Source organism: Blautia sp. HCP28S3_G10, assembly GCF_052065235.1.
Lineage (GTDB): Bacteria > Bacillota > Clostridia > Lachnospirales > Lachnospiraceae > Blautia_A.
Genome location: NZ_JBQHUL010000002.1, coordinates 173,015 through 229,633 on the forward strand (window position 1 = coordinate 173,015; position 56,619 = coordinate 229,633).

The 56,619-nt window shown below is 41.7% G+C and carries 37 protein-coding genes (1 of these 37 running past the window's edge); 35 read left to right on the forward strand and 2 right to left on the reverse strand.

Annotated features, from left to right (window positions below; translation table 11 throughout):
- The 5 genes in view from ACTNB8_RS01980 to ACTNB8_RS02000 are tightly spaced (at most 34 nt apart) and all read left to right on the forward strand, a layout consistent with a single transcriptional unit that may run on beyond the window.
- Window positions 1-1,640 carry the 3' portion of a ribonuclease J gene (locus ACTNB8_RS01980; protein ID WP_441051938.1) on the forward strand. Its footprint begins 82 nt before the window's first position, so only the last 1,640 of its 1,722 coding nucleotides appear in the window; its start codon lies beyond the left edge, outside the window; the stop codon is at window positions 1,638-1,640.
- Between the two features lie 4 nt (window positions 1,641-1,644).
- Window positions 1,645-1,983, forward strand: a complete 339-nt coding sequence (locus tag ACTNB8_RS01985) for a YlbF family regulator (protein WP_441051866.1) — start codon at window positions 1,645-1,647, stop codon at window positions 1,981-1,983.
- Window positions 1,984-1,998: 15 nt separating this feature from the next.
- On the forward strand, window positions 1,999-2,400 hold the full coding sequence (locus ACTNB8_RS01990) for an endolytic transglycosylase MltG (protein ID WP_441051868.1): 402 nt from the start codon (window positions 1,999-2,001) through the stop codon (window positions 2,398-2,400).
- Complete coding sequence (locus tag ACTNB8_RS01995; protein WP_441051870.1) at window positions 2,397-3,056, forward strand: O-methyltransferase; 660 nt, start codon at window positions 2,397-2,399, stop codon at window positions 3,054-3,056. Before ACTNB8_RS01990 ends, ACTNB8_RS01995 begins: the two co-directional genes overlap by 4 nt.
- 34 nt (window positions 3,057-3,090) lie before the next feature.
- A complete protein-coding gene (locus ACTNB8_RS02000) occupies window positions 3,091-4,317 on the forward strand; it encodes a peptidase U32 family protein (protein WP_441051872.1) in 1,227 nt (408 codons plus the stop codon).
- Between the two features lie 83 nt (window positions 4,318-4,400).
- Here the strand turns inward: ACTNB8_RS02000 and sigK are convergent, their stop codons facing one another.
- Window positions 4,401-5,018 (reverse strand): RNA polymerase sporulation sigma factor SigK, encoded by a 618-nt coding sequence (sigK, locus tag ACTNB8_RS02005; RefSeq protein ID WP_441051874.1) that lies wholly within the window; start codon window positions 5,016-5,018, stop codon window positions 4,401-4,403.
- A 166-nt stretch (window positions 5,019-5,184) separates the two neighbouring features.
- Between sigK and ACTNB8_RS02010 the strand changes: the two genes are divergently transcribed.
- The 9 genes from ACTNB8_RS02010 to ACTNB8_RS02050 all read left to right on the forward strand — a co-directional run bounded on the left by ACTNB8_RS02010 (window position 5,185) and on the right by ACTNB8_RS02050 (window position 18,017).
- Complete coding sequence (locus ACTNB8_RS02010; RefSeq protein ID WP_441051876.1) at window positions 5,185-6,075, forward strand: ribokinase; 891 nt, start codon at window positions 5,185-5,187, stop codon at window positions 6,073-6,075.
- Window positions 6,076-6,324: 249 nt separating this feature from the next.
- Window positions 6,325-9,870: a DUF5717 family protein gene (locus ACTNB8_RS02015; RefSeq protein ID WP_441051878.1), complete on the forward strand. Its 3,546-nt coding sequence runs from the start codon at window positions 6,325-6,327 to the stop codon at window positions 9,868-9,870.
- A complete protein-coding gene (locus ACTNB8_RS02020; RefSeq protein ID WP_441051880.1) occupies window positions 9,867-11,114 on the forward strand; it encodes a DUF5716 family protein in 1,248 nt (415 codons plus the stop codon). Before ACTNB8_RS02015 ends, ACTNB8_RS02020 begins: the two co-directional genes overlap by 4 nt.
- Before the next feature lie 15 nt (window positions 11,115-11,129).
- Window positions 11,130-11,912, forward strand: coding sequence for a hypothetical protein (locus ACTNB8_RS02025; RefSeq protein WP_441051882.1), 783 nt, complete (start codon window positions 11,130-11,132; stop codon window positions 11,910-11,912).
- Between the two features lie 118 nt (window positions 11,913-12,030).
- On the forward strand, window positions 12,031-12,894 hold the full coding sequence (fba, locus tag ACTNB8_RS02030; RefSeq protein WP_441051884.1) for a class II fructose-1,6-bisphosphate aldolase: 864 nt from the start codon (window positions 12,031-12,033) through the stop codon (window positions 12,892-12,894).
- Window positions 12,895-13,020: 126 nt separating this feature from the next.
- Complete coding sequence (locus ACTNB8_RS02035; protein ID WP_441051886.1) at window positions 13,021-13,800, forward strand: arginase family protein; 780 nt, start codon at window positions 13,021-13,023, stop codon at window positions 13,798-13,800.
- Window positions 13,790-14,548, forward strand: a complete 759-nt coding sequence (locus ACTNB8_RS02040) for a prolipoprotein diacylglyceryl transferase (protein WP_441051888.1) — start codon at window positions 13,790-13,792, stop codon at window positions 14,546-14,548. The genes ACTNB8_RS02035 and ACTNB8_RS02040 overlap by 11 nt, the downstream gene beginning before the upstream one ends.
- Before the next feature lie 64 nt (window positions 14,549-14,612).
- Window positions 14,613-16,361: a S8 family peptidase gene (locus tag ACTNB8_RS02045; protein WP_441051890.1), complete on the forward strand. Its 1,749-nt coding sequence runs from the start codon at window positions 14,613-14,615 to the stop codon at window positions 16,359-16,361.
- A 249-nt stretch (window positions 16,362-16,610) separates the two neighbouring features.
- Window positions 16,611-18,017: a uracil-xanthine permease family protein gene (locus tag ACTNB8_RS02050; protein WP_441051892.1), complete on the forward strand. Its 1,407-nt coding sequence runs from the start codon at window positions 16,611-16,613 to the stop codon at window positions 18,015-18,017.
- Window positions 18,018-18,099: 82 nt separating this feature from the next.
- Here the strand turns inward: ACTNB8_RS02050 and ACTNB8_RS02055 are convergent, their stop codons facing one another.
- Window positions 18,100-19,332, reverse strand: a complete 1,233-nt coding sequence (locus ACTNB8_RS02055; RefSeq protein ID WP_441051894.1) for a 6-phosphofructokinase — start codon at window positions 19,330-19,332, stop codon at window positions 18,100-18,102.
- A gap of 243 nt (window positions 19,333-19,575) precedes the next feature.
- Between ACTNB8_RS02055 and srtB the strand changes: the two genes are divergently transcribed.
- From srtB to ACTNB8_RS02160, 21 genes are all read left to right on the forward strand, one after another.
- Entirely contained in the window at window positions 19,576-20,391 is an 816-nt protein-coding gene (srtB, locus tag ACTNB8_RS02060) for a class B sortase (RefSeq protein WP_441051896.1), read from the forward strand.
- A 40-nt stretch (window positions 20,392-20,431) separates the two neighbouring features.
- Window positions 20,432-21,157, forward strand: coding sequence for an NAD-dependent protein deacylase (locus ACTNB8_RS02065; protein WP_441051898.1), 726 nt, complete (start codon window positions 20,432-20,434; stop codon window positions 21,155-21,157).
- 19 nt (window positions 21,158-21,176) lie between these two features.
- Window positions 21,177-21,374 (forward strand): DUF951 domain-containing protein, encoded by a 198-nt coding sequence (locus ACTNB8_RS02070; protein WP_441051900.1) that lies wholly within the window; start codon window positions 21,177-21,179, stop codon window positions 21,372-21,374.
- Window positions 21,375-21,723: 349 nt separating this feature from the next.
- Entirely contained in the window at window positions 21,724-24,024 is a 2,301-nt protein-coding gene (locus ACTNB8_RS02075; protein WP_441051902.1) for a fibronectin type III domain-containing protein, read from the forward strand.
- Between the two features lie 313 nt (window positions 24,025-24,337).
- Window positions 24,338-27,079: a fibronectin type III domain-containing protein gene (locus tag ACTNB8_RS02080; RefSeq protein WP_441051904.1), complete on the forward strand. Its 2,742-nt coding sequence runs from the start codon at window positions 24,338-24,340 to the stop codon at window positions 27,077-27,079.
- Between the two features lie 97 nt (window positions 27,080-27,176).
- Window positions 27,177-30,518, forward strand: coding sequence for a hypothetical protein (locus ACTNB8_RS02085; RefSeq protein WP_441051906.1), 3,342 nt, complete (start codon window positions 27,177-27,179; stop codon window positions 30,516-30,518).
- The gene (locus tag ACTNB8_RS02090; protein WP_441051908.1) at window positions 30,505-33,762 is read left to right on the forward strand and encodes a DUF4430 domain-containing protein; all 3,258 of its coding nucleotides are present in this window, start codon (window positions 30,505-30,507) and stop codon (window positions 33,760-33,762) included. Before ACTNB8_RS02085 ends, ACTNB8_RS02090 begins: the two co-directional genes overlap by 14 nt.
- Before the next feature lie 14 nt (window positions 33,763-33,776).
- Complete coding sequence (locus tag ACTNB8_RS02095) at window positions 33,777-34,385, forward strand: MotA/TolQ/ExbB proton channel family protein (protein ID WP_441051910.1); 609 nt, start codon at window positions 33,777-33,779, stop codon at window positions 34,383-34,385.
- A gap of 10 nt (window positions 34,386-34,395) precedes the next feature.
- Window positions 34,396-34,767: a DUF2149 domain-containing protein gene (locus ACTNB8_RS02100; protein WP_441051912.1), complete on the forward strand. Its 372-nt coding sequence runs from the start codon at window positions 34,396-34,398 to the stop codon at window positions 34,765-34,767.
- 32 nt (window positions 34,768-34,799) lie between these two features.
- Window positions 34,800-37,466 carry an Ig-like domain-containing protein gene (locus ACTNB8_RS02105; RefSeq protein ID WP_441051913.1) on the forward strand — a complete coding sequence of 889 codons (2,667 nt, stop codon included), beginning with the start codon at window positions 34,800-34,802 and terminating at the stop codon, window positions 37,464-37,466.
- Window positions 37,459-38,691 (forward strand): DUF4430 domain-containing protein, encoded by a 1,233-nt coding sequence (locus tag ACTNB8_RS02110; protein WP_441051914.1) that lies wholly within the window; start codon window positions 37,459-37,461, stop codon window positions 38,689-38,691. The genes ACTNB8_RS02105 and ACTNB8_RS02110 overlap by 8 nt, the downstream gene beginning before the upstream one ends.
- Window positions 38,681-39,694 carry an energy-coupling factor transporter transmembrane component T gene (locus ACTNB8_RS02115; RefSeq protein WP_441051916.1) on the forward strand — a complete coding sequence of 338 codons (1,014 nt, stop codon included), beginning with the start codon at window positions 38,681-38,683 and terminating at the stop codon, window positions 39,692-39,694. Before ACTNB8_RS02110 ends, ACTNB8_RS02115 begins: the two co-directional genes overlap by 11 nt.
- On the forward strand, window positions 39,691-41,430 hold the full coding sequence (locus ACTNB8_RS02120; protein ID WP_441051918.1) for an ABC transporter ATP-binding protein: 1,740 nt from the start codon (window positions 39,691-39,693) through the stop codon (window positions 41,428-41,430). Before ACTNB8_RS02115 ends, ACTNB8_RS02120 begins: the two co-directional genes overlap by 4 nt.
- A complete protein-coding gene (locus ACTNB8_RS02125) occupies window positions 41,409-42,278 on the forward strand; it encodes an ECF transporter S component (protein WP_441051920.1) in 870 nt (289 codons plus the stop codon). Before ACTNB8_RS02120 ends, ACTNB8_RS02125 begins: the two co-directional genes overlap by 22 nt.
- Window positions 42,275-43,036 carry a sugar phosphate isomerase/epimerase family protein gene (locus ACTNB8_RS02130; RefSeq protein ID WP_441051922.1) on the forward strand — a complete coding sequence of 254 codons (762 nt, stop codon included), beginning with the start codon at window positions 42,275-42,277 and terminating at the stop codon, window positions 43,034-43,036. The genes ACTNB8_RS02125 and ACTNB8_RS02130 overlap by 4 nt, the downstream gene beginning before the upstream one ends.
- A 1-nt stretch (window position 43,037) precedes the next feature.
- Window positions 43,038-43,970 (forward strand): AAA family ATPase, encoded by a 933-nt coding sequence (locus tag ACTNB8_RS02135; RefSeq protein WP_441051924.1) that lies wholly within the window; start codon window positions 43,038-43,040, stop codon window positions 43,968-43,970.
- A complete protein-coding gene (locus ACTNB8_RS02140; protein WP_441051925.1) occupies window positions 43,970-45,058 on the forward strand; it encodes a DUF58 domain-containing protein in 1,089 nt (362 codons plus the stop codon). The genes ACTNB8_RS02135 and ACTNB8_RS02140 overlap by 1 nt, the downstream gene beginning before the upstream one ends.
- A 15-nt stretch (window positions 45,059-45,073) precedes the next feature.
- Window positions 45,074-47,422 carry a transglutaminase-like domain-containing protein gene (locus ACTNB8_RS02145; protein WP_441051927.1) on the forward strand — a complete coding sequence of 783 codons (2,349 nt, stop codon included), beginning with the start codon at window positions 45,074-45,076 and terminating at the stop codon, window positions 47,420-47,422.
- Window positions 47,423-47,450: 28 nt separating this feature from the next.
- Window positions 47,451-48,794, forward strand: coding sequence for a DUF4430 domain-containing protein (locus ACTNB8_RS02150; protein WP_441051929.1), 1,344 nt, complete (start codon window positions 47,451-47,453; stop codon window positions 48,792-48,794).
- 1 nt (window position 48,795) lies between these two features.
- Window positions 48,796-54,753: a cadherin-like beta sandwich domain-containing protein gene (locus ACTNB8_RS02155; protein ID WP_441051930.1), complete on the forward strand. Its 5,958-nt coding sequence runs from the start codon at window positions 48,796-48,798 to the stop codon at window positions 54,751-54,753.
- Entirely contained in the window at window positions 54,750-56,528 is a 1,779-nt protein-coding gene (locus ACTNB8_RS02160) for an Ig-like domain-containing protein (protein ID WP_441051931.1), read from the forward strand. Before ACTNB8_RS02155 ends, ACTNB8_RS02160 begins: the two co-directional genes overlap by 4 nt.
- The last annotated feature ends 91 nt before the right edge of the window (window positions 56,529-56,619 follow it).

Here is a 56,619-nt window from a genome sequence, read left to right on the forward strand (position 1 = left end):
TCAAAGTAATCCCGCTTGGTGGTCTGGAACAGATCGGAATGAATATTACAGCTTTTGAATATGAAGACAGTATAGTAGTAGTTGACTGTGGACTTTCTTTCCCCGAAGATGACATGCTTGGTATCGACCTTGTCATTCCGGATGTTACCTATCTGAAAGAAAATATTTCCAAAGTCAAAGGCTTTGTGATCACTCATGGACATGAGGATCATATCGGTGCACTGCCGTATGTACTGAAAGAAGTAAATGTACCGATTTATTCCACAAAACTTACACTTGGACTGATCACAAACAAACTTAAAGAACATAATCTGGTACGTTCAACGAAGTTAAAAGAAGTAAAACATGGACAGGTTATCAATCTTGGTGATTTTTCCATAGAGTTTATAAAGACAAACCACAGTATCCAGGATGCTTCAGCACTGGCTATTTATTCGCCGGCAGGAATCGTGGTCCATACAGGCGATTTCAAGGTGGATTATACTCCTGTATTTGGAGATGCCATTGATCTGCAGCGTTTTGCCGAGATTGGCAAGAAGGGTGTTCTGGCGCTGATGTGTGATAGTACTAATGCAGAGAGACCTGGATTTACCATGTCAGAGCGTACAGTCGGCAAAGTTTTTGATAATCTTTTTAATGAACACAAAACTGCACGTATCATTATTGCGACTTTTGCTTCCAATGTTGACCGTGTACAGCAGATCATCAATACTGCATACAGATTTGGCCGTAAAGTTGCTGTGGAAGGACGCAGTATGGTCAATATTATTTCAGTTGCATCAGAGCTTGGATATCTGAGAATTCCGGAAAATACCCTGATCGAGATTGACCAGGTCAAAAATTATCCTGATGAAAAAGTTGTTCTTATCACGACAGGAAGTCAGGGTGAATCTATGGCTGCTCTGTCTCGTATGGCTGCAAACATACACAAAAAAATCACGATCAAGCCAAATGATACAATTATTTTCAGTTCAAATCCGATACCTGGAAATGAAAAAGCAGTTTCCAAGGTTATCAATGAGCTGTCAATGAAAGGTGCAAAAGTTATTTTTCAGGATGTACACGTTTCAGGACATGCCTGCCAGGAAGAAATCAAGCTTATCTATTCTCTGGTAAAACCGAAATATGCAATTCCGGTTCATGGTGAATACCGTCATTTGACAGCACAGAAGCATGTTGTGGAAGATCTTGGAATTCCGAAAGAAAACATTTTTATCCTTGCTTCAGGAAATGTTCTGGAGATGGATGAACACAGTGCCGCCGTAACAGGGTCTGTACAGACAGGAGCAATTTTTGTTGACGGACTGGGTGTCGGTGATGTTGGAAATATTGTACTTCGTGACCGGCAGCATCTGTCTGAGGATGGGATCATGATCGTTGTCATGACACTGGAACGTCACAGTAATGTTGTACTTGCAGGTCCGGACATTGTATCCAGAGGTTTTGTATATGTAAGAGAATCAGAGGATCTGATGGAACATGCAAGAGAAGTAGTTGAAAAAGCACTTGATTCCTGTCTGGAACGAAATATCACAGACTGGGGCAAAATCAAAAACGTAGTAAAAGATGCACTTGGTGAATTCCTCTGGAAACGTACCAAGAGAAGTCCGATGATTCTGCCTATCATTATGGAGGCGTAAACTGATGGATTCAGTAAATAAAAATATACTGGCACTCAGGAATTCAATTCAGAAGTGCCAGATATATAAAGAGTACAGAAAACAGAGAGCAATTATAAACAGCAATCCGGAGCTGGCAGAACGGGTGAAGAGATTCCGGGCAGATAATTTCCGGCTTCAGAATGAGAGCCAGAAGGGAACTCTTCTTCAGAATGCGCAGCAGCTGGCAAAAGAATCGGCAGAGCTTCGTAGAAACCCGGAAGTAAATGCATATCTTGATGCGGAGCTTGCACTTTGCAGGCTTGTGCAGCAGATATGCAAAAGCATAACAGAAGGAATTGAAATAGATATTCCCGGATTTTAAGGAGGTTCGTACAATATGGGTGAAACAAGAGATCGTGTGGGAAAGGCCGGGGTGATTGTGGCCGGCGGCTTTTTTAAGATCGCGCTGTATGTCTGTGTGGCTGTTCTGGTTATCTGGATCGGAAAAGTTACGTATCAGTTTGGATATAATGTTTTCAATCAGCAGGCAATGAGTCCCGGTGAGGGACAGGAAGTAACTGTGGTCATCAAAGAAGACGCTACCACATATGACATTGCCAAAACACTGAAAAGCAAGGGACTTATTGATGACGCACTTGTGTTCTGGCTGCAGGAGAAACTTTCAAATTACAGTGGCAAGATGAAACCAGGTACTTATCTTCTGAGTACTGCGTATACACCTAATCGAATTATGGGGATTCTTGCTGGTGATACGGATCTGGAGGGAACTGCATCGTGATTGTAGACGAAAGGATGCGTACATTTATCAATTCGCTGGATAAAGGAAATACGCCATTTCTTGAAGAACTGGAACAGGAAGCTCTTATCTCTTCTGTTCCAATTATACGAAGAGAAATGCAAAGTTTCATAAAAGTACTGCTTGCAATGAACAAACCGCAGCAGATTCTGGAGGTGGGGACAGCCGTTGGCTTCTCCACACTTCTTATGTGTGAATATGGGCAGCCTGAGGCACATATTACTACTATAGAAAATTATGAAAAAAGAATTTCCATTGCAAAAGAAAATTTCAGAAAAGCAGGAAAAGAACAAAATATTACTCTGCTTGAGGGCGATGCAGGAGAAATTCTGAAAACTCTTGATGGAACATTTGACATGATTTTTATGGATGCCGCCAAGGGACAGTATATTCACTGGCTGCCTGACGTTGTAAGGCTTCTTGCACCGGAAGGAATTCTGGTGTCTGACAATGTGCTCCAGGAGGGAGAACTGATAGAATCTCATTATCTGGTAGAACGGAGAAACCGTACCATTTACAAAAGAATGAGGGAATATCTCTATGAACTGAAACATCATCCGCAGCTTCTGACAACAATTCTTCCACTGGGAGACGGAGTATCCGTCAGTATAAAGAAAAAAAACAGCAATTGTTTGTAATTATTCAGCAGGGATTATCCCATAAGGAGTAGAAATGAGAAAAATAGAATTACTTGTGCCAGCCAGCAGTCTTGAAGTACTGAAGATTGCAGTGGTGTTTGGGGCAGATGCAGTATATATTGGTGGAGAGGCTTTCGGGCTTCGGGCAAAAGCCAAGAATTTTTCACACGAAGATATGGCAGAGGGAATTACTTTTGCCCATGAACATGGAGTAAAAGTCTATGTTACAGTTAATATTCTGGCACATAATGATGACCTTCCAGGAGTAAGAGAATATCTTAAGGAACTGAAAGAACTGAAGCCGGATGCGCTGATCATCGCAGACCCGGGTATTTTTACCTATGCGAGGGAAATCTGTCCTGAAATAGAGTGTCATATCAGTACACAGGCTAATAATACCAATTATGAAACTTACAGATTCTGGTATCGTCTTGGAGCAAAAAGAGTAGTAACTGCAAGAGAACTTTCTCTGAAAGAAATCCGTGAAATCCGCGCAAATATTCCGGACGATATGGAAATAGAAACGTTTGTTCATGGTGCTATGTGTATCTCGTATTCCGGAAGATGTCTGCTGAGCAACTACCTTGTCGGAAGAGACGCAAATCAGGGAGCGTGTACACATCCATGCAGATGGAAATATTCCATCGTAGAAGAAAAACGTCCGGGCGAATATATGCCTGTTTTTGAAAATGAAAGAGGCACTTATATTTTTAATTCAAAAGATCTCTGCATGATCGAACATATGGACGATATTCTTACATGTGGAATCGACAGCCTGAAGATAGAGGGCCGTATGAAAACTGCACTGTATGTAGCTACTGTAGCGAGAACCTACAGAAAGGCCATTGATGACTACATGGAATCTCCCGAAAAATACAGGGCAAATATGGCGTGGTATCAGGAACAGATATCCAATTGTACTTATCGACAGTTTACAACAGGATTTTTCTATGGAAAACCGGATGAAAATACACAGATTTATGATAATAATACCTATGTTAAGGAATATACTTATCTGGGATATGCAGAGGAAGTTGATGAAAATGGATATGTGCATATTACTCAGAGAAATAAATTCAGTGTAGGTGAAACCATTGAAATCATGAAGCCGGATGGACGGAATATTATGACAACTGTCAGGGCTATTTATGATGAAGATGGTAATTCTGTGGGAAGCGCACCACACCCACAGCAGAAACTGGCAGTGGATCTTGACGCAGATATTGAGAAATACGATCTTCTCAGAAGAGCAGAGGCATAAAAATAAAACTGACATGCTCCCTTCCATACAGACAGGACAAGTACAGAATCCTGTTTGGCTGGAAGGGAGTTTTTTATAAAAAATCAGAAAAGTTTACGTAGTTTTTTTAAAGCATTTTTTTCAATACGAGATACGTAGGATCTGCTGATATGAAGCTGTTCGGCAATTTCTCGCTGGGTCTGTTCATCAGTTCCGAAGAGTCCGTAACGCAGGCAGATCACCTTGTATTCTTTTTCAGACAGGGCTTCTGACATAAAGGTAAGAAGATGTTGGATATCGGAACGGGTGGAATATTCTTCCACAATATCAACAGGCGGACTTTCGATGATATCGAGAAGACTGATCTCATTTCCTTCCCTGTCTGTTCCAATAGGCTCATAAAGAGAGACCTCCCGGGAAGATTTTTTGCGTGCGCGCAGCATCATAAGAAGTTCATTATCAATACATCTGGCTGCATAAGTGGAGAGTCTGGCAGATTTTGCTGCATCAAAGGTAGATACAGCTTTGATAAGCCCGATGGTTCCTGTTGAAATCAGGTCATCCAGATCTTCACCGGGGCTCTGATACTTACGAACTATATGGGCTACAAGACGCAGATTGTGTTCAATAAGGATATTTCTGGCTTCGGAATCCCCTTCCTGGTAACGCTGAAGATAATACTTTTCCTCAGCAGCTGATAAAGGTTTTAAAAATGTCTTCAAAAATTCACCTCAAAGGGGATTTCTTTATAGTTTATGCGGTGGACAGGTTTTACGTGCTTTTCCCACAAAACTATAAAAAGATTGAAAAATAAGGTAGATTATTATATCATTTGTACATAAGAAATGTATGTTTTGTGCGGAAAAACGTTGTAATGGGAGGGATAAAATGAAAGTATTAAACTTTGGATCGCTGAATCTGGATTATGTTTATCAGGTAGAGTCTATTCTGATTCCAGGGGAAACCCAGGCTTCAAAAGACAGACAGACTTTTTGTGGAGGAAAAGGCCTGAATCAGTCAATTGCCCTTGCAAAGGCCGGAATTCCGGTTTATCATGCAGGTATGATCGGAGAGGAGGGAGCCCCCCTTCTTAAGACCTGTGAAGAAAATGGTGTAAATACGGAATTTATCCGACAGATTACAGGACCAGGAGGTCACACAGTAATTCAGGTGGACAAAAACGGACAGAACTGCATACTTCTGTTTGGCGGCTCAAACAGAAGTATCACAAAAGAATTCGTAGATGAAGTACTGGATTCTTTTGATGCGGGAGATCTGATCCTTCTTCAGAATGAAATCAGTGAACTTTCGTATATCATTGACAGAGCATACGCAAAAGATATGATGATCGTTTTGAATCCGTCACCGTATGACAGCAACCTGGAATCTTGTGATCTGTCAAAAATCAGCCTGTTTCTTGTAAATGAGATTGAAGGATATCAGATTACAGGAGAAAAGGAACCGGAAAAAATTCTCAAAAAGATCAGGGAAATTTATCCGAAGGCAAAGATCGTCCTGACGCTTGGCGGGGACGGATCCGTATATCAGGACGAAACAGGGGTTTATTATCAGGATATTTTTAAGGTGAAAGCTGTGGATACTACGGCAGCAGGAGATACTTTTACAGGGTATTTTATCTCATCAATTCTGGAAAATATGCCTGTACAGGAAGGTATGAAGCTTGCTGCAAAAGCGGCTGCGATCGCTGTATCCAGGCCGGGAGCAACAGCATCCATACCGCTGAAAAAAGAAGTGCTTGAGTTTGAGACTGAATTATAAAGAAATGGCTGCAGATACAGAGAAATATGTATCTGCGGCTTTTTGACTTTACAGGAAATTACTCCGTAATATTCCAATAAATTTGGAATGGATTTTGACCAAGTTGCTGTGAACGGAGTGAACAGTAACTGGCGAACAGTAACAGCAGTTCTGGTAAAATCAGGTTTCTTGCGCAGGTGAGGATTGTAGTGTATAATATCTTTTAGTACAAATGAAATAATAATTCCAAGGACAATCAGGTGAACCATATTGAAAAAAAAGATAGAACAATTACTCAGTGGTAAATTTAAATTTACGCATCCATCGCTCCTTTTTTCGCAGGAGAAACTGAATATAACTATTGAAGCAGGTAAAACTGTCAGAGGCGAACTGTATCTTGGCACAGAAGAAAACGACAGAATACAGGGATATATTACCTCATCCAGCCGGCGAATGGTGCCTGGATGCAGCCAGTTTTCAGGGACAACTGTCTGCCTGCCTTATGGAGCAGACGGAACAGGAATGAAACCGGGCGAAAGCGTAAGCGGGTGGCTGTGTATTACTTCTGATATGGGAGAATACAAGATTCCTTTTGAGATAACAGCAAAAAAAGAACAGGTGCAGAGTTTTGGCAGTGAAATAAAGGATATGCCGGCATTCAGGGAACTGGCACAGAGAGATTTCAGAGAAGCATACAGGCTTTTTACTGACAGCTCTTTTTCCGTTGTTATGGCGGGAGCAGACAGGAAACAGAAAGCACTGTATGCAGGACTTTCACAGCAGCCGGTAACCTATCAGCATCTGGAGGAATTTCTGATCGGGCTCAGAGAAAAAGATCCTGTGACAATATCATTAAAAACAACAGAGACGGAGTATTTTGGCGTGGAAGAATCCATACAGGAATCTTTTGATATTCACAGAAGCGGCTGGGGGCATCTGAGGCTGGATATAGAAGCAAAAGGTGAATTCCTCGAGCCGGAACGGCGAGTGATAACAGAAGATGATTTTATCGGAAGTACCTGTCAGATCGATTATCTTGTCCATGCAGACAGACTGAAAGGCGGAAATCAGTATGGAGAGATTATTGTCAGAAGTCCTTATCAGGAACTTGTATATCATGTGCTTGCTTCCAGAGGACCACGCGTGAGGATCGATATCCGTGTAGAAGAAAAACGCCATAAACTTGCTCTTATGCGTGATTATATAGAATATCAGAAAAATAAAATAAATGCCGCGACATGGAGAGAAAGAGCCCGACAGATTCTTGGTGAACTTCATGATGCGGGCTGTGAATACCCGGAATATCAGATGTATGAGGCATATATCAATATCACAGAGGATAATAGGGCGGCAGCAGCAGAGATTCTTAAGAGATTCCAGGATAAAGAATTTTCAAGAGATGAACTGGAACTTGCGGGACTTTATCTTTATCTCTGCCATTTAAGTGGGTTATACAGAGATAAGGCAAAAGCGTTGTGGAAGATCCAGAACTTTTTTATGCAGAAACCTGACAGTTTCCTTTTATTGTGGATACTGCTTCAGCTTGACAGTACATACAGAAATTCACCCTCACAGGCATTATTTATGATGGAAGAAGTCTATGAAAAAGGCTGTACATGTCCGGTTTTGTATATGGAAGCATGGAAATGGATATGCAGAGATATGTCACTCCTTCACAGAATCAGTCCATTCTGGATGCAGGTATTTCATTATGCAGGAAAAAGCGGTCTTCTGACAGAGGAACTTGTAATGCGTCTTGCCTACCTTTCCGGTTACGAAAAGGAATTTTACGGAGTACTTTATCTGGCACTTGCAGAAGGATATGAACAGTTTCCGTCAGAAGATGTGCTGGAAGCGATCTGCAAATATATCATGAAGGGAAATCCAAGACAGCCACGGTACTTCAGATGGTTTTCAATGGCGGTGGAGCAGGGCCTGAGGCTTACAAGGCTTTATGAATATTATGTTGAGACTATGGACATTTCTTATCAGAGGGAACTTCCGAAACCGCTGCTCATGTATTTTGCATATAATGATAATACCCTTGGCGATATGCGCAAAGCTTTCGTTTATGCAAGCGTGATCTCTTATAAAGAAAAAGAGCCGCAGACTTACGAAAATTATAAAGAAAGTATGATGAAATTTGCTCTGCGTAAAGTTGAAAGTGAAGATATGGATGAAAACTATGCATCTATATATCAGGAATTTCTCTTTGATCCGCAGACAAAAGAAGAGGCAGAAAAGATTGCACCGAGAATGTTTACATACAGACTTTACTGTGATGATCCAAAAGTACGACAGGTGATCGTCCGTCATAGTCAGCTTTCAAAAGAAAACGTATATCCGTGCATTCAGGGAGTTGCATATCCCAGAATTTATACGAACGATGCTGTGATACTGTTTCAGGATGACAAACAGAGACGTTATTCTGCCACAGTACCATATAATCTGAAAAAACTTACAGATGAGAGCAGTGCAGTGTCACAAATGCTCAGTCTTGGAGCTGAGGAGACAGGAATTCTCCTTCATTATTGTACAGAAAATCATCTTGACAGAGATAATCTGGAATATTTTCAGAAACTTGCAGAAAATCCGGCATCTACGGAGGAATACAGGAGAGAGATACGTAAACAGATTCTGGATTATTATGCTGAACATGTACAGGGAGAAGACCTGGATCAATATCTTCTGAATCTTGATTACCGGAAATATGTCCTTGTAGACAGAACAACACTTCTTGAAGTCCTTATATCAAGAAGACTGTTCAGGCAGGCTATGGGAATCGTGGAAGAATATGGATATGAGGGACTGGAACTCAGCAGCCTTCTGAAACTTACCAGCAGAATGATACTCAAAAGCAACATGGCAGAAGATGATGAACTTCTTGCGCTTGCTTCTGAAGTTTACCGCAATGGAAAATACGATGAAGTGATCCTGAGATATCTGATGATGTACAGGTTTGGTCCGGTAGATGAACTGATTGCCATCTGGAAGAGCGCGATAGGATTTGATATGGAAACCTATGATCTTGAAGAACGTATCCTGAACCTTCTGATGTTTACGGCAGATTTCCGCAAAGAAGGTGAAAAAGTTCTGGAATCTTATGTGAAACAGTCAGGAAAAGAGCGGATCATCGGTGCATATCTGACGCAGGTTGCATATGGGATTTTTGTAAAAGAATACCCGATGTCTCCATTTATCAGAGAGCGACTGGAGTATGCGTATAATGATCACTGGCCGGTGAACATGATCTGCAGGCTGGCACTTCTGAAAGAACTCTCAAAAGAAAAAAAACCAGAGCCGCACTATATTGAAGTGGAAAAGTTTATCCTGGAAGAATGCAGCAAAAATCAGCTCACATTTGCATTCTTCCGTAAACTTCCTCCTGAACTGCTGAGTCCGTATCAGCTGGATGACAAAACTTTTGTAGAATGTCACGGAGATACAGATGCAAAAGTGACTCTTGTGTATGCTCTTGATACAGGTCTTGGTGCAGAAACGGAGTACAAAAGTGAACCATTGAAGGCTGTCTATGAAGGGATCTGTGTGAGGGCTTTTACACTGTTTTACGGTGAAACGCTCCGGTATTATTTCAGAATAGAACAGAATGGCAAAACACGCAAAACTACAGAGCGTGTTGTCACAATGAAAAAAATAGAAGGCACCAGGGGAAGCAAATACCAGCTTCTGAATCAGATGCTTTCTGCACGACGCCTTGAAAAGGGCAGGGAAGTTACAGATGATCTGAAGCGTTACCTTCGTAAAGAACAGTACATGAAGGAAATGTTTACCATAGAAAAGGAACCGGTATCATGAACGAAACACGTGATTTGATAATAGGAATTGATTTTGGAAAAAAATATTCTCAGATCTGTTACTATGACCGAAAGGCAGAAGAAGCCAGATCTCTTCCTGTAAAAGTCGGAAGCAGCCAGTATGAGACTCCTACCTGCCTCTGTAGGAGGGAGGAACAGGGAGATTACTGTGTTGGACTGGAGGCAGAATATTTTGCCAGGGAAAAAGGTGGAATCCTGCTGGAAAATCTTTACGAAATATCCAGAAGCAGAGAAAAAGTCCTTGTGTCAGGAGAACAGAAAGAACCATGGGAACTTCTTGCATATTTTTTCCACGGGATGCTGAAATTTCTGGGAGTTGTAGAGGTTGTCAGAAACATCAGATGTTTTACAGTGACAACAGAAACGCTTGATGATGTTCAGGTGGACAATCTGCAGAAAGCCTGCAGGAAACTGGGACTTGCAGATGACAGATTTGTACTTATGGATCATGAAGAAAGCTTTTATTATTATGTCATGACGCAGAAGCTGGAGACATGGAATCGAAGTGTGGGCTGGTACTGCTTCAATGGAAATGAAGTGACTTTCCGTAAAATGTCCATGAATTCTGCTGTGAAACCGGTGCTTGTGACACTGGCAGAACCGATAAAAACAAAGCTTCGGGAAGAACCGGGAGAAAGAGATGAAGATTTCTGCGGCTTCATAAAAGAAACACTGGGAAAGGATCTGTATTCAAGCATTCAGATGAATGGAGAGGGTTTTGACCAGGAATGGGCACAGAAATCTGTAAAGATCCTCTGCTATCAGAGAAGAAAGGTCTTTTATGGAAATAATCTTTTTGCAGCAGGAGCATGTGCGGCAGGTGCTGAAAGATTTATCAGACATAGCCTGAAAGAGTATCGTTACATAAGTAATGCAGTTGTACTGACAAACATTGGAATGGATATGAGAGTTATGGGAGCGCCGGCATACTGTCCAATGATCGAGGCAGGAGCAAACTGGTATGAGTGCCGGGCATACTGTGAACTTATTCTGGATCAGACTGAGGAACTGGTCTTTGTGGTCCAGAAGGTCGGTGAAGAAGAAAAAAAACGAATATCGATGGCACTTCCTGGACTTCCGAAGAGACCAGAGAGAACAACCAGACTTTCGGTGAAACTACAGTATATTTCCAGAGAGCAGTGCCAGATTACAGTCCGGGATCTCGGATTCGGAGAAATGTTCCCGTCAACAGGCAAGGTCTGGACAGAGACAACAGGCTGGTAAAGGAGAAGAATAAAAATGAGCGGATATATTTTATGCCAGACAAAAAGGGCTGAGAATCCATATTTTATTGAGAATATCAGCATAAATATCTATTCTCTGGAAGAACTCTGTTATTACCTGTATCACAATCTTTATCTTGTAGATGAAACAATCTTTAATGAGGAACTCTGTGACTGGATACAGGAAGAACTGGAACTTCCGAAACTAGCTGCAAAGCTTCGGGCTGCAACCGGTAAATTTGCAGGTGTGGAAGACTTTCTTTATCCGGTTTTCAAGGAGATAAACTATCTGACCTATGAGGAAATGAAGAACCTTAACGTGCTGATCCACAAATTTGATGAAGAAGCGCCGGTTCTCCGTGAGAAGCAGAAAGGTGATGCACTTGTTGAAAACGGAATGTATGTTCACGCGATCCGTGTATATCAGGCTCTGCTTCAGAAACCTGAGCTTGAAGAAGCGAGAGAAGGACTGACAGAAAGTATCTGTCATAATCTGGGATGTGCCTACAGTTATCTTTTTCAGATGGAGGAGGCTGTGGAATACTTCTATAAAGCGTACGAACAGAATAAGAGCAGAGATGCACTGAAGACCTGGCTGTTTGCACTTTTCAGTATCAGAACTCCGGCAGAATATAAAGCCGAGGCAGCAGAAGCCGGTGCAGACAGAGAACTTATGGAAGAAGTTAAGAAAGAACTGGAACATTTCACCAGAAAACCAGCACCGCAGGTTTATTCGCAGCATGTGGACACTATGCTGGACGGATTTACAAGAGAGTATCACAGAAATACCGGTTCGTGAAAAATATATCAGCATTTTACAGAAAGATGCTTTACGAAAGAACAAGAATCTGGTAAACTAAACATATAATTTGGGAACTGGTATTACCAGAACTCAACAAGATTAGGAGGAATTTATCATGTTAGTAAATGCTTCAGAAATGCTCAAAAAAGCAAAAGCAGGTCATTATGCAGTAGGTCAGTTCAACATCAACAACCTTGAGTGGACAAAAGCAATCCTGCTTACAGCACAGGAGAACAATTCTCCGGTTATTCTCGGTGTATCCGAAGGTGCTGGAAAATATATGACAGGTTATAAAACTGTTGTAGGAATGGTAAAAGGAATGCTCGAAGAACTGAACATTACAGTTCCGGTTGCTCTTCACCTGGATCACGGCAGCTATGAAGGATGTCTGAAATGTGTAGAAGCCGGATTTACATCTATCATGTTTGACGGTTCCCACTATCCAATCGATGAGAACGTTGCAAAAACAAAAGAACTTGTTAAAATCGTAGCAGAACACGGAATGTCTCTGGAAGCAGAAGTTGGTTCCATCGGTGGAGAAGAAGATGGTGTTATCGGAATGGGTGAATGCGCAGATCCGAAGGAATGCAAAATGATCGCAGATCTTGGTATTGACTTCCTTGCAGCTGGTATTGGTAATATTCATGGTAAATATCCGGCTAACTGGAAAGGTCTGAGCTTTGAGACTCTGGACGCTATTCAGCAGCTGACAGGAGATATGCCGCTTGTACTTCACGGAGGCACAGGTATTCCGGCTGATATGATCAAAAAAGCTATCGACCTTGGTGTTTCCAAGATCAATGTAAATACAGAGTGCCAGCTTGCATTTGCTGATGCTACACGTAAATACATTGAAGAAGGCAAAGATCAGCAGGGTAAAGGATATGATCCACGTAAACTCCTTGCTCCTGGATATGAAGCAATCAAAGCTACAGTTAAAGAAAAAATGGAACTTTTCGGTTCTGTAAACAAAGCCTGAGAATAAGTAAAACTAATTATCAGAAAAGAATAAAGGAGTCGGTGCTGTGCACCGGCTCCTTTTCAAGTATGTAAGAGGTAACTGTATATATTGCCTGGATCATCTGTTCATGGTAAAATAGTTTTTATGAATAAAGATGAACATATAATAGTTATGAATTTTTCCGGCATCTACAGACAGCAGTTTTTTCAGGAAAACGAAGAACAAAACAAAAAAATATCCTGGGTGGAGGTACAGGATCTTCCGGGAAGCAACTGTTACTGCGATGAAGATGCTCTTACACATATAAGAGAAAAAATTAAGGAATACGGACCGGAGGGAATACATTTTCTTGATTCCGGGAATTATCATTACATGAGCCGCATCTGGATGGAAAAGATTACCGTTCCGTTCAGACTGTTGGTATTTGATAATCATACAGATATGCAGCTTCCTGCATTTGGAGGACTTCTCTCATGCGGTGGATGGATTGCAGCTGCGCTGGAAGAACTTCCGATGCTGAAAGAAGTGATTCTGATAGGCCCGGATCAGTCGGCTTTCGATCAGGTAGAAAAAGGATTACAGGAAAGAGTACGCTTTCTTTCCAGAGAAATTCTGCTTGATATGGACGAAACAGAAACAGAGGCGTTTCTTATGTCAGTGTCAAAAGATCTCCCGATATATATATCTGTTGATAAAGATGTACTTTGCACCGAAGATGCAGCTACAATCTGGAGTCAGGGAGATATGGCATTCAGGGCACTTGCAAGATATCTGAATGTAATTATGAAAGAGCAAAATGTGTTAACACTGGATATATGTGGTGAATGTGATCCGGATTGCCTGGAACATAATGACAGAAATGAATATGTAAACAGAGAATTATTGAATATGTGGAAAGAATGGAGGAAGCATCATGAAAAATGAGCTGCTTACCATAGGATCATTTACTGTATATGGATACGGGTTCATGATCGCTGTGGGAATACTTGCAGCGTGGATCACAATTGATTTCAGAGCAGCCAGACAGAAACTTGACCGGGATTGTGTGTTTTATCTGATTATATGGTGTCTGGTGGGAGGAATCTGCGGTGCAAAACTTCTGTACTGGATCACAGAGTGGGAGAGTATATTGAAGAATCCTGGCTTTCTTCTGGACAGTATTGCAGATGGATTTGTCGTTTATGGCGGGATTATTGGTGGAATTCTGGCAGGCTGGCTGTACTGCAGACACAAAAAAATTTCTTTTCTGAAATATTTTGATCTGGCAGTTCCTTCAGTGGCACTTGCACAGGGATTTGGAAGAATTGGCTGTCTTCTGGCAGGCTGCTGCTATGGAAGTGAGACTTCAGGATTTTTTTCAATCACTTTTCGGACGTCAGATTTTGCACCAAATAACGTAGCGCTGATACCGACACAGATTTATTCCAGTATATTGGACTTTGTTCATTTTGGAGTGTTGCTTTTGATCGCAAGACATAAAAAATCTGACGGGCAGGTGGCAGCATGTTATCTGATCTTTTACAGCCTGGGACGTTTTGTGCTTGAATTTTTCAGGGGAGATCTGATAAGAGGCAGTGTAGGCGTACTTTCCACCTCGCAGTTTATCAGCCTTTTTACTGGATTTGCAGGGGCGGTTATGCTGTATGTTGTATCAAAGAAGAAATCAATCTGAATTCGATTGAATACAGAGAATTTTTTTGCATAGATTTTAATAAATCAATCTGAAGGAGTAAATTATGTTCGGACCTGAAGATTACGAAGGAAATCTGTGTGCAAAAGTATGCCGGCAGGAGGCAGACATAGTTCCTGCACAGAACGAACAGTATGAAAATTTTATTATCCGCTATAAGCAGAATATGAACGGACTAAGTGAATATCAGTCAGATCAGACCTTTCAGATCATAAATGAAACATTTGGGATTTTGTATGTCCCGGAATGGCAGGTTCAGGAACTGGAATTTAGTAGTTTTTCCTATTCCTCAATTCCGAAATGTTATACATATATGGATCTGGGAGGTCTTCGTGCATCAGGAGTAACGAGACTGCAGGACCATCCATATCTGAAACTCAGAGGAGAAGGGACAATGATCGCTGTTATAGATTCAGGAATAGATTACCGGTTGTCTGTATTTCAGAAAAACGGGAGAACAAGAATCAGCAGTATCTGGGATCAGACGGTGGAAGGAAGATATTCGGACAGGATTCCCTTTGGAAAAGAATACACACAGGCTGAAATTAACAGGGCACTGACTGAACCGGATCCGCTGGCTGTAATACCTTCTGTGGATAATAACGGACATGGTACCCGGCTGGCTGCCATAGCAGCTGGAAGCATGGTACCGGAGGAAAATTTTTCAGGTGCGGCACCGGAATCAGATCTTATTATTATTAAATTGAAGCCAGCCAAAAAATATCTCCGGGATTTTTACCTTATTTCAGAAAATGCAGAGATTTTTCAGGAAGATGATATTATGCTTGGAATTTCCTATGCACTACGTTGTGCAGGTGAAAAACATATGCCGCTGTCCATCTGCATTGGTCTTGGAACAAATATGGGAGCCCACAGGGGAACAGGTCCACTGAATGAATTTGTTGACAGTACTGCTGGTTTCGGACAGAATGCTATTTCAATTGCCGTCGGGAATGAGGGGGCTTCGAGACATCATTTTATGGGAAGAACAGAAACCGGGCAGGGGGAAAGAGTAATAGATCTGCATGTAGGAAGAGAAGAGTCTGAACAGGGATTTTCTATGGAATTCTGGGGCAATTCCCCTAATTTCTATAATCTGGCTGTTCAATCTCCGACAGGAGAACGGCTGGCTGTCAGTACAGCTCTGAAGTATGGGACACAGCGGCTTTCATTTGTATTTGTAGAGACAAAGGTCATGGTAAATTATGTGCCAATTGAAAGAAGAACAGGAATCACACTTGCTTTTTTTCGGTTTTTGCATCCGGCCGAAGGAATTTGGAAACTGATCATTGAGGACCGTAAAAATGGAAAAAGCGAGTATCATTTCTGGCTTCCGGTAAGCGGTATGATATCTGATGATACGTATTTTCTTGAACCAAGTCCTTATTATACTGTCACTTCACCGGGAGATGCACAAAACGGAATGACGGCAACTGCCTATGATTACAGAGACAACAGTCTCTATATAAAAGCCGGCAGAGGATATAATGCAGACAATGTTGTCAAACCTGATTTCGCTGCTCCGGGAGTGGAGATCAGGACAGTTTCACCAGGACAGGAGAGTGGTTACGGAAGTTATACAGGAACAAGTCTTGCGGCAGCCCAGACAGCTGGCATAGCAGCACTTATGTTTGAGTGGGCGGTGATTCGTGGAAACGAGCCTTATTTTACAGGCGAAAGCGTAAAAAATTATCTGAAACTTGGCGCAATCAGAGAGTCGGGGGTAGATTATCCAAATCAGGACTTTGGATTTGGGAGAGTGGATTTGTACCATACCTTTGAGCTGCTGACGTGAGATAACCTTTGCAGAGTCCTGTTTTGTTTTTAAATGGTAAAAGATCATTAAATAAATGAAATAATACACAAAAAGAGTTCTATAAGTTTGGAGATTATGACGGAAATAAGTTTTAGGCTAACGAATTGTTTTTTAGCCTTAAATTTGTTATAATTACTAAAAAAATACGATTGTACATTAAAAAACAGTCAAAAAGGATTTTAATATACAAAAGATAATGAGTATATTGAAAATCAGTCAGGAGGAAGTATGAAAAGAGGAAGCATTTTTGAGCTGAATGGTGTTCCTAAATTTCAGGAGGCACTCCCGCTCGCTTTGCAGCATGTTGTAGCCATGATCGTTGGCTGTGTTACTCCGGCAATTATTGTGGCAGGAGCAGTAGGGGGTAATGGACTGAGTGCGAAAGACCGTGTCATATTGATTCAGGCTTCGCTGGTGGTATCTGCTCTGTCTACATTACTCCAGCTGTTTCCAATTGGAAAAAAGGGTGGTTTTACTCTTGGTTCAGGGCTTCCTATGATCATGGGTGTCAGCTTTGCCTATGTACCGAGCATGCAGGCGATTGCGGAGGGATATGGCATCAGTACCATACTGGGAGCACAGATCGTAGGTGGTGTAGTTGCCTTTATTATGGGAATTCTTGTAAAGAAAATTCGTGTGTTTTTCCCACCATTGATTACAGGAACTGTTGTATTTACCATTGGTCTGTCATTGTATCCTACAGCTATTAATTATATGGCGGGCGGTACAAGTAATCCGAATTATGGCTCCTGGCAGAACTGGCTGATCGCATTTCTGACACTTGCAGTTGTAACTGCTCTTAATCACTTTGGAAAAGGAATCCTGAAGCTTGCTTCTATTCTGATCGGTATTATAGTGGGATATGTGGTATCTATTCCTTTTGGTATGGTAAGTCTTACCAGTGTGAGCGAGGCAAAAGTATTTCAGCTGCCTCAGTTTATGCATTTTGGAGTGAAGTTTGAAATATCTGCCTGTGTTGCAATCGGACTTCTGTTTGCAATCAATTCCGTACAGGCAATCGGTGATTATTCTGCAACAACAATAGGTGCAATGGACAGAACACCGAAAGACAGAGAACTGCAGAATGGTATCATGGCATACGGTGTGACGAATATTATCGGTGCATTGTTTGGAGGACTTCCAACAGCAACCTATAGCCAGAATGTTGGTATTGTAACCACAACAAAAGTCATTAACCGCTGTGTACTTGGACTTGCAGCAGTTATTCTTGGAGTTGCAGGTATTGTTCCGAAATTTTCAGCATTACTGACAACTATTCCGCAGTGCGTACTCGGAGGCGCTACGGTATCGGTTTTTGCATCAATTGCAATGACTGGTATGAAACTTGTTGCTTCAGCAGAGATGGACTACAGAAACTCATCTATTGTAGGACTGGCAGCAGCCATTGGCGTTGGTGTATCCCAGGCTTCAGCAGCACTGGCCAGTTTTCCGGACTGGGTAACAACTATTTTCGGAAAATCTCCAGTAGTCCTGGCAACACTGATCGCAGTAATTTTGAATATTATCCTGCCAAAGCATAAAGATGAAATAAAAGAAGAAGAAAAACTGAAAAAGGAAGTTAAAAAGCAGATCAGAAAAGATCATGAAGAATTTGAGCGTGAAACACAGAAATAGAACTCTGGTGTGAACAGTGATATTAAATCAGAAAGGTGCAGCATGAACAGTCAGTCATGTTGCACCTTTTTTGCAAAGGGAATTATTTGCGGTATACAAATGCCGGAAGTCCGTCTTCGCCGGTGGGAACAGAAATACTGCCCTGGATCAGAGGACGTGCATAGGCGATAAAGTCTTCGGTAACATCGGATCCGTCAGCTGTGATCCATTCTTGTGGAACTGTTTTTTCTTCGTTGCAGATAAGATTTACATCTTCCAGCCCGCAGGACATTTTGTAGGAACCGTCAGGAGTAGTTTCACGTACAAAGGACACCATTTTTCCTGTTTCCCCGGAAAGAGCAGCCTGAACGCCAAATTTACCGGCAGCAACTGCCTCCTGCTGGTCTGTAGCTGAAATAAGAGAAGCAGAACAACGCTGACTTACATTCAGTTCAACAGAACGCGCTTTGACGCCGAGACGGGAACGGACAAGGTTTTCGAGATATTTGCCGCAGCCTGCAAGCATTTTGTGCCCGAAGGTGTCAGTACCGACAGAGCTGTCGTATTCACAGATAAAAGTACCGGAGGCATCATGGATTCCCTCAGATACGCAGACTATGATATTGCAGTTTTTGTCCAGAGCTTTTTCTACATTGGTGAGGAAAATCTCCTGGTCAAAATCTGTTTCAGGAAGATAGATAAACAGAGGATTGTCGCCCTGGTATTTACGTGCGAGGGCACCTGCTGCTGTAAGCCATCCTGCATGACGGCCCATGATCTCAATGATAGTAACAGATTTCTTTTCGTATACGTTTGCATCAAGAGTGATCTCACGCACAGTGGAGGCTACATATCTGGCAGCGCTTCCGAAGCCCGGAGTATGGTCTGTATGGACAAGATCATTATCAATGGTTTTCGGTTCACCGATCACACGGATTGGGCTTCCTGTCTGAGCAGCATAACGGGAAAGTTTGCTTACTGTATCCATAGAGTCATTGCCTCCGATATAGAAAAACCATCCGATGTTCAGTTCTTCAAATCTGCGGAACAATTCAGGATAAACTGGATCTTCCAGTGATTCCGGCAGTTTGTAACGGCAGGAACCGAGATAGGCGCCAGGTGTATGCTTCAGACTTTCAAGTTTTTCACCGGGAAGCGCCTCTTGAAAATCCAGTACTGTGCCATTCAGAAAACCTTCAATACCATTTACCATACCATAGACATGGTCAATTTCTTCCGGATGTGCAAATCCTTCAGAAACTACTCCGTAAAGACTGCTGTTAATAACTGCTGTAGGTCCGCCGGACTGTCCGACGATCAGATTTTTTTTTGACATGATATACCTCCGATTTGGGATATTATTATTACTGAGAACAGTCATAGTTGGGAGCTTTTGCCCCAACATCTTATCAATTCTATCATAAAATAATGGAATTTAACAGACTTGTCTTTTGATAATTGTTTTCAGTGAATATGGACTACAGGATTGCCAGAAGATATGTTATACTGTAAAGAAAAGATTAATCCTGATATCAGATCTGTAAACGTCATATATCAGATGGCGAAGGAGGAGCAAGTTATGACAGATACAAATAATAAGCAGCCCAAAAAGAAAAAAGGAGATATTCTTCTGACACTGGCACTTATTGTGGCCATTGCCGTATTTTGTTTTGCTGCATATAATCTGTACCATATTTATACAGAATATAAGAAGGGAACAGATGAATATAATCAGATCGAACAGATGGCTGTAACAGACAGAGATCCGGATAAGCAGGGCGAAGTGGCGGGACCGGATGCACAGCCACAGGCACCGATTACTGTTGATTTTGCAAAATTGAAAAGCGTTAACGAAGATGTTGTCGGATGGATATATGTGGAGGCACTGGACGGACTCAGTTATCCGGTTGTAAAGGGAAAGGATAATTCTACTTACCTTCATCAGACGTATGAAAAAAATTATAATTTCGCAGGTACAATTTTTGTGGATTACGAGAACAGTAGAGATTTCAGCGACTGTAATACGCTGGTTTACGGACATAACATGAAAAACGGCTCCATGTTCGGGCATCTGAAGAAATTTGTGGAGAGCGATGAAACCTACAAAAAAAGCAAATATTTCTGGATACTCACTCCGGAAAAAAACTATCGTTATGAAATTATTTCAGCGTATACAACAGGTGTTAACAGTGACACTTATACCTTATTTAAAGGTCCTGGCGAGGAATTTGAACAGTATCTTCAGAAAATTAAAGGATACTCGGAAATTCAGACAGAGGAAAATGAACTTACGATCAAAGATAAGATAGTAACATTGTCAACCTGTACAGGAAATGAATCTACAAGGTTTGTTGTGCAGGGAAAAAGAGTAAACTCAGTTGATGTAACACAGTAATCAGAGGTGAACCGGAAGAATCCGGAAGGAGGAATGCTTTATGGATGAAAAAATCACTAAACTTCAACAGCTGATCGATGAACATGATAATATTGTATTTTTTGGAGGAGCAGGAGTGTCAACAGAGAGTGGAATCCCGGATTTCAGATCTCAGGATGGACTTTACCATCAGAAATATGATTATCCGCCGGAAACGATTCTCAGCCATACATTCTTTATGCAGCACCCGGATGAATTTTATAAGTTTTACAGGGACAAAATGCTCTGCGATACAGCGAAACCAAATGCTGCTCATCTCAAGCTTGCCGAGTTGGAAACAGCAGGTAAACTTAAGGCAGTGATCACGCAGAATATTGATAATCTTCATCAAATGGCAGGAAGCAGAAATGTTCTGGAACTTCACGGAAGTGTATACCGCAATTACTGTATGAAATGTGGCAGATCTTATGACTTTGCCCATATGAAACACAGCACCGGTGTACCGAGATGTGAATGTGGAGGAATCATTAAACCTGATGTCGTTCTTTATGAAGAGGGACTGAATAATACCACCATTGAAAAATCTGTAAGGGCTATTTCGGAAGCACAGGTTCTGATCATCGGGGGAACATCTCTTGCAGTTTATCCTGCTGCAGGATTGATCGATTATTTCAGAGGCGAGGCCCTTGTAGTGATCAATAAATCTTCCACACCAAGGGACAGAAATGCAGATCTGCTTATCAAGGAACCGATAGGGCAGGTTTTCTCACAGATAAAAGTGAATTAATATAAGGAGTATAGACGATATGGGATTTATCTATGAGGTCGGAGATGTTGTTACCTTGAAAAAGGGTCATCCATGCGGAAGCAAAGAATGGGAAATCCTGCGTGTCGGCGTAGATTTCAGACTGAAATGTATGGGCTGTGGGCATCAGATCATGGTACCACGCAAAATGGTTGAAAAAAACACCAGGAATCTTAAGAAAAAAGAGAAGGCTGATTGACAGGAAATCAGTAAAGCTATATAATATTTAGACAGTTGTTTGCGGGAGTGAACGAATGAAACCCGTATAATATTAATGGAAAATCCGGTGAGAATCCGGAACAGGCGAAATGTCTACTGTGAATATAAGTCAGTATCCGCTGTAAAACCTGATTGATTCAGATTTTATGGCGGATTTTTGCTCTCTGATATCAGTCAGGGAGCTTTTTTTATGTAATAGGAAATTACTCCGTAATGTTCCTATTACATAAAAACGCTCCGCGAGGATGCGACCAGATGCATGAGGAACATGTCTGCTGAAGCGGATTGCGAATATCCGTTTGAATGACGGCAGGAAGGAGAACAGTTAAATGAGAAAAAAGCAGCTTATGAAATTCAGTGCAGTAATTCTTTCAGCAGTGATGACTGCCGGGGCGCTGACAGTGTCGGCAGAAGCAGCTGATTTTGGAGATGAAATTATAATTGATACAGATACAGAAGAACAATCCGATGAAGTCCAGGAAGAATCAGTGGAAACAGAAATAACAGAAATTTCGGAAACAGAAGAGCAGAACGAAGAAACAAACCAGAGTTTGACAGAAGAGTTTTCGGATAGTGTCGGTGAAGCGGCGACAACAGAAACTGACAATGAAGAAAGTTATACAGATGAAACTGCAAATACGGATGTAAAAGGTATTACGTCTGTACAGGCACAGTTATATGGACAGAACAGTAATGGAACAGTAACTTCAAAATATGTAAATGCTGAATTTACCAGTGACATAGTGAGTCGGCGCACAATGGATAACAAACAGCAGACCTGGAGAGTTGTCAATCTGGTGTTTGGTAAAGATGACGCAACACTTCCAACTGGAAATATAACTGTGAACAGTCAGTTCAGAATTGGTACAGAAGATACAGAAACCCCGGTTCAGAATCAGATGACAGTGGGCAATTGCTATTATATTAATGATGATTCTGTGGCCAACAATAATTATAACAGCGCAGATGATTCATGGAATACCAAAGGTTTTGGTGGACATACACTGATGCATGGAGAATCCACGGAAACTTTTCGTAATGAATATTACTGTATATACAGAAACCATGGAAAGATAATACGCTATCTGTTCAGAATTACAAGACAAGGGTGGGCCGGACTGATTACACAGCCATATTACAGCGAGGATAATCCGATAACAGCTGATCTGGCAGACTGGGTCTATGATGAAGAAAATGCCAGATATATGGTTACAATTGCTGAAATGGAAAAACTGCTCAGTGACAGACCTGTTCAGAAAGTGAACGAAAACGGAACACTTGGTGGAAAAATCGAATGGGAATGTCTGATATCAGAAGATCCGATGCAGCCGATATACAGAGATGGTACAAATATTTATATCAGTAAAGCCGGACAGTATAATGCCTACCATGCGTCATATGCAGGTGTGGAATATAATATACCTATCAGATTTTCCTACAGATTTAGTTCAGATGAAGGCGCTACATTACAGCTTGAAAAACTTCTGACAGACGGCATCACAAATTTGGGTGATTATGAAACAATTGAAGAATTTACAGCGCTTTTCCCGAAAGTATATCAGGAAAAAGCCAAAGAATATTATGATCAGGTAACAGCCCTTAAGAAAACATTTGATAACACAAGGACAGGTACTTACCGCGGAGACTGGGATTACAGTATTACCGGAAAAATTTATGGTACTGATAAGTTGAAAAAATGGGTGGATGACTGTGAAAGTGCAAAAGTTGATAAGGCAAAAGAACTTTCAGCGGAAATCTGGGAAAACATTTTTGGACTTAAAGATGCAAGAGAGGCAATTAATAAATATACAGATTCAGATAAGCTGACAGGTGACAGAGTAATAAAGATGGCAGAATTTAGGAAAAGTTATCTTCAGGAACTGGAAAAATCCTATAAAAATCACACACTTGAAAAACTATCCGATGTTGAAAAACTTGTAGCTGATCTGAAAGATGACAGTGAAGATATCAGAAAACAGGAACCCGGTTATACACCTAAACCACCTGTGGATTCGAAACCGGCAGTGAAACCGGGAAGCACAACAACACCGAAACCTGCTGTAAAACCTGACACAGATACAGCAGCAAAACCGGCAGGACTTCTGAAACTTCCATATACATCATGTACGAAGAAGGAAGGCGGTAAAGCATTCAGTTTGAGGGTAACTACAACCCGCAAAGCAGCTCTGACCTTTAAGAGCAGTAACAATAAAGTTGTAACAGTAGACAAAAAAGGAAAGGTAAAAATCAAAGGACCAGGCCGTGCACTGATCACAGTTACAGGAAAAGCTTCCGGAGTAAAAATTGAAACAGCCAAAATTACCGTGACAGTGAAACCATCAGCAAAACTTTCTGCGAAAGCTACAGCACAGAGCGGAAAGAAACTTAAAGTTACATGGAAACGCAACAAAAAAGCCAGCGGATATCAGATTGTAGTGTCTACAGACAAATCCTTTAAAAAAGTTGTTAAAACTGTAAATATCAAAAAGAATAAGACAGTAAAAACAACAATAAAAGGATTGAAAAAAGGAAAGAGATATTATGTCAGAATCCGGAGCATAAAGAAAGCTGCCGGTGGAAACATATATGGAAGCTGGTGTAAAACAAACTCTGTGAAGATAAAAAAATAAGTGCTTTTTGGTCAAGTTGTTGTGAACGGAGCGAGCACTAACACGGTTTGACGGCAGTATTGAACCGGAATTGTCAATTGCTTGACAATAAATACATAAAAATATATAATATTTATACAGTTGTTTTTAACATTAATGGAAAATCCGGTGGAAATCCGGAACAGACAAAACGTCTACTGTATATAAGTCAGAGCCCGCTGTATTTACCTGTCGGATACAGGAAATACGGGCGTAGTGTCTCCAAATCTTCCTGATATCTCTCAGGAAGATTTTTTTATGTTTTTAATCAATAAAAAAGGAGGATACAGAAAACATGAAAAGAAAAGAACTCACAAAATTCCTTGCAATGATGATGTGTGTTGCCATGGTCACAGGAAGTGGAGTACCTGTTGCAGCGGCGGATTTTGATGCAGAGGAAATCGCTGTGGAAACACAGGTTGAGGACGAAGATTATGCAGAGGGTGATACCGAAGAAGTTGTGGCTGATGAAGAAGCCGATGAGGACACAGATGTGGCTGGCAATGCAGAAGATGCAACAGATCTGTTTTCTGATGAAGAGACAGAAGTTGAAAGCGCAGGAGATGAGAATGCGACAGGATTAAGGCTTACAGCATCTTTAAATGGTGGAACCGCAGTTAATGCAGAGGTGACAGACGAGAAAGTTAAGGAGATGTTTGGAGAAGCTACAAAAGTTAATGTTACATTTAACAGTAAAGATATTCTTATTACCGATAATAAAGCAGAGTTAGCTCCGACAGTTGCTGAGGGTGAAAGTGTAATAGTATGCAGGGCATGGCAGGCAGGACCAATTGGAGAAATTACTCCAGTTGACGGAAAATATACTGTAAATATAGGAACTCAGGTAGAAGGAAACAGTTGTCTGGTTATTGTTAAACATGCAGATGAAACATATTCATACTATAGAGTATATTTTGCTGCGGCAAAACAAGAAATGACACTTAGTGGAAAGATTGTAAATGGCGACGATTATACCAGCGAAACTAAAGATGCGACTGTAGAAGAAAAGACAGGTACATACAATAAATTTGCATGGACAAAAGAAGTTAAGCTTACATTTGATAGTACAGATGCGAAAGCAGAAGGAAACAATACTCTGAAGTTTAAACCTGTCATTGGTGAGGGCGAGTCTCTGGTAATTGGTACCAGTGTAAAATACAAAGATGGCAGTATTTCAAATCCGTTAACAGCCGATGCTGACGGAAATTACAGTATAAGCCTCGGAACCGGAAACGGACCTTCAAAAACAACAAAAACCTGTTATTGCACTCGTACCTATGCAGACGGAAAAACTGAGAACTATAAAATTAACATAGTTCGCAAGGGCTATGCATCACTGAAAATAAATTTTGGAGACAGTGAGAAAAATCCGTCTGATGGTGTGTGGAGCTATAATGAATGGGATGAAAAGACCGGAGATCAGTGGATGGGAACAACCCTTTCAAATTATACAGGCTGGGTTAATGTAACAGCAACAGATGCAGAGGGAAATAACGCTTCTTCTAAGGCAAAAGCAGTAATAAATCCTGATTATAAGGGAAATATTTTCGAACTGGACGAGAAAAATATTGTTCATGCACATCGTGCAGGCGCTTCCAGCGAATATATTACTATACAATGTGGTGATTTGAGTGTTCCGGTTTATTTGAAAGCATTATATAAGAAGGATCGTGGAGAAACTCTGCTAAAAGCAAGGCAAACCGATGGAACGACAACAATAAATACAACAAATTTTGCAAATCCAGATGCTTTTGCAGCGCTGTTCCCGGACAATAAAAAAGAAGATGCGAAAAAATATTATAATTTGGTTACAGACCTGCAGGAAGTTCTCTCAAATAACAAAAATAGCGGAGAAGGATCTTGGGACTATGAAGTATCCAAAACCGGACAGAATAAATTCTGGAGTGAAACCTGCGAAAGTGCAAAGGTCAATAAGATCCTTGACATGTCCTCCGACATCTGGGCAAACATCTACGGCATCAAAGATGCAAAAGATACCCTGACTGCAGCAGCAGATCTTGAAAATGTAACTGATGAAGCCAAGAAAGCAGAACTTGAAACAGCATTAAATAATGCTATTGCAAAGATTGATGCTGATTACAAAAATGGTGAGATCACCAGTATTGCCGATGTAAATGCTCTTGTAGAAGCAGGAAAGAAAGATATTTATACAATCAATCCGATCAGCATTGCAGACTTTGACTTCACGCTTTCAGAAAAAGTGTTTACATATGATGGAAAGGCAAAGACACCGGAAGTAACAGTTAAGAATGGTGAGACAGTTCTGAAAGCTGGAGAAGATTATGATGTAGAGTATAAAAATAATACAAAAGGTGGCATGGCAACAGTAACCGTAACAGGTAAGGGTATTTATACAGGAGTCAAAGAACTTACATTTACAATTGAATCTCCAGAGCAGAAACCGGCAACGCCTGGTACAACAGTAAAGGATCCGAATAAAACAAACACAACTATCAGTACGAATACAGCAAAAACAGAATACAAAGTTCTGAACATTGCAAAAACTGCTTTTACCAAGACAGAAGGAAACAAGGCATTTAAACTTGGTGTAAAGACAAAGGTTAAAGGTACTGTAGCATACAAGAGTAGCAACAAGAAAGTTGTCACTGTAGGTAAGAAAGGTAAAGTAAAAGTAAAAGGACCTGGACGTGCAGTGATCACAGTTACAGGCAAAGCAAAAGGATTTAAGAATGAAACTGCAAAGATTACGATCACAGTAAAACCGTCAGCAAAACTTTCTGCAAAAGCAACAGCACAGAGTGGAAAGAAACTGAAAGTTACGTGGAAACGTAATAAGAAAGCCAGTGGATACCAGATCGTAGTTGCAACAGACAAATCATTCAAGAACGTAGTAAAAACAGTAAATGTTAAGAAAAACAAAACAGTTAAGGCTACTGTAAAGGGTCTTAAGAGCGGCAAGAAATATTATGTAAGAGTTCGCAGCATGAAGAAATCTTCCGGTGTAAAGGTATATGGAAACTGGAGCAAAGCAAAACCGGTTAAGGCAAAAAAATAATTGCTGTGAAAAGTAACAGGACAGTGTAAGCTGTGAGACGGTCACAGGGGGAGATTAGTACTTCCCCTGTGACTTTATCTATAAATACTGAGGAAATATGAAAAGAAATAAATTAATTTTGAATATAACCGGCATGGTAATAGCGATATCCATGCTGTTCACAAATATATATGTTCAGGGTGCAGAAGTATCGGGGGCGGTTCAGAAATCGGATGCAGAGACATCTGCACAGGCAGCAGAATCATCTGAGACGGAACCGTCAGCAACGCCAACCCCGACCCCGGAAATCACAGAAGTACTTACGCCCACTCCTGCCCCTGAAGTATCAGCGGCACCGACCGGAGTACCGGAAGTAACCCCGACTCTGACCCCGGAGTTATCGGTAACCCCGATTCCGACTTCGATACCGGAAATATCAGTAACGCCTACTCCAACCCCGGAAGTATCAGTAACGCCAACACCGACTCCGGAAATTTCAGCGACACCAACGCCTACCCCGACACCATCTGTAACACCTGTTCCCGAGGGAGCACCAAAGCTTCTTACACTGGAAGCGGGAGACAGTTACAGCAGTCTGGAAAAAATGAGTCCTGTTTTCAGCCCGGATACTTATGTGTACCATTTTATGGATACAAGCTCCGTGGGACGTCAGAGAGTGATGAATGCAACTGTAGATCCAGGAGTTACTGTAACAGTAAACGGAGAAGAAGTTCCGGTAAGTGCGGACGGCAAATGTACACTGACGATCATGTATAAATCATCAGGCAGTGAAAATGATGTGGTTCTCACGCGAAAAGATACTGGAGAAAAGGCTACATATCAGTTTCATACATTTGCTCATGGTGTAACGAATTATTCTGGAAGTTATTCGCTTGTAACTTCAAAAGGTGAAAAAGATACGGCAAATATCAGTGACTTTAAGGCTCAGGGATATTCCAGCGTCTATGATGCAACTGTTAATCTTGAAAAAGTAAGGCTGCAGATGCAGGTCAGCCTGGGCGAGAATGAAATCTTTGAGGCGGATTTGACAGATAGCAATAATAAAAAAATAGATTCTTATCTTTATGGAGGCGGAGAGGAAGGCGAGAGCTATAATGTACAGTCAAAAGTCCTCAATCTTCAGGAAGGTGAGAATATTTTCTATCTGAAATGTTATGGTGAAAGTTACCACTGGGTTGACGGCAAACCGGTAAGAGAGCCCGGTGTATACACAGTAACTTTCCGCATTTACAGAAATAAACAGGAAGATCCGGCAGAGTTCACTAATACAGCTCTGAGTGATATCAGGCTTTCCATAAACGGACTGGATACGGGAAACTGCCTTGCTGGTTTTTCATCGGATAAAAAGAAATATACAATTAATCTTACTCCCGAGGATTTTGACCAGCTGAGTGATAATAAACTCTGGCTGACTGTGAAGGGCAGTGATGACAGACAGAAAATCCGTGTTCACGGGAAATGTACCATGCACGGAGTAAGTGCTGATGATGTAAAAAAACAGGGTAACGGAAGTTATATTCTTGCAGAATATAATTCAAATGACCTTTACAGTGCAGATTCTTTTACTACGAAGATTTATGTGACAGCGCCGGATAATATTACAACAGCGACATATGAACTCACGGTGCAAAGAACCGGAAAATCCGGAATGATCATGGTAGATGCATACAGACATACCAGATTTATCATAGTTCCTTCACAGCCGGAAAGAAAGACGATTCTTGTGCTTGCATCAATAAAAATATATGACAATGGTGCACTGATCACAGGTTCACAGGCGATTGCAAGGGGAAATATGAAGATTCAGATCCAGAATATTTCGATTATCTCAGAAGAGGAAAACACAACCAGTTCTGGATTTACTGTGCGACTGAACGGGCCGGGTACCACTCCGGTTGATGTTGTTTATGATGACGGAAAGGCTCATTATGAAGAGCAGATACTTGTATCCGTGTATTATAATGAAGCAGGACTTCTCAATGAGATCAAGGTGGCACAGGAACTTCTGGATACAACGCAGAAAAGTGACCGTATATATGCCGATGGTGCGGCAGATACTTTTTCAGCAGCCATAAGAAGTGCACGTGAGGTTTATATTCGTTATGTAAATATGAATCTGAATGATGAACAGGCAGAAACTGTTACAAATGCAGTGACTGCACTTCAGAAAGCAGAAGATATCTATCGAAGATCTGAAATTGGAAAGAAGATCACGGCATTTACACCTCTGGCATGGAATGTCGCAAATCAGAATGTTACTAATAATTCTTCTATTTTGAGGGTAAAAAGGCCGGACACACTGGAAGTGACGATCGATGGAAAAAAAGAAACCATATCAGGAGTTACCTGGAGTTCCAGACCGGCATGGCAGATAAAAACAGATCAGGAGATCCTTTATCGTTTTACACCACAGCTTCCGGCAGGATATGTTGTAATGGAAGGAGTGCAGTATCCTGTGATCACAGTGTCACGTAAGGCAAAAACGCTCCCCATAGAAGTCAAGAAAACAATACCACTTGATGAATCGGTACTGGTACAGCATGTTCCGTATGGTACACGTAAGACGCAGCTGAATTTTCCGGAATGCCTGGAGATGTACCGTCAGGAAGGCGCAGGAGCAGATGGAGGAATCATCCAGGTGCCGGTTCGCTGGATAGATGTGGACGGCTACAATGGAAAAGTTCCGGGAACATATATATTTGAGTCAGCTCTGAATGCAGCTGACACAGATTTCAGACTGTCGCAGAACACTACCCAGAATCCGATGCAGACAATCAAAATAATTGTAGATCCACCGAAAGACAGTGGCAATGGTGGAAATGGCAGCGGTAATGGTGGAAATAACGGAAATGGAAATGGCGGAACCGGAAATGGAACAGGTACAGGTACAGGAACAGGCGCCGGAACCGGAAGTGGTACCGGATCGGGAACCGGTACGACCGGGGAGAACGGAAAAGGTTCCGGTGAAGGCAATGGCTTAGGAACAAGTAAAAATAATGGCTCTGGATCAGGCAAAAAGAACAAAAAGGGCAATGGTAAGAACAGTGGTACAGACAGCAATAATTCTGATGAAAGTGGAAGCGGAACCGGTAATCAGAAAAATGAACCGGAGTCCGAAAAATCAGGAGAAGCTTCAGGTACTGATAAGAAGACAGAAGAAACTTCAGGAAGTGACAACTCTGGAAAACAGGGGGGAAGTGCTGCTTCTGAAATGAAGGGAAATGATTCTGAAAAACTCTCTGATTATGAGAAGAATGAAGATGCCGGGGAAAATGGCTCAAAAGGAAAGAAAACAAAATGGAAAGTTGCGGAAATCGTTGAGGAACAGGTGGAATCCCATAAAAATGAAATGATATTCCTGGGAATAGTGATTATTTTGTTACTGATTTATGGTGGTTTCAGAGAATACAGGAGGCATAGGGAGGATGACGAAGAGTAGTGACAGAAACAGAACTGTAAAATATTTTCTTCTGGGATTTATTGTGCTTTTCTGCTGGATTTTATTTGGAACAGCAGCGGTACATGCAGATAATGCACCTAAGGGAAAAATTGTCATGTCCGTTGAGAAATCAACCATCGGACAGAGGTTTATTATGGAACCGCAGTATGTCGATTTTTATGAGGGCGACACGCTTGCAACCGTAACACTGCGGGAACTTACAAGGATCGGAAGAAGATACAATTATGACGGAAGAACAACTCATGGCTTTTATCTGTCAGAGATTTCTGATCCGAACCGTGGTTCCATAAAGGTTCCGGATTATCTCATGAATGTCATAAATAAAAGTGGTTATAAATTTTATGAAAAAGATTTTACACCTGAATATCTGGGTGAAAAAGATTACTGTTCTCAGTCCGGCTGGGTATATGATTATAACGGAGTACAGCCGCAGGTTTCAGCCTGTGATGTCACACCGAAAGACGGAGATGTCCTTCAGTGGAAATTTACGCTTGCAACTCTCGGAAAAGATGTAGAGGGAGATATTGATAAAAGCAGTACAAGACCTGACAGAGTGAAACTTAATAAACTGCTGGCAGAAGTACGTAAACAGCCGGAACTTCTGAAAAATTCCGAAGTTAAAAATGCATATGACCGCTGTCTGGCACTGACTGTGGATCTGAATACTACTAAAAGTGAACTTACTGTTCATATGAATACTCTGCGTAAGGCACTGTCCTGGAATACAATTTCAGATATACATATATGGGGAAGCCAGGGAAAGAAAATTGCGGTAAAAAACGGTACAGAACAGAAAGATATTGAATTTCCGACTTTGCTTCGAGCTTACAAAAGCGGCAGTACATCCCAGATAAATATTCCGGTGTCTTCCTGGATATGTGATGATAAATATGATCCTTCCAAAGCTGGAAACTATCAGTTTTATCCTGTGATCCCGGATGCCTATGTGGTAGATGAAAATGCTGAACTTCCTGCATTTACAGTTCAGGTACGTGAATTTGGTGATGTAAATGAGGATGACAGTGTAAATACTGCTGATATCGAAAAAATGATGAGCACAACGAATGCTTATTTCGGAAAAAAATTTGAATCAGATGAAGGCGGAGCAGTCTATGATCTGAATAATGACGGTATTGTAGATATGCAGGATTATTCACTGCTTGTGGGTGCAGTAAACAATACTGAGATCCGTTCGGAAGATGAAGGAAGGCTTGTGCTGAAATTTGCGAAGTCAGACTGTGTGGCGGGTGAAGAGATAACAGCAGAGCTGATGCTTTACTGTGGAAAGCTGGATACAGTTGGAATTCAGTTGAACACGTCCGGGATACAGCAGGGAATCAAGCTGAAATGCAATAAAGATTTTCAGATTGAATACAGCAAAGAAAATGAGAACGGTATTTTTCTGATGCTGGGAAGACGTCAGGGTGCAGTCAGTGCACAGAACCTTCAGGGAGTCAGCATTGGAACTCTGACATTTATCTGCAAAACAGGTGGAAATCCGGCTCTTTCTTTTGGAAATCCAGTGGAAAATATTTCATATGGTCAGTCCGTCCTGGGATACAGAAATGGAAATAAAGTAACATTTGATACGTCTCTGAATTATGGGAAAGATACAAGATTTGCTTTTCAGTTGAATAACGGAAAGGTAAGAGCAGGGAAATTTTCTGATAATGAAATTACAGAAGACGGTGTGACAATGAAAGAAGTTAAGGTTACATTCCGTGCTTCTGATGCAGAAGATGCGAAAGAAAACCGTGTCCGTGTTCTTGCACAGCTTCCGGAAGAATATACTCTGCAGATTGGTGGTTCACTGAAAAACGGAGAAATCACTGATCCTCTGACTCAGGAATCAGATGGTGTATATTATGCAAAAGGAACAGCAGGATGCCTTACAGGCGGCCAGTCTGCACAGAGAGAAAGCTGTGTCCTTTATGGAGTGCTCACTGACGGAACAAATAAAACATATTATAAATTTAATATTAACAGAAAAGGATACAAAAAGACAACCTGGAATTATACAGGTTCCAATCCATTTGTACTTAACACCTGGTCAGAGAGTAATCCGGAAATTATTTCCGGAAAATGGAGTGCGAAAGATGCGGGTATTACAGGCTGGGATGCAGATGGAAATCCGATGACAGATCTTCATGTTGTTATGCCGAATTCAGATGCATCACAGTCACTGTACTATAAAGAGGATAGCAATGGAGAAGGTACTCTCTATGCAAAAGAAGCCGGTGATTACTGGCTGGAGATCCAGGACAGTACAGGAGAGGTAAGAGGAAAAATCCGTGTGCTTGCCACTTATCCATATGATGCGGCGGCATATTTTGTAAAAAAAGCGCAGGAGATCTCACTGGAACCGTCTGATTATAATCCATCTGTTGCAGATCAGCTTTTTGTATACAGAGACATGATTAACAAAGTCAGCAAGGTACAGCAGAAATATCCTGAGAATCTGCCGGTATATCTTACAGGACTTGGCGGACTTACGCTGGAAGAAACTGGAAACAGGGCTTCAGATTCAGAAGGATATAAGTTTTTTGCAGATTCGCTGCGAACAGATTCTGTTAATGAACTCCGTCAGGGAATCAGGGAAATTCGTCCTGTTCTTGAAAAAAATAAAAAATCAACAGCTGTGGTGACAACGAAACCAGACAGTACACCAAAACCGGCACAGACGCAGCAGAAAAAAACAGTTACTTTTTCTGGCTCTGATACTATAAGTAAAGAGTTTGCGAAGAAATCCTTTAAGCTGGGAATAAAAGTAAACAGCAACGGAAAAGTAACATACGAAAGTTCCAACAAAAAAGTAGCGACTGTCAGTGCCTCTGGAAAGATCACCATGAAAAGTATGGGGAAAACCGTGATTACCATAAAAACTGCAGAAACCTCTTCATATAAGGCAGGTACTCGCAGGATCACACTGAATCTGAACCCGAAAAAACCACAGCTGAAATATCTGAAATCTCAGAAGAAAAAGACAGCAGCAGTAAAATGGAAAAAAGTCAAAGGCATCAGCGGATACCAGATACAGTACTCCATATCAAAGAATTTTAAGGGTGCAAAGACAGTAAAAGCATCCAAGAAAGCGGTGTCAGGCACTATTAAAAAACTGAAAAGTAAAAAGAAATATTATGTGCGTATCCGTACATACAAAAAAGCTTATGGACAGACTGTGTACAGCAGCTGGAGCAAAGTAAAGAAGGTTAAAGTTAAATAACCCGGGAGGAAAAAATGAATCAGTCATTAGTAGATATTCTTCATGTGGCAGGACAGGCAATCCGAATTCCATGTAACATAGTTCTGATCGTTTTGATGATCGTATCAGTAGTTCAGATGGGACATGTGTTTGTGGAGAGCTGGTTTGAGATAAAACATGGAAAGCTCAACAGCATAGCACTGGCAAGAAATCTGTGTAATAAGGGTAAAGAAGAAAAACTTCAGCTGATAGAAAACAGTCTTCTGAACGGAAGAGAAAAAGCCATGTTGAAAGAACTGATTAAATCAGATGACATGAATGAAGATATGCGTCAGGCAATTGCGGAGAGACTTCTGGAAGCACAGGAGGCACGTTACAAAAGAATCCTTCATATTACAGAACTTGTGGCGAAACTGGGACCGATGTTCGGCCTTCTCGGAACTCTGATACCATTGGGACCTGGAATCGTAGCACTGGGAACAGGAGATGTTCAGACACTTTCCAACTCCATGGAAATGGCATTTGATACCACAATTGCCGGTGTGATCAGTGCAGCAGTGTGCAGTGTCCTTACCGGAATCCGGAAGCGCTGGTATAACCGGAATATGCAGAATATTCAATTGATCATGGAATCCTTGCTGTAGAGGTGATATAATGAAAAACTCACGATTAAAAAGAAGAGGTGGGAGCAGTTTTTTTGAGGAAGAAGAACAGAACCCCATGGGAGGTGTGGCAAACCTTGTGGACGCCATGCTGGTTCTTGCATGTGGACTGATGATGGCTATTATTTCTTTTTACAATGTAGACATCAAAGGAACAGCTTCCAGAACCGAAGAACTGAAACAGGAACAACTTCAGGAAGTGGACGATTACGGAGTGATCGACGATGAGGGAAATGTTTCAGGTGGATTCGAATCACGTGGAAAAGTCTATGAAGATAAGAAAACCGGCAAACTGTATGTAGTGACAGAAGATACTACAGATGAAACCGGTGCAGATACTTCGGATCAGTCAGAGCAGAAATAATTAACAAACGCATTCAGGAGATTGACAATATAATGAATAAAAAGAAAGTAGCCGCACTTCTCTGTGCCTCCCTTGTTATGACAACAGGCCCGGCAGGAAATTTTGCCCTGTCAGTGGCAGCAGCAGAGAATGATGCAGGCTGTAACGCGGAAACAGAAGAAAATAAGGTCGGGTCTGATACTGAAAGCGGACAGGAAATCACTGTGGAAGAGGGAGAGTCTGCCTCTTCAGATAATAGTGCTTCAGACTTGGAAGATAACAACAGTGAGAAAAACAAAGACAATTCTGAAAATTCAGAAAACGACACCAGACAGGAGGAAGCTGTTCCTTCACAGGAAGTCACTGATGAAGTTCAGATATCAGCAGGCAGTGATGACATAGAGGAAGATATCAGATTTATCACGGAGGCTGTGGAAGAAGCGGAGAAACAGTCAGTGCCGGATATGACATCAGAAGTGATGAAGGATTTTCTTACAGCTTCTGGTCTTTATGATGATATGGCTCTCGAAGCTCAGAAGGCAGTACCGCCATCTGTGGTACAGAAGATTGAAACGATCAGACAGCGTATTATGGATGTGAACCGGACTTCCGGCGGAGTGACAGCTGATATTGGCTACTGGTACATAGCTCTTCATGCGGAAGAAGCAACACCAGAAGAAATCCAGGCAGCAGTACAGCTGTATCAGAGCGGAAATCCCGGAAGCACGGTAAGTATGAAATATGCAGTAAAACTTTCGTACAGTGATGTCCGGTATGGCAGTGAATGTGAACCGGGCAAAAACCTTCCACTTTCTTTCCCGGTTCCGGAGGGATATTCACAGATGAAAAATCCGCAGATTTTTACTATTGCGGACGGTAAGATCAGCCTTCTTACTCCAGAAGAGGATGAAAATGGAAAATTTAATCTGGTAGATGGCAAAGATGTGCAGAATATTTATATTGCAGATATATCTACTTCAATTCAGAAAATAGCACTGGATGAGACTGCAAGTGTAAATATCGGACAGAAAACTACCCTGAAAGTCACAACTATGCCCGAAATAATCACCGAAGGTTATGAACTTCAGTGGAAAAGCAGTGATGAAACAGTCGCACAGGTGGACAAAAACGGACAGGTGACTGGTAAAAAACAGGGAACAGCCACAATAACCGTTTCTGTGAAGGGGAATGATAAGATTCAGGCATCCTGTAAAATGTCTGTAGTTCAGGGAGCAAATGTACTTAATAAATCAGCTGACCAGGTGCTTTCCGAGACAATCTCATATGTACAGGCGCTGGACACGAATCCTACACGGGGAAGTGAATGGTTTGTGCTCTCACGTGCGAGAAACGGCGAAAATCTGAATTCCTCCTATTTTTCAACATATTATAATCATTTTGCAAATTATCTGCAGGAAAACAAAGGTGTTCTTACCACTACCATTAAATATACAGAATATTCCAAGGCTATCCTGACTATGACTGCCATAGGAAAAGATGCCAGAAATGTAGCAGGATATAACCTTTTTGACCCGCTTGCAGATTTTGACAATACAGTAGAACAGGGATCGAACGGAGCAATATGGGCGCTGATTGCCCTGGATTCAAATCCTGCTTATTCATTTCCCACTGTAAAAGCAGGCGGAAATCAGAATTCAAGAGAAAAACTGATAGACTATCTTCTCAGTGTGCAGATGCCGGGAGGCGGTTGGGCAATGTCCGGCACGAAAGCTGATTCAGATCTTACAGGAATGGCTTTACAGGCGCTGGCACCATACTATCGCAAAGCGGGTTATGAAAATGTAACGGCAGCCATTGACCAGGCACTGAGTGTACTGAGTAACATGCAGAATCCCACAGGTGGATTTTCTACAGTAGGAACAGAAACCGTAGAGTCCTGTGCACAGGTTCTGACAGGACTCTGTGCGCTTGGAATTGATCCGGAAAAAGATTCCCGGTTTATCAAGGGCGGAAACTGGATGATCGCAAATCTGCTTTCTTATCATATTGATAACAGTGGATTTATGCATGTAAAATCAGGATCTGCCAATAACGGTGGCGGTGAGGCAGGAAAGGTCAACGGTATAGCTACGGAACAGGGCTTTTACTCACTGGTGGCATACCAGAGGTTGAAAAGAGGACAGACCAGCCTTTATAATATGTCTGATATTAAACTGGCAGCAGGAGCAAAAGGCGATGGAAAAGGAACCGGGATCGTGACACCGACACCGAAGCCGACAGCAGCCAAAAAAACGTCTTCAACAAAAAAGAATAAGAAGAACAAAAATAGTGGCGATTTTTCCGATTCCTCAAAAAAATCAGGAAAATCAGGCAAAACACTGAACAGTACACCAGGCGGTAAGGGTAAATCTTTATCAGGTGGAAGCACAGGAAAGTCACTTTCAGATAAAAAAAGTTCATCTTCTGACAAGAATAAAAAGTCATCTAAAGGCTGGGGATTTGAGGCTGAACCATATGTTGACGATAAGGATAAATCAAAAACAACAGGAAAAACTCTTACAAATGCAACAACTGAAAGTGCAGATTCCGAACCGGAGGAAACATATCAGGAAGAAATAACTGCAGAGCAGGAACCAGACAGAAAATGGGATGGATTCCCATCAGCAGTCTGGGGATTTATCGGAGTATGTGCAGGGGTATTTATAACAAAAGGACCGGAGCAGATAAATAAATGGAGGAAACGAAAAAAGGATGAATAAAAGGCGGAGTTTATTAAAAGCATTACTTGGACTGACCATGTGCGGAATGCTTCTGACAGGCTGCGGGGAGCAGAAGCAGGAAACAACAGCAAAAGAAACTGTACAGACTGCTGAGCCGCAGAAAGAAACAAAAGAGGAAAAGAAAACAGATGACAAAAAGAGCAGCGCAGAGTCTCTGAAAGAAGAAAATCAGATCCCTGATGACGGAGTGATCACTCAGGAACAGATGGAGACCATTGCCGGAAAAGACGGACAGTATAAGTTTAACGGAGAAACATCTGACGGGATAAAATATACATGGATCTATGACGGAACCAAGATTCAGAATCCTGTTGAGCAGAAACTGAAAGTGGAATTTACAGAGGACGGACTGGATGACATTAAGGAACAGGCAGATCAGGCTCCTTATGGAATGCAGGTAAAACTTCAGAAGATGGAACTTGCCGCACCGGCAACTCTGGAGGTAACTCTTACCAAGAAATGGGAAGCAGACAGGGTTCTTTACTGCATTTATCAGGATGACAAAATTTATCAGCTGGATCAGGCTGAAATAGAAGATGTTAAAGAAAATGATCAGGCTGTATCAAAAATCACTTTCCAGGTGACCAAAGCAGACGGAGATGTTTATGTGCTTCTTGGCGGTTCTTCTGAAGGAACAGCGGAGGATGAGCAGAACGATGTTTCCAGTGGAGATAATGGAAGCACAGATAATGGAAGTGCAGATAATGGAGAAACAGAAAGCAGCGGAGATACAGATACAACGGTAAGTAACGAAAGCAGTTCGTCAGAAGAAGATAATTCTTCTTCACAGGAGGAGAGCCATACATGTACAATCTCTATTGAGTGCTCTTCTATACTTGACAACTGGGATGATCTGAAATCTTCAAAGGCAGAATTTGTGCCTTCAGACGGATGGATCCTTTATCCTTCAGAAATATCCTTTACACCGGGAGATACTGTATTTGATGTGCTGAAAAGTGCCTGCAGTCAGGCAGGAATCCAGATGTCTTCAAAATATACACCGCTGTACGGCAGTTATTATATTGAAGGAATCAATCAGCTCTACGAATTTGATTGTGGACAGAATTCCGGCTGGATGTACAGTGTAAACGGCTGGTTCCCGAATTATGGATGCTCCAGCTATACTGTAGAAGACGGAGATAACATAGAGTGGAAATATACCTGTGATCTTGGCTCAGATGTAGGAAACAGCTATGGAGGCTAAAGCAGGAAAAGATTCATTTTCAGGCTGTTATCCCATATTAAATTTCTTTTACTTCGGGGTGATCCTGATATTTACCATGTTTAATCAGCATCCGGTTTTTCTGGCTGTATCTTATGCAGGCGCAGTTGTATATTCAGGAATCCTGAATGGCTGGAAGAAAACTCTGAAACAGAGTTTTCTTCTGACTTTGCCGGGACTTCTGATCGTGGCGCTTCTGAACCCGATGTTCAACCATTATGGCGTAACCATGCTGTTCTATATAGAAAGCAGTGGAAACTGGGTAACACTTGAAGCCCTTGTTTATGGAATTGTCCTTGGGGCAGTAATGTTTGTCGTGATCCAGTGGTTTTCCTGTTATAACCAGATCATGACAAGTGATAAATTTGTTTATATTTTTGGCAGGATCATACCGGCATTGTCTATGATTCTTTCCATGGCACTCCGGTTTGTTCCGAGGTTTACAGCACAGCTTCATGTGATCCGGAACGGACAGAAGGCGATGGGACGTGATACCGGCAATGGAAATGTAATAAGCCGTGCCCGTCATGGCCTGAACATGCTTTCAATCCTGATCACATGGGCACTTGAAAATGCCATAGAGACATCAGACTCTATGAGAAGCCGTGGATACGGACTTCGCGGGAGAACTGCATTTTCTATTTATCGTTTTACCAGAAGAGATAAGATCCTGGGTGCGATAATGACAGGCCTGTTTGTGATCATTACAGTGGGCTGTGCCAGAGGTGCTGTATTTGCCCAGTATAACCCCAGAATTTTACTGGCGGGATTTACTGTTCAGGGAAGAACAGCCCCGGTTTCCTGCAGTCCTGTGCTGGCCTTTGCAACTTATATATCATTTGGACTTTTTTGCTTCCTTCCTGTGATCCTGGACGTGGCAGAAACCAAAAGCCTGGAGAGAAGCCGGAAAAATGTGGGACAGGATATTGGTCTTACATACAGGCAGATTTACGAAGAGATGGAAGAGGAAGGAATCAGATCATGAATATACTGGAAGTAAAAGATTTCAGTTTTGCTTACCCTGATCAGAGAAAAGAAGCTCTGGTTCATGCAAATATGAAAATTGAGGAAGGTACGCTGAATGTGGTCTGCGGGAGAAGTGGCTGTGGCAAAAGCACATTGCTTCGACAGATGAAATCGGTTCTGGCACCTCACGGAGCGTCAACAGGAAGTATTATATTTAAGGGAAAATCACTGAAGCAGGTGGATCACCGAACCCAGAGCAGTGAGATTGGATTTGTAATGCAGAATCCGGACAATCAGATTGTCACGGATAAGGTGTGGCATGAGCTTGCCTTTGGCCTGGAGAGCCTGGGATATCGTACAGATGATATCCGTCTCAGAGTTGCCGAGATGGCCAGCTATTTTGGCATTCACCAGTGGTTTTATAAAAATGTGGCTGAACTGTCAGGAGGACAGAAACAGCTTCTGAATCTGGCAGCAGTCATGGCAATGCATCCTTCACTTCTGATACTGGATGAACCTACATCTCAGCTGGATCCGATCGCAGCCTCCGATTTTCTGGCAACAGTGAGAAAAATAAACAGAGATATTGGAACAACTGTTATTATCACAGAGCATCGTCTTCAGGATATCATTCCCTATGCAGACAGAGTTTTTGTTATGGATAAAGGAAGCGTATTTCTGGAGGGAGCACCGAGAGAAGTAGGCGAAAAACTGAAAGATCTGGATCATGGAATCTATCTTTCCATGCCTGTGCCTGTACAGATCTATGGAGAAATGGACAGCAGCCTATCCTGTCCTCTGACTGTCAGTGAAGGGCGTGTCTGGATGCGGGAGTATCTGGAAAAAGAGACCGAAAAAGGCATTCCGGATACAGAAGAGATTTCAGGAACAGATTCTTCATTGAAGAAAAAAAATACTGAAAAGCCTGCAAAGACCGGAAAAGAAGAGTATGCCATTGAAATGAAAGATGTCTGGTTCCGCTACGAAAAAGACAGTCCGGATGTAGTGCAGGATCTTTCCATGAAAGTAAAAAAAGGCGAGTTTTTTGCTTTGGTAGGAGGTAATGGAACAGGTAAAAGTACAACACTGTCATTACTGAGCCGTGTCCGTCAGCCTTACAGGGGAAGAATATATTTTGAGGGAAAAGATATCCGCACATTTAAAGACAGGGACCTTTATTGTGGGTATCTTGGCGTTATGCCACAGAATCCGCAGAGTATTTTTCTTAAAAAAACAGTACTGGAGGATCTTTATTCCGTGATTGGAGGAAAGAAAAACAAAACATCACCGGAATATCCGATAGAAATGAAAAAAGAAAAAGCAATTGAGGGAATTGTCAGTCTTACGAAGCTGGAGGATCTTCTGGAGCGTCATCCATATGATCTGAGCGGTGGGGAGCAGCAGAGACTTGCGCTTGCGAAAGTCCTTCTGCTTCGTCCCCATATTCTTCTGATGGATGAGCCTACAAAGGGCATGGATGCGGAATACAAAGATGAGCTTGGAAAAATTCTCAAGAAACTTCAACAGCATGGAATGACAATCTTTATGATTTCTCATGATATAGAATTTGTGGCAGAATATGCAGACAGAGCAGGTCTGTTTTTCCAGGGAAATATTGTGACCAGCAAAGAAACACGGGAGTTTTTTGCAGGAAATAATTTCTATACAACAGCAGCAAACAGAATGGCAAGACAGTTCTTCCCGGAGGCTGTTACCGGAAAGGATGTGGTGGAATGCTTAAAGAACAGGAATTAGACCGGTTTCTGGATGAATTTCTGGATGGAGCATCTCCCACAGAACAGGAAAACAAGGCAACTCCGGAAGAAATGGAAGAGTATACACTTCCGTCTGATGGTCTGATCATACGGCAGATGAGGAAAGATGGAAAAGTTGACCACCGTACGTGGGTGGCTCTGGCACTCATGCTTCTGACAGTACCGCTGATTCTTTATTTATCTGTGAGGTTTTTTCACGGAAGAAAATATATGGTCTGCAGTCTGATCGTAGTAGTTGCAGCAATGCTTCCATTCTTTATGATGTTTGAAGGAAGAAAGCCCAAAGCAAGAGAAATTATGGTAATCTCGGTCCTTGCAGCTATTGGAGTTGCCGGACGTGCTGCCTTTTTTATGATACCGAGTTTTAAACCGATTGCGGCAATTGTGATTATTACAGGAGTATCTTTTGGAGGAGAGGCCGGATTTCTGGTTGGCTGTCTGATCATGCTGATCTCCAATATGTTTATGGGACACGGACCGTGGACCCCATGGCAGATGTTTTCCTATGGACTGATAGGATTTATGGCGGGAATTCTTTATCAGAAGGGAATTCTGAAGGCACGTAAGCTGGATCTCTGTATTTATGGTTTCCTCAGTGTAATCTTTATTTTTGGCGGTATCATGAATCCGGCGAGTATACTGATGTCATATGGATATATTACGAAAGAAAGCCTGATCGCATATTATATATCCGGAATACCGGTAGACCTGGTGCATGCCAGCTCTACAGTTTTTTTTCTCTGGACTATGAGCAGACCGCTCCTTGAGAAACTTGAGAGAATCAAAAGAAAATACGGACTGATCGAACCACAGGAGGAAGAACTTTGATCTATGTAAGCCATCTGATACCAGATAAAGATCTGAAGACAATTATAAAAAAATATAATGTAGGTGTGGAAAGCATAGACTTTTCCATTTCAGATAATCTGGATCACCTGCAGGAATCGATAAATAATTACAGAAAAAAGCTGAAAGATATGGGAAATCCGCCGCTGGTTCTTCATGGCCCTTTTCTGGATATCAATCCGGCGTCCTATGACAGTCTGGTAAGAGAGGCAACAATGACCAGATTCGGGCAGTGTTATGAAGCTGCGGCAGAGCTTGGGGCAGACAAGATTGTTTTTCATTCTGGAATGAATCCTTATGTATATTATCCGGAATACTGGGCTGATCATGTGTCATTGTTCTGGAGGGAATTCATGGAGGACAGAAAAGAAATACCTGTGGTACTTGAAAATGTTTTTGACAATGACTGGAAGCTCCTTATGGATGTATACAGGCAGGTGGACAGAGAAAATTTTACGCTGTGCCTGGATATCGGACACAGTCACTGCTATTCAGATATTGATGTACTGAAATGGGCAGAGTCTCTTGCTCCTTATGTCACGCATGTGCATGTGCATGATAACTGTGGAGACCGGGATGCACATACAGGGCTGGGAAAAGGAACTCTTCCATGGAAAAGAACTCTGGAATTTTTGCCGGAGACAGAAGAACGGACATGGACGATCGAATGTCCGAAGACGGAAGATGCAGAGATATGCTGTGAGAAACTTTGCAGAGATAATCAGAAGGGAAGGGCATAAGATGGCAGATAATATTACCAGAATTCAAGAGGAACTGGCAAAAGTAATTATCGGAAAAAAAGATGTCACAGATAAGATGCTGATGGCATTATTTGCCGGAGGGCATATTCTTCTGGAGGATGTTCCAGGGGTAGGAAAAACGACCACAGCAATTGGACTGAGCAAAATTCTCGGACTGGATTTCAGAAGAATACAGTTTACACCAGATGTTGTTCCTTCAGATGTGACCGGCTTTACTATGTATGACAAGGAAACTTCAGAATTCAGATACAGACCCGGAGCTGTTATGTGTAATCTGCTTCTTGCAGATGAGATCAACCGTACCTCAAGCAAAACCCAGTCTGCACTTCTTGAGGTTATGGAAGAGGGACATGTGACTGTAGATGGTGTGACTTATGAGGTTCCTAAACCTTTTGTGGTGATCGCGACACAGAACCCTGTAGGTACTGCCGGAACACAGATGCTTCCGGAATCACAGCTTGACCGTTTTATGGTGAAACTCAGTATGGGTTATCCGGATATACAAAGTCAGGTAGAACTTCTACGCGATAGACAGAAACAGAATCCGATGGATCTTGTTGAACAGGTGCTGAATGGGAAAAGCCTTATTAAGATGCAGCAGGAAGCAGGAGTTATTTACATTTCGGATGCTGTTCTGGAATATATCAGCCGTCTGACTGCAAAGACAAGAGAGGACGAGGTGATCACTCTTGGTGTAAGTCCACGTGGAGCACTTGCACTCAGCAGAATGGCAAAAGCAAGGGCATATCTTCTGGGACGTGATTATGTGATTCCGGAAGATGTGCAGGAAGTGTTTACCGATGTCTGCGGGCACAGAATTGTTTTGAATCCGAAAGCAAGGATCAGCAATGTTACACCAGAAACAGTACTCAATAAAATTCTTCAAAATACAGAAGCACCGGGAGTGGAATAATGAAAAAGACCAGAATCACGGCGGGAATACTGGCTGTACTGGGAATCGGTATCTATCTGGCAGACGGATCTTATGGTGTCCTTTGTATTCTGGTATCTGCTTTTTTTGTACTGCTGTGTATGGCACTGTATACACTGGCAGAGGGGCGGGAGACAGAACTTGGTTCTTTTTTTCCGGAAAACGGAGAAAAAAATCAGAATATAAACGGCAGCATTATCATAAAAAACAGCTCGCATTTTCCTGTATTTCGCGGCAGGTGTCAGCTTAACTGGAAAAACACCCTGACAGGTGAAGAAGGAAAGGAAAAGCTGAGTTTTGCAGCTGCGGCAGGAAAAACAACAAAAATTCCTGTTTCTGTCTGTACAGAGTACAGTGGTGTCTGTCAGCTGTCTGTAGATGAACTGGAATATACAGATCCTTTTGTATTGTTCAGACGCAGGGAAAATAAACATACAGAAGCAAAAATTACAGTATTTCCGACAATATATGACATACCAGAGAAAATGCTGGATAATGAGAGCTTTAATATGGAAAGCTTTCTGTATTCTTCAGAACGGAGCGGAGAAGATTACGGTGAAACTTATCAGGTTCGTGAATACAGAGCGGGAGATAATATGAAACAGGTCCACTGGAAACTGAGTGCCAGACTTGGAGAAATGACTGTGCGGGAGCCTGGATACCCGGTCAGCCATGCAGTGATGGTCTTCATGGAGACAGGATTTGACAGAAAGTTTCCGGAACCGCAGAAAATGGATCAGCAGATCTCGCTTGCACTGTCATTTCTGAAGGCTTTTGCAGATGAGGGAATTTCATGCCAGCTTGGATTTTATGATTTCGACGAAGAAAGGGCAAAAATCCTCCAGGCAGAGAATACAGATGAATTCTGGCAGACAGCAGAATTTGCTATTGGTGCAGGAAGAAGCTGTGAAGGTCTGTCCGGTTTGAAAAAATTTCTGGAAAGTGCTGAAGAGTGGCAGGCAGCACATTATATTTATGTAACAGCAGGAAAAGAGACAGATGATGTGGAGTATCTCAGAAGGGAAGCCACAGTAACTGTTTTTGATGAAAATACAGAATTTCCAGGATAATAATAGGAGACGGACATGAAGGTTTGTGTGGGACAGATACAGAACAGAAAAAAACTGAATAGGCTTCTTACTGAAAGTCTCACTGCATGGTTTCTTGCCTCCGGGCTGATGATTACAGCTGACAGGACTTTGGGAACGGGTGTTTCGTGGATTATTCTGGTTCTTGCAGCCGGTATTCCGGTATTATTGTTTGAACTGATTCCACGGAAAGAAGTTTCATATGCAGGAACAACAGCGCTGATCCTTATACCGGCACTTCTGGCACTGGCCGGGCAGAAAAACTTTGTAAACGGACTTCTTATATTGAATAACTGTATGGCAGAGGCAGCAGGCAGAAATCATGGAATCATACTAAAACAGTATGCTCTGAAGAGTACGGAGACAGCAGGAAATGATCTGATCATAGCTGCAGTGTTCGCAGGGCTTCTTACAGGCGCAGTTATGTACTGGGTGATGAAGTATGGAAGAATCTGGCTGACAGTCTTTTGGCTGATACTGTTGGTGGGGTTTGCAGCTTTGACAGGAAACAGTGCGGGATATATGGGACCTGTACTGACTGGTGCTGGATTTCTGGGAATGGTTTCCCTTCGTGTTTATGTAAATGCAAAAACAGAAGTGAAGGGAGGAGACAGCACAGTATCCTTTATCATGTATCTTTTTCTTATAGTTACTGCGGGATTAGGAATGATACTGACTGTCTGGATAAATCCCCCGAAATCATATAATGAACCGGATCTTACAAAAAAAATCAGGGCTGCAGAAAAAGAAGCTGTAGAGTCTGTGCGTTATGGAAACAAAAAGATCAATTCACTGCCGAAAGGCAATCTGAAAAACCTTGGTAGCTGGAAGGCATCGGGAGAGACTGCGCTGACGGTGACAATGAGTGAACCGCAGTCATTGTATCTGCGTGGATTTACAGGCTCAGATTACAGTTCGGGTGAATGGAAAAAACTTTCAAATGAAGAATATTATGATTCAGATTCACTGTTTTACTGGCTTCATCAGGAAGGATTTGATAGCAGTGCCCAGCTTGACACAGCAAGACAGCTGGTCAGTGACCCGGATCTTTCAGATCAGGATATTACAGTTGCAGTGAAGAACAATAATGCTGACAGCGAATATCTTTATGTACCTTATGAGTTGAAAAAGGACTCATGGGGCAGTAAAAAACTGAAACATAATGCGGATGAATCGCTGGAATCAGCAGGATTTTTTGGTATCAGGGATTATGGATTCCATACGACAGGAAATCTTGTAATAGATTTTCCAAAACTTGCCGCAGAAACGTTTCTTATGATGACAGAAAATCCGGATACGGAATATGAACAGGCAGAAAGTTATTATAATGTTTTTGCATATAAGCATTACACAGAACTGACAAGATCGCAGAATGAACTGATGCAGAAGCTTCTGGGGGATCCGGGTGAGCAGAAGGAAGGACATATTGATTATTATTCTGCAATTACGGAGATTCGGAAATTTTTTGATAAAAATATCAGTTTTAATAAAGAATGCGGAACAGTTCCAAAGGGGAAAGATCCTGTTAATTATTTCCTTACAGAATCAGGAACAGGATATGATGTGCATTATGCGTCGGCAGCAGTTCTGATGTTCCGTTACTATGGAATACCGTCAAGATATGTGGAGGGATATGTGATCACTTCGGAGGCAGCAGAAAATGCAGAAGCCGGTTCCGCAATAAAGATTCCGGCATCTGACGGGCATGCCTGGCCGGAAATATACATAGACGGACTTGGCTGGGTACCAGTTGAAGTATCACCGGATTTTGAAAAAGTAATGGAACAGCCGGATCTGACAGAAGGTCTTGAGGCAGGAACAACAGCAGCGTCCGCACAGAGTATGGTGGAAGACAGCGAAGAAATTCAGGAAAAATCTCTTCCGGAACTTCTCAAAGAAACTATGTTTGATCTGTTAAGGATTGTTTTTGTACTGTTTGTCGGATTTGATCTTATTGTCCTATTATTTATAATTATATCTGTAATACGAAGAATTACAGCTGCATTCAGAAGGAAAAAGCTGTTCCGTGTACAAAACAGCGAAAAGGCAGTTCTTGCGATGATGAAATATGCATCAGATCTGTTTCTTTATGGACACAGTGATCTTTATGGAATAAAAAAATCTGAAAAAGTACAATATCTCAGAGTTAATTATTCAGAAGAGCTGGCACAGATGTATCTGAAAGCATGTGAATCCGGAGAGCGTGCTGCTTTCAGCAGACATTCTGTCTCGAAAGAAGAGAGAGAAAAAGTGAAAGAGTATATGGAACAGCTCCGCAGAGAAGTATTGAAAAAAGCCGGATGGTATGACCGTTTTATGATGCGCTATATAGAAAGACTTTGTTGATAAATACAGGAGAAAGGAGACGGCACAGATGAAGTCAGATAAAAATAAAAAAAGACTTTGGGCAGCAGGACTTATACTGTGTCTTTTGCTTCTTGTAATTTTACTTGGAGGATCAGTTTCCCATCAGAGTGAAGCAGTTCCGGAAAATCCTCTTCATGGAATCAGTAAAGAAAGATCGCAGGTTGTATACAGAGGAAAAGGCTTCTATACACCGGCAGTGAGTGGGGACGGAAAAGATACCCCGCAGCTTCTTAATACGGAAGTCCTTGCTTCAGAAGAACCGGAGGAAAAATCCGATGAAGAAAACCCGGCAGAAGAACAGCAGGAAACTGAAGATTTTCAGGATGACGGCTCTGGTGACAGTACCAGTGATGGCGGGGGTGAATCGGAAAATGTCTCAGCGACAGACGAAACAGGAGCAAATACATCTGATGAAGACGGAGATGGCGCTCCCGTGACAGAAACTTTCGGCGATTCCGAAGCAGACATTTCGCAGGATCATGGGAATTCGGCAGATGATGACCGTAATCAGCAGAATGTAGTTCTGCCGACACCCACGGAAACCCCACAGGATACACCGGAACCAGTAGATTACAGGCCGACTATCAGTTCTGATCTTACGGATGGAGAAACAATTCACAAAGAATCAAGAGTTTTTTCTGTATATGCGGAAGATTATAAAGAAAGAGCTCTTACTTCGTCTCAGCTCAATGTTACCTGCAATGGCAAAAAACTGTCAAGCATATCCACGGACAATGGTGTGATACGTTATAAGGCATATCTTGATGACAACAATGAAATAAGTATTACGGCGACAGACCGATATGGAAATACAGATACGGTCAGTGTTACAGTTTACAAAGAAATAACAGGAAATGAGGAAGAGGAAAAACCGGCAGGTACGATAACGTTCAGTCTTGAGGCTTCTACTATAGGACTGGGAAATATTATAGGTCCTGTAGAAGTTCCGTTTTATGATGAGGAAACACTTCCTTATGTGCTGAACAGAGTCCTTTATTCTGCAGGCTGTCAGTATCATTTTACAGGAAGTATGGATTCAGGATTTTATCTGAAATCAGTTGACAGGGCAGGGATTACAGATGGATATGAGATTCCTTCGCAGATAGAGGAACATCTGGAAGAGGTAAATGATATCCCCGATCCGGATACCTGTTCACCGGACTGGCTTGGCGAGGGTACGCTGACTGGCGGATCCGGCTGGATGTTTTCTGTAAATGGAACATATTTAAGCACTGGAATGAATACGTATTTTCCGGCAGATGGAGATGTGATAAGAGTAAGATTTACTTTACATTATGGCGCAGACATAGGTGAGGCTATGCTTGGCGGAGAAACATGGGGGGATTGGTAATATGAAAGAGAGATGCCTGGCAGTTCTTATGTCAGTATTCATGTTATTCAGCAGTGTCCCTGTGAATGCAGCCGGGCAGGCAGGAACAGATACTGTACTGTCAGAACAGACAAATGCTGGTCAGGAGGAAGCAGCACAGTCAGGAACAGAATCGCGGGAAACAGAAGAATCTGAAACTGGTCAGAAAGATCCGGACCAGACAGAAGCGGAACAGAAGAACCCGGAGACAGAAGCAGAGGTTACAGAGATTCCGGACCCGGCAGAAGCAGATCAGAAGGATTCGGAAACAGAGACAGAGATTACAGAGACTCCGGATCAGGAAGAAGAAAATCAGGATACAGAGCAGGAAGAAGACCAGTTCTCAGATGGAGAAGATATCACTCTGGAAAGTGGCGACGGAGAGGAAACAGACGACTGGCTGGAACAGATGAAATTTGGTTCTTCCAGTTTTGGCTCATCTGCACTGCCATATCCTACAGTTCCTGAATTTTCACCGGAGATTCATGAGTATACTCTTTATTTTCCAGATTACCTGAAGGGAATTTACAATCTGTCAACTTCAATTTTTTCCGAAAATGTTATGGCCTATTTCAAAGACTGCAACGGGAAAGATGAGTCAGTAATACTTAATGCTTATGCCAAGTACGGAAATTATGCTGCGATGGACTATGTTGTAGATTATGGCCCTGACGAAAATACAATAAGGATACACAGCAGTAAAGGAACCAAAGACTATCTGGTTCACATAAAACGTGTTCTTACGCTGGGAGAACTCAAAGCAAAATACAAAGGAATGGATTATACATTTTATAATCATGAAAGAGAAGAGCTGTTTTCAAAAGCAGGCGTGGATTTTCAGAAAGAATATGATGTAAATCTTCCAGGTGATATAAAAGGCGGGACATTGTCGATACTTCCAGTTACATATTTCTACCAATACACTGAAAACCGTACAAAATATAAGGTGGAGATCAATGGAGTGGAAACTCCTACAGACGAATATTATGATTATACACTGAAAGGTGGAGAGGAAGATATTCAGGTAAAGGTCTCATACGAAGGCTTTGAAGATACTGTTTATGTAATTCATGTACATCCGGTAGAAAAACAGGTAAATGTAAACTTTGTTTCTGATACGGAAGGTACACAAGATACTTTTTTTGTAAAACTTTTTGATAAGTATGGTGCTGAAATAAAGACCAACACAGATGATCCGCTTATTTTTACGCAGCTTCTCGACCAGAATGAATATACGTATACGGCATATGCAGAAGGGTATAAGCCGGTAAAAGGAAAATTTACGGCAACAGAGGATAGCGGTGATATCAAAATTGAATTTCAGGAAAAAGCGGCGGGGCGCTACCTGGAATCACTTGGGGTTTATACAAGGGATTACGGAGGTACTGCAAACGATACAAAAGACCTGGTCCGTCATGAAGAACTTGATAAAGAGTTTGGCGGTGTTGTATATACTGTAGATTACAGCAGCCAGTACAGTTCAGAATATTCTTTCTACATATCTGCAAAACTTTCTGCATATGCACCGGAGAATGCTGATGCAATTGTAAGCGCAGTTTCAGCGGCTGGAACGAGGAAAAAGAAAAGCATACTGCTTGCAACAGAAGATCATGAATTTCGAAATTCAGTACCGTGTAAATTTTTCGGTTCAGATGAAGAGGGAGCAAGACGTGGGGTCTGCACACTCACTGTTGGAAGCGGAGATGATACGGAAGTATATAAAATTATTGTCAACCGTGTACTGGAACTGAAAAATCTTTCCTGTTCGGATATTCCAGGTGGAAGTAATATTTATAATGAAACAAGATTTACGAGAACAAGGCACGAGTACACGGTGTCTGTTTCTGATGAAGTCAACAGTCTTTATCTGAAACCGGAACTTTATGATGGCCTGGTGGAACAGGTGATGATAAACGGAGTTCCATGTAAATCAGGAGAGGAAACAGAAGTTCCACTGGAGGAGACGGTTACCGATATTCAGGTCCGACTGGCGAAAGAAGAAACGTATTCAGATCCGGAATTTGCCGGTATGACTTATACATCTGAAGGAATTTACACCATAAAAGTAACCAGATCAAAAGTATCAGATGTGACATTTCATGTTGATCCGCCAGATGCTGCTGTATGTGTATATGATGCACAGGGAAAAAGAGTGTATTCATCTCTGGAGAAGCCGCTTGTGTTTACCGGACTGAAAGGCGGTCTTGAATATTCCTATACAGTAAGCTGTTATGGATTTCTTACAGAGAGTGGCAAATTCACTGCGGAACCGGGTGGAGCGATAACTGTCAAACTGACCAGGTCAGATACAAAATATCCGGAGCTTGATAATAATGAATGGTGGAATTATCGAAACAATGAAGAAAATAATGGCGTTATCAGTGTAAGTACTCCAAATAACAGCAGGGAAACAAGTGAAAAATGGTCACTGCAGATAGGAGGAAGTTGGAATGAATCCTGTACACCGCCATTAATCCTCGGAGGATATTTGTATACAGGCGCAGGAAAATACATTTATAAGCTGGACAAAGAGACAGGAAAGATTCTTATGGTCAGTGACCAGCTGAAAGGAAGTCTTGTATTTGCGCTGAACCCTCTTACGTATGCGGAAGGAATGATCTTTGCACAGATTGGAAACGGGCAGATCCAGGCAATCAGTGCAACGACCATGAAATCACTGTGGATCAGTGAGGCAATAGGAGGACAGACACTTTCACCGATCACTTATAAAGACGGATATATATATACGGGAACATGGAATTCAGAAAGCAAAGACGGAGCCTATTTCTGTCTTACAGTAACAGACGAAGATCCGGACAATCCTGCAGAGATCAAGAAATGTACATGGAAGTATTCACATAAAGGTGGATTTTACTGGGCTGGTTCTTATGCAACGTCTGATTATGTGGTCTTTGGTTCAGATGACGGATCAGCAGAGGGTAATTATACAGTGTCTTCGATATTGTATTCTGTGTCTACAAAGACTGGTCTTCTCATAGATTCACTTGAGAATCTGCAGGGGGATATAAGAACTTCTGTAGTTTATAATAATGGATTTATTTATTTCGCTACTAAGGGTGGAATGCTGTACCGTGTAAAGATGAATGCTGACGGAACATTCGGGGCTGTCGCATTTTATTATCTGGGTGGCATGGCAACAGCATCGCCTGTAGTCTATAAGGGAAGAATCTATATTGGTGTATGTGGAACCGGCGGACAGTTTAATGAAGATGCCGGACACCATTTTGATGTCCTTCAGGAGGACATCAATGGAATAAATCTTGCTTATTCTGTACCTGTAAAAGGGTATCCACAGGCAGGAGCAACTCTTTCTACAGCCTATGAAAATGAGGATTATAATGGCGATGGAAAGCCTGATGGAAGAGTATATCTGTATTTTACCTATAACGTTTATCCGGGAGGAATCAGTTTCCTGTCTGATGAACCGGGTCAGACAGAAGGAAAGGCTGAGGATCTGTTTGTGCCGGAAACAAAAAAACAGCAGTACTGTATCAGTACAATTTGTGCTGACAGTGATGGGACACTTTATTACAAAAATGATTCCGGTTATCTGATGGCTGTTTCTTCCAACAGTGCATATCTTGATGATATTGATGTAACATGCAGGGAAGGAAAGATAAAATGGGATGATGATTTTGATTCGTCCAGAGGAAATTATACGCTGACAGTTCCGGACGGTACAAGAGAGGTAAGTGTGAGACTCACGGTTCCAAAAGACCGTACAGCTACAGTGAACGGACAGAACTACACAGGAACCTGTACAGTAAGCCTGGATGACAAAGGAGAGGGAGTAATCCAGATTGTTGTCATGTATAAGCAGCAGAAGAGAACTTACAGGATAAAGGTGATGGGGCTTGGCAGTAATGCAGATCTTTCCGGTCTTGTGATAAGTGATAACAACTCAGTGAATGTAACTGCTTCACATATATCCTATAGTCCGACTTTTAAATCAGAGAATACACAGTATATATCAGATGTTTATACAGGAGAAAAGAAATTTCTGAACATTTATGCTTCGGCAAAGGGAATTTATTCAAAGATAGAAGCTGAGGCAGGTGACGGAGTCCGGAGAATCCTGCGTTTCCAGAATGCGGCAGGAGCAGGAAACATGACAAGGTTTGCAGTTTATTTTGATGATGACCAGTCAAGTGCGGAAGTGACACTGAAAGTAACTGCAGGTGACGGAGTGACAACAAAAGATTATCATATAAATCTTCTCAGAACAGATATTTATGGTCCGGTGCTTACAGATGCAAAAGCATGGAGAACAGACGGGGAAACGGGACAGATCTCATTTCACTCCAATGAAAATGGATATTTTTACTGCATGACTACAGAAGCAGGTGGAAAAGAACCGGAATTTGATCTGACACAGCCGGGAACTGAATTAAAAAAAGGTGGAAACAGTTATACACTGAGTAATATAGGAAGTGAAGCGAAAGATATTTATATTTTTGCAGTGGATATTCAGGGAAATAAGATAAAAGCACCACTAAAACTCAGTATCCGGCAGTATGAGGAGATCAGCTGCAGGTTTGATATAAAACCGGTGAATGCGAAGGTTGAAATAAGGGATGACAGTGGAAAAGAAATTGCACTGAAAGATGGAAAATGTACATTGGTGATCGGAAATCATTATACAGTTTCCGTAAGCTGTGAAGGTTATTACAGCAAAACCATGGAGTTTACAGCTGAAGCAGGAACAGACCATTATGAGATCAGCCTGGAAAGCAGCAGAAGTTCCAATGCACTTCTGAAAGCTCTTTACGTAGGCAGTTCTGATAAATATGGAAAGGGAATTCTTACACTGAAACCTGCATTTAAGTCGGATGTAATTAATTATGAAGCGACTTATGACAGAGAGCGCAGCTACCTGAATCTCTGGATAGAACCGGAGGATACCAGGGCTGCTGTGAAAGTGTATGCACTCGGCGGGGTAAAGGGATCTACTGTTTCCAGAGAAGATGAGTCCATAAAAACAGAAACTGTGGATGGACATTTCTGCTGCAAGGTATATTTTGAAAAACAGATATTTGAGGCATCGGTACGTGTCTCAGTTACAGCTGAAGATGGAACGCAAAAGGACTATTTTGTAAAATTATTTATCCACGATACTACAGCACCGGTGCTGAAAGCAGTTTCAGCCAGCAGGATCAACGTAAAAAAGGCTTCTGTCATATTTAAGTCTTCAGAAAAAGGAAGATATTACTATACCGTAACAGACAAAAAGAGCATTATAGTGCCGGATACTTCCTCAAAAGGTTATGAAGGTATAGAAGGTACCAATATTATTACACTGAACAGTCTGAAAAAGGGGAAGAAGTATATCCATATTATAATGAAAGATGACTTCGGAAACTTCAGTAAGGTACTTACAGTCAGTATTCCCGACAGCAGAAAATCTGCATCGGATAATCATAAAAATCAGGAATCCGGAAACCGCGGAGGAAAACATCCCGGAGGACCTGAAGGAAAACAGTCTTCTGCATATACCAGGGACAACCGTGAAAGTGTGGAAGAAGGAAGTGGAATACTGAAAAAAATGAATAAAAATTCTTCGGAAGAACCGCAGAAAGAAAATAATTCGAAGGTGGAAGAAAATACTGAAAAGGAATCGGAAGAAGAAAAGAAAGGAGAAACAGAAAAGAAAGGAAAGACTGTTAAAAAAACAGAAACAAACAGTGATTCAGAACAAAATGTTTCAGAAGAAAAGGAAAAGAATGTTACAGACAGAAGCAAAAGCCAGGATCATATGCGGAAAAAAGATGGCTGGAAAGCTCTGCCATTCAGATTGAAAGCAGCATCATTCGTTTCCGTAGCGGGACTTCTGTATCTCTTATTCTGGATTCGGGCATGCATGGTCAACCGAAGGAAAACGGAATGGAAAAGAAAAGTACGAAAGGAGATTAACAGAGTATGAAAGATTTAAAGAGATACACAAAGGTACTTCTGGCAACTGCTGCAGTATCGGCAGCAATGATGGCAACACCGGCAACTGTACATGCAATGACGGGACCGGTAGAACTGGCAGAAGATAATACATATACAGATGACCAGGAACTTGTGTATAAATTTTCGGTGTCAGGTTCAATTGCAACACTTGCCTCTATTGATGATAGTAATTTGGACGGGGAAGAATATTCAGTAGATGTTCCGGGAAGTGTTATAAAAAATGGAACAGATACTCCAGTAGATGTAACAAAATTAGGCAGAGCAGTTTTTGCGGGGAATACTAAAATAGTAAATATTGATCTCAGTGATACTAAAATTGCAACTATTACGCAAATGTCATATGGAAAGACGTCATTTGAAAAGTGCTCAAATCTGGAAACAATTAAACTTCCGAATACATTAACTGCTTTACCGAATTATATGTTTGCGGGTTGTGGAAAATTAACAGAGGTAGAGATTCCTAAAAAAGTGGTAAATTTTGGACTACCTAATAAGGCACATACCAGAATCTTTGAAGGCTGTGACAGCCTGAAAGAAATTAATGTAGCAGAGGGCAATACAGCTTTTAAATCTGATGATGGTGTCCTCTACAGTGCAGATGGAACAAAACTGTATGCATATCCGAATGGAAAAAAGAATGCAGAATTCCGTGTACCAGATGGAGTAAATATGATTTACTATGGTGCATTCCAGACAGTGCAGAATCTGAGGACAGTATACTTCCCTGCATCACTTACTGAAATTGGACAGTATGCTTTTAACGGTTCAGGAACAGCCAGTGATACCAATAACTCTCTGGAAACAGCCGTATTCTATGGTGACAAGAGTAAGGTTACAAAAGGAAACGGTGCATTCCTCAGTTCAGTACAGCAGATTCAGAATGCAACAGGAGTTTCCATTACATCAGGAGATACCTGCAAAGGAAGTCTTCAGCTTACAGCAGCAGTAGAACCAGAAGCGGCTGATCAGAATGTAACGTGGTCTGTAGATAAACCTTCAGTAGCTACTGTTGATGATGCAGGCCTTCTCACAGCAAAAGCAGCAGGAACCGTTACAGTAACTGCTACAACTGAGGATACAGACTGGGCTGGAAAGGCATTTACAGCTACAAAAGAAGTTAAAGTAACTCCGGTAATAAAGAGCGTTAAAGTATCTGAAAGCAATGGACAGAGTACCGTTGAAGCAGGCAAAACACTTGAATTCATTGCAATGGTTAATCCGGAAGGCAGCGGAGAGAAAGGTGTAGAATGGAGTGTTGATAACACTGCCCTTGCAACTATCGATGAGAACGGCCTGTTCACAGCAAAAGCAGCAGGAACAGTAACAGTAAAGGCAACAAGCAAAGATGACAGCAGTAAGTCAGATACTTACACAGTAACTGTCACAGATCCGGCAGTAGAGAGTATTACAGTTAGGGAAAAGAGTGGAAAGAATACAGTTGAAGTAGGAAAAACACTTGAATTCACAGCAACAACCAGTCCGGAAGGAAGCGGAAAAGCAGGAGTAGAATGGAGCGTTGATAACACTGCCCTTGCATCTATCAGTGAAAGTGGTCTGTTCACAGCAAAAGCAGCAGGAACAGTAACAGTAAAGGCAACAAGCAAAGATGACAGCAATGTATCAGGAACTTATAAAGTAACTGTCACAGAACCTGCAAAATCTGCAGAACCAGAAAAACCTGTAAAACCTGTAAAACCTGTAGCACCGACAGTAAAACCTTCAGAGTGTTGTCCGGCAAATTAAATGATGTCCCATACGGCAGATTATTTCGCACCGATTTTGGATTTCTACAGATGTGTCAGTCACTTTAAAAGTAACTGTTTCTGCGAATTGT

Excerpts from the sequence above, each read along its gene's own strand:
- ACTNB8_RS01985 (WP_441051866.1), top strand. The coding sequence starts at position 1,645 with ATGGATTCAGTAAATAAAAATATACTGGCACTCAGGAATTCAATTCAG.
- ACTNB8_RS01990 (WP_441051868.1), top strand. The coding sequence starts at position 1,999 with ATGGGTGAAACAAGAGATCGTGTGGGAAAGGCCGGGGTGATTGTGGCC.
- ACTNB8_RS02000 (WP_441051872.1), top strand. The coding sequence starts at position 3,091 with ATGAGAAAAATAGAATTACTTGTGCCAGCCAGCAGTCTTGAAGTACTG.
- ACTNB8_RS02010 (WP_441051876.1), top strand. The coding sequence starts at position 5,185 with ATGAAAGTATTAAACTTTGGATCGCTGAATCTGGATTATGTTTATCAG.
- ACTNB8_RS02020 (WP_441051880.1), top strand. The coding sequence starts at position 9,867 with ATGAACGAAACACGTGATTTGATAATAGGAATTGATTTTGGAAAAAAA.
- ACTNB8_RS02025 (WP_441051882.1), top strand. The coding sequence starts at position 11,130 with ATGAGCGGATATATTTTATGCCAGACAAAAAGGGCTGAGAATCCATAT.
- fba (WP_441051884.1), top strand. The coding sequence starts at position 12,031 with ATGTTAGTAAATGCTTCAGAAATGCTCAAAAAAGCAAAAGCAGGTCAT.
- ACTNB8_RS02035 (WP_441051886.1), top strand. The coding sequence starts at position 13,021 with ATGAATAAAGATGAACATATAATAGTTATGAATTTTTCCGGCATCTAC.
- ACTNB8_RS02040 (WP_441051888.1), top strand. The coding sequence starts at position 13,790 with ATGAAAAATGAGCTGCTTACCATAGGATCATTTACTGTATATGGATAC.
- ACTNB8_RS02045 (WP_441051890.1), top strand. The coding sequence starts at position 14,613 with ATGTTCGGACCTGAAGATTACGAAGGAAATCTGTGTGCAAAAGTATGC.
- ACTNB8_RS02050 (WP_441051892.1), top strand. The coding sequence starts at position 16,611 with ATGAAAAGAGGAAGCATTTTTGAGCTGAATGGTGTTCCTAAATTTCAG.
- ACTNB8_RS02055 (WP_441051894.1), bottom strand. The coding sequence starts at position 19,332 with ATGTCAAAAAAAAATCTGATCGTCGGACAGTCCGGCGGACCTACAGCA.
- srtB (WP_441051896.1), top strand. The coding sequence starts at position 19,576 with ATGACAGATACAAATAATAAGCAGCCCAAAAAGAAAAAAGGAGATATT.
- ACTNB8_RS02065 (WP_441051898.1), top strand. The coding sequence starts at position 20,432 with ATGGATGAAAAAATCACTAAACTTCAACAGCTGATCGATGAACATGAT.
- ACTNB8_RS02070 (WP_441051900.1), top strand. The coding sequence starts at position 21,177 with ATGGGATTTATCTATGAGGTCGGAGATGTTGTTACCTTGAAAAAGGGT.
- ACTNB8_RS02075 (WP_441051902.1), top strand. The coding sequence starts at position 21,724 with ATGAGAAAAAAGCAGCTTATGAAATTCAGTGCAGTAATTCTTTCAGCA.
- ACTNB8_RS02080 (WP_441051904.1), top strand. The coding sequence starts at position 24,338 with ATGAAAAGAAAAGAACTCACAAAATTCCTTGCAATGATGATGTGTGTT.
- ACTNB8_RS02085 (WP_441051906.1), top strand. The coding sequence starts at position 27,177 with ATGAAAAGAAATAAATTAATTTTGAATATAACCGGCATGGTAATAGCG.
- ACTNB8_RS02090 (WP_441051908.1), top strand. The coding sequence starts at position 30,505 with ATGACGAAGAGTAGTGACAGAAACAGAACTGTAAAATATTTTCTTCTG.
- ACTNB8_RS02095 (WP_441051910.1), top strand. The coding sequence starts at position 33,777 with ATGAATCAGTCATTAGTAGATATTCTTCATGTGGCAGGACAGGCAATC.
- ACTNB8_RS02100 (WP_441051912.1), top strand. The coding sequence starts at position 34,396 with ATGAAAAACTCACGATTAAAAAGAAGAGGTGGGAGCAGTTTTTTTGAG.
- ACTNB8_RS02105 (WP_441051913.1), top strand. The coding sequence starts at position 34,800 with ATGAATAAAAAGAAAGTAGCCGCACTTCTCTGTGCCTCCCTTGTTATG.
- ACTNB8_RS02110 (WP_441051914.1), top strand. The coding sequence starts at position 37,459 with ATGAATAAAAGGCGGAGTTTATTAAAAGCATTACTTGGACTGACCATG.
- ACTNB8_RS02115 (WP_441051916.1), top strand. The coding sequence starts at position 38,681 with ATGGAGGCTAAAGCAGGAAAAGATTCATTTTCAGGCTGTTATCCCATA.
- ACTNB8_RS02120 (WP_441051918.1), top strand. The coding sequence starts at position 39,691 with ATGAATATACTGGAAGTAAAAGATTTCAGTTTTGCTTACCCTGATCAG.
- ACTNB8_RS02125 (WP_441051920.1), top strand. The coding sequence starts at position 41,409 with ATGCTTAAAGAACAGGAATTAGACCGGTTTCTGGATGAATTTCTGGAT.
- ACTNB8_RS02135 (WP_441051924.1), top strand. The coding sequence starts at position 43,038 with ATGGCAGATAATATTACCAGAATTCAAGAGGAACTGGCAAAAGTAATT.
- ACTNB8_RS02140 (WP_441051925.1), top strand. The coding sequence starts at position 43,970 with ATGAAAAAGACCAGAATCACGGCGGGAATACTGGCTGTACTGGGAATC.
- ACTNB8_RS02145 (WP_441051927.1), top strand. The coding sequence starts at position 45,074 with ATGAAGGTTTGTGTGGGACAGATACAGAACAGAAAAAAACTGAATAGG.
- ACTNB8_RS02150 (WP_441051929.1), top strand. The coding sequence starts at position 47,451 with ATGAAGTCAGATAAAAATAAAAAAAGACTTTGGGCAGCAGGACTTATA.
- ACTNB8_RS02155 (WP_441051930.1), top strand. The coding sequence starts at position 48,796 with ATGAAAGAGAGATGCCTGGCAGTTCTTATGTCAGTATTCATGTTATTC.
- ACTNB8_RS02160 (WP_441051931.1), top strand. The coding sequence starts at position 54,750 with ATGAAAGATTTAAAGAGATACACAAAGGTACTTCTGGCAACTGCTGCA.